The organism is Aeoliella straminimaris, assembly GCF_024054565.1.
GTDB lineage: Bacteria > Planctomycetota > Planctomycetia > Pirellulales > Lacipirellulaceae > Aeoliella > Aeoliella straminimaris.
Genome location: NZ_JAMXLR010000023.1, coordinates 1 through 57,366 on the forward strand (window position 1 = coordinate 1; position 57,366 = coordinate 57,366).

57 protein-coding genes and 1 tRNA gene (1 of these 58 only partly in view) are annotated in these 57,366 nt (G+C 58.0%); 31 read left to right on the forward strand and 27 right to left on the reverse strand.

Annotation, left to right across the window (positions count from 1 at the left end):
* The 8 genes from NG895_RS05265 to NG895_RS05300 all read left to right on the forward strand — a co-directional run.
* The coding region (locus NG895_RS05265; protein WP_252851416.1) for a hypothetical protein at window positions 1-1,083 on the forward strand (1,083 nt) is incomplete at its 5' end.
* Between the two features lie 81 nt (window positions 1,084-1,164).
* A complete protein-coding gene (locus tag NG895_RS05270; protein WP_252851417.1) occupies window positions 1,165-1,572 on the forward strand; it encodes a hypothetical protein in 408 nt (135 codons plus the stop codon).
* 6 nt (window positions 1,573-1,578) lie between these two features.
* Window positions 1,579-3,051: a type I restriction-modification system subunit M gene (locus NG895_RS05275; protein ID WP_252851418.1), complete on the forward strand. Its 1,473-nt coding sequence runs from the start codon at window positions 1,579-1,581 to the stop codon at window positions 3,049-3,051.
* A 188-nt stretch (window positions 3,052-3,239) separates the two neighbouring features.
* On the forward strand, window positions 3,240-4,757 hold the full coding sequence (locus NG895_RS05280; protein ID WP_252851419.1) for a restriction endonuclease subunit S: 1,518 nt from the start codon (window positions 3,240-3,242) through the stop codon (window positions 4,755-4,757).
* A gap of 2 nt (window positions 4,758-4,759) precedes the next feature.
* Window positions 4,760-5,677, forward strand: a complete 918-nt coding sequence (locus NG895_RS05285) for a hypothetical protein (protein ID WP_252851420.1) — start codon at window positions 4,760-4,762, stop codon at window positions 5,675-5,677.
* Between the two features lie 25 nt (window positions 5,678-5,702).
* The gene (locus tag NG895_RS05290; protein WP_252851421.1) at window positions 5,703-6,524 is read left to right on the forward strand and encodes an FRG domain-containing protein; all 822 of its coding nucleotides are present in this window, start codon (window positions 5,703-5,705) and stop codon (window positions 6,522-6,524) included.
* A gap of 73 nt (window positions 6,525-6,597) precedes the next feature.
* Window positions 6,598-7,467: a GIY-YIG nuclease family protein gene (locus NG895_RS05295; protein WP_252851422.1), complete on the forward strand. Its 870-nt coding sequence runs from the start codon at window positions 6,598-6,600 to the stop codon at window positions 7,465-7,467.
* 92 nt (window positions 7,468-7,559) lie between these two features.
* Window positions 7,560-8,291 (forward strand): LEM-3-like GIY-YIG domain-containing protein, encoded by a 732-nt coding sequence (locus NG895_RS05300; protein ID WP_252851423.1) that lies wholly within the window; start codon window positions 7,560-7,562, stop codon window positions 8,289-8,291.
* On the opposite strand, the gene NG895_RS05305 is transcribed toward NG895_RS05300, so the two are convergent.
* The 10 genes from NG895_RS05305 to NG895_RS05350 form a co-directional block, all read right to left on the reverse strand.
* Complete coding sequence (locus tag NG895_RS05305) at window positions 8,248-8,595, reverse strand: phytanoyl-CoA dioxygenase family protein (protein ID WP_252851424.1); 348 nt, start codon at window positions 8,593-8,595, stop codon at window positions 8,248-8,250. The two genes, NG895_RS05300 and NG895_RS05305, sit on opposite strands and share 44 nt — an antisense overlap.
* 132 nt (window positions 8,596-8,727) lie before the next feature.
* A complete protein-coding gene (locus NG895_RS05310) occupies window positions 8,728-9,081 on the reverse strand; it encodes a hypothetical protein (protein ID WP_252851425.1) in 354 nt (117 codons plus the stop codon).
* A gap of 9 nt (window positions 9,082-9,090) precedes the next feature.
* Entirely contained in the window at window positions 9,091-9,309 is a 219-nt protein-coding gene (locus NG895_RS05315; protein WP_252851426.1) for a hypothetical protein, read from the reverse strand.
* Window positions 9,310-9,395: 86 nt separating this feature from the next.
* Window positions 9,396-9,833 (reverse strand): helix-turn-helix domain-containing protein, encoded by a 438-nt coding sequence (locus tag NG895_RS05320; RefSeq protein WP_252851427.1) that lies wholly within the window; start codon window positions 9,831-9,833, stop codon window positions 9,396-9,398.
* Window positions 9,830-11,122: a DnaB-like helicase C-terminal domain-containing protein gene (locus tag NG895_RS05325; protein ID WP_252851428.1), complete on the reverse strand. Its 1,293-nt coding sequence runs from the start codon at window positions 11,120-11,122 to the stop codon at window positions 9,830-9,832. The genes NG895_RS05320 and NG895_RS05325 overlap by 4 nt, the downstream gene beginning before the upstream one ends.
* A 262-nt stretch (window positions 11,123-11,384) precedes the next feature.
* Window positions 11,385-11,777: a DUF1580 domain-containing protein gene (locus NG895_RS05330; RefSeq protein ID WP_252851429.1), complete on the reverse strand. Its 393-nt coding sequence runs from the start codon at window positions 11,775-11,777 to the stop codon at window positions 11,385-11,387.
* Between the two features lie 149 nt (window positions 11,778-11,926).
* Window positions 11,927-12,499 (reverse strand): hypothetical protein, encoded by a 573-nt coding sequence (locus NG895_RS05335; protein ID WP_252851430.1) that lies wholly within the window; start codon window positions 12,497-12,499, stop codon window positions 11,927-11,929.
* A 229-nt stretch (window positions 12,500-12,728) separates the two neighbouring features.
* A complete protein-coding gene (locus NG895_RS05340) occupies window positions 12,729-13,859 on the reverse strand; it encodes a tyrosine-type recombinase/integrase (RefSeq protein ID WP_252851431.1) in 1,131 nt (376 codons plus the stop codon).
* 114 nt (window positions 13,860-13,973) lie between these two features.
* Window positions 13,974-15,149, reverse strand: coding sequence for a tyrosine-type recombinase/integrase (locus NG895_RS05345; protein ID WP_252851432.1), 1,176 nt, complete (start codon window positions 15,147-15,149; stop codon window positions 13,974-13,976).
* 392 nt (window positions 15,150-15,541) lie between these two features.
* Window positions 15,542-15,991 carry a hypothetical protein gene (locus NG895_RS05350; protein WP_252851433.1) on the reverse strand — a complete coding sequence of 150 codons (450 nt, stop codon included), beginning with the start codon at window positions 15,989-15,991 and terminating at the stop codon, window positions 15,542-15,544.
* Window positions 15,992-16,365: 374 nt separating this feature from the next.
* Between NG895_RS05350 and NG895_RS05355 the strand changes: the two genes are divergently transcribed.
* From NG895_RS05355 to NG895_RS05410, 12 genes are all read left to right on the forward strand, one after another.
* Complete coding sequence (locus NG895_RS05355) at window positions 16,366-17,310, forward strand: hypothetical protein (RefSeq protein ID WP_252851434.1); 945 nt, start codon at window positions 16,366-16,368, stop codon at window positions 17,308-17,310.
* Between the two features lie 194 nt (window positions 17,311-17,504).
* A complete protein-coding gene (locus NG895_RS05360) occupies window positions 17,505-18,485 on the forward strand; it encodes an SMEK domain-containing protein (protein WP_252851435.1) in 981 nt (326 codons plus the stop codon).
* A gap of 311 nt (window positions 18,486-18,796) precedes the next feature.
* The gene (locus tag NG895_RS05365; RefSeq protein WP_252851436.1) at window positions 18,797-20,842 is read left to right on the forward strand and encodes a type I restriction-modification system subunit M; all 2,046 of its coding nucleotides are present in this window, start codon (window positions 18,797-18,799) and stop codon (window positions 20,840-20,842) included.
* Window positions 20,839-21,870, forward strand: coding sequence for a hypothetical protein (locus tag NG895_RS05370; RefSeq protein ID WP_252851437.1), 1,032 nt, complete (start codon window positions 20,839-20,841; stop codon window positions 21,868-21,870). Before NG895_RS05365 ends, NG895_RS05370 begins: the two co-directional genes overlap by 4 nt.
* A gap of 49 nt (window positions 21,871-21,919) precedes the next feature.
* Window positions 21,920-22,930: an HTH domain-containing protein gene (locus NG895_RS05375; RefSeq protein ID WP_252851438.1), complete on the forward strand. Its 1,011-nt coding sequence runs from the start codon at window positions 21,920-21,922 to the stop codon at window positions 22,928-22,930.
* A complete protein-coding gene (locus tag NG895_RS05380) occupies window positions 22,927-24,315 on the forward strand; it encodes a restriction endonuclease subunit S (RefSeq protein ID WP_252851439.1) in 1,389 nt (462 codons plus the stop codon). Before NG895_RS05375 ends, NG895_RS05380 begins: the two co-directional genes overlap by 4 nt.
* Entirely contained in the window at window positions 24,312-24,914 is a 603-nt protein-coding gene (locus NG895_RS05385) for a DUF488 domain-containing protein (RefSeq protein WP_252851440.1), read from the forward strand. The genes NG895_RS05380 and NG895_RS05385 overlap by 4 nt, the downstream gene beginning before the upstream one ends.
* A complete protein-coding gene (locus NG895_RS05390; protein ID WP_252851441.1) occupies window positions 24,907-25,371 on the forward strand; it encodes a DUF488 domain-containing protein in 465 nt (154 codons plus the stop codon). The genes NG895_RS05385 and NG895_RS05390 overlap by 8 nt, the downstream gene beginning before the upstream one ends.
* A 9-nt stretch (window positions 25,372-25,380) precedes the next feature.
* Window positions 25,381-26,025, forward strand: a complete 645-nt coding sequence (locus tag NG895_RS05395) for a dual OB domain-containing protein (RefSeq protein ID WP_252851442.1) — start codon at window positions 25,381-25,383, stop codon at window positions 26,023-26,025.
* Window positions 26,026-26,183: 158 nt separating this feature from the next.
* Window positions 26,184-27,302 (forward strand): hypothetical protein, encoded by a 1,119-nt coding sequence (locus NG895_RS05400; protein WP_252851443.1) that lies wholly within the window; start codon window positions 26,184-26,186, stop codon window positions 27,300-27,302.
* Window positions 27,292-30,333, forward strand: coding sequence for a type I restriction endonuclease subunit R (locus NG895_RS05405; protein WP_252851444.1), 3,042 nt, complete (start codon window positions 27,292-27,294; stop codon window positions 30,331-30,333). Before NG895_RS05400 ends, NG895_RS05405 begins: the two co-directional genes overlap by 11 nt.
* A 63-nt stretch (window positions 30,334-30,396) precedes the next feature.
* The gene (locus NG895_RS05410; protein WP_252851445.1) at window positions 30,397-30,723 is read left to right on the forward strand and encodes a hypothetical protein; all 327 of its coding nucleotides are present in this window, start codon (window positions 30,397-30,399) and stop codon (window positions 30,721-30,723) included.
* A 17-nt stretch (window positions 30,724-30,740) separates the two neighbouring features.
* Here NG895_RS05410 and NG895_RS05415 read toward each other — a convergent pair whose 3' ends face one another.
* From NG895_RS05415 to NG895_RS05445, 7 genes are all read right to left on the reverse strand, one after another.
* A complete protein-coding gene (locus tag NG895_RS05415) occupies window positions 30,741-31,004 on the reverse strand; it encodes a response regulator transcription factor (protein ID WP_252851446.1) in 264 nt (87 codons plus the stop codon).
* Window positions 31,005-31,392: 388 nt separating this feature from the next.
* The gene (locus NG895_RS05420) at window positions 31,393-32,025 is read right to left on the reverse strand and encodes a recombinase family protein (RefSeq protein ID WP_252851447.1); all 633 of its coding nucleotides are present in this window, start codon (window positions 32,023-32,025) and stop codon (window positions 31,393-31,395) included.
* A gap of 130 nt (window positions 32,026-32,155) precedes the next feature.
* Window positions 32,156-33,034, reverse strand: a complete 879-nt coding sequence (locus NG895_RS05425) for a DUF932 domain-containing protein (RefSeq protein WP_252851448.1) — start codon at window positions 33,032-33,034, stop codon at window positions 32,156-32,158.
* Between the two features lie 54 nt (window positions 33,035-33,088).
* Entirely contained in the window at window positions 33,089-33,481 is a 393-nt protein-coding gene (locus NG895_RS05430; protein WP_252851449.1) for a hypothetical protein, read from the reverse strand.
* 93 nt (window positions 33,482-33,574) lie between these two features.
* Window positions 33,575-33,958: a hypothetical protein gene (locus NG895_RS05435; RefSeq protein WP_252851450.1), complete on the reverse strand. Its 384-nt coding sequence runs from the start codon at window positions 33,956-33,958 to the stop codon at window positions 33,575-33,577.
* Window positions 33,959-34,016: 58 nt separating this feature from the next.
* Entirely contained in the window at window positions 34,017-34,205 is a 189-nt protein-coding gene (locus NG895_RS05440; protein ID WP_252851451.1) for a hypothetical protein, read from the reverse strand.
* Window positions 34,206-34,234: 29 nt separating this feature from the next.
* Entirely contained in the window at window positions 34,235-34,453 is a 219-nt protein-coding gene (locus tag NG895_RS05445) for a hypothetical protein (protein WP_252851452.1), read from the reverse strand.
* A gap of 1,130 nt (window positions 34,454-35,583) precedes the next feature.
* On the opposite strand from NG895_RS05445, the gene NG895_RS05450 reads away from it, so the two are divergent.
* The 5 genes from NG895_RS05450 to NG895_RS05470 all read left to right on the forward strand — a co-directional run bounded on the left by NG895_RS05450 (window position 35,584) and on the right by NG895_RS05470 (window position 39,146).
* Window positions 35,584-35,799 carry a helix-turn-helix domain-containing protein gene (locus NG895_RS05450; protein ID WP_252851453.1) on the forward strand — a complete coding sequence of 72 codons (216 nt, stop codon included), beginning with the start codon at window positions 35,584-35,586 and terminating at the stop codon, window positions 35,797-35,799.
* Window positions 35,800-36,176: 377 nt separating this feature from the next.
* Complete coding sequence (locus NG895_RS05455; protein WP_252851454.1) at window positions 36,177-37,394, forward strand: hypothetical protein; 1,218 nt, start codon at window positions 36,177-36,179, stop codon at window positions 37,392-37,394.
* A gap of 13 nt (window positions 37,395-37,407) precedes the next feature.
* Window positions 37,408-37,800: a hypothetical protein gene (locus NG895_RS05460; protein ID WP_252851455.1), complete on the forward strand. Its 393-nt coding sequence runs from the start codon at window positions 37,408-37,410 to the stop codon at window positions 37,798-37,800.
* A gap of 2 nt (window positions 37,801-37,802) precedes the next feature.
* Window positions 37,803-38,516, forward strand: coding sequence for a helix-turn-helix domain-containing protein (locus NG895_RS05465; protein WP_252851456.1), 714 nt, complete (start codon window positions 37,803-37,805; stop codon window positions 38,514-38,516).
* A gap of 261 nt (window positions 38,517-38,777) precedes the next feature.
* Window positions 38,778-39,146, forward strand: coding sequence for a helix-turn-helix domain-containing protein (locus tag NG895_RS05470; RefSeq protein ID WP_252851457.1), 369 nt, complete (start codon window positions 38,778-38,780; stop codon window positions 39,144-39,146).
* On the opposite strand, the gene NG895_RS05475 is transcribed toward NG895_RS05470, so the two are convergent.
* The 4 genes from NG895_RS05475 to NG895_RS05490 form a co-directional block, all read right to left on the reverse strand.
* Window positions 39,085-40,128 (reverse strand): tyrosine-type recombinase/integrase, encoded by a 1,044-nt coding sequence (locus NG895_RS05475; protein WP_252851458.1) that lies wholly within the window; start codon window positions 40,126-40,128, stop codon window positions 39,085-39,087. The genes NG895_RS05470 and NG895_RS05475 overlap by 62 nt on opposite strands.
* 100 nt (window positions 40,129-40,228) lie before the next feature.
* A tRNA-Val gene (locus tag NG895_RS05480) sits at window positions 40,229-40,302 on the reverse strand.
* A 124-nt stretch (window positions 40,303-40,426) separates the two neighbouring features.
* Entirely contained in the window at window positions 40,427-43,669 is a 3,243-nt protein-coding gene (locus NG895_RS05485; protein ID WP_252851459.1) for an efflux RND transporter permease subunit, read from the reverse strand.
* Between the two features lie 56 nt (window positions 43,670-43,725).
* Window positions 43,726-44,901: a BBP7 family outer membrane beta-barrel protein gene (locus NG895_RS05490; protein ID WP_252851460.1), complete on the reverse strand. Its 1,176-nt coding sequence runs from the start codon at window positions 44,899-44,901 to the stop codon at window positions 43,726-43,728.
* A gap of 400 nt (window positions 44,902-45,301) precedes the next feature.
* On the opposite strand from NG895_RS05490, the gene NG895_RS05495 reads away from it, so the two are divergent.
* The 4 genes from NG895_RS05495 to NG895_RS05510 all read left to right on the forward strand — a co-directional run bounded on the left by NG895_RS05495 (window position 45,302) and on the right by NG895_RS05510 (window position 49,067).
* Window positions 45,302-46,360: a transaldolase family protein gene (locus NG895_RS05495; RefSeq protein ID WP_252851461.1), complete on the forward strand. Its 1,059-nt coding sequence runs from the start codon at window positions 45,302-45,304 to the stop codon at window positions 46,358-46,360.
* Between the two features lie 214 nt (window positions 46,361-46,574).
* The gene (locus tag NG895_RS05500) at window positions 46,575-47,324 is read left to right on the forward strand and encodes a phosphoadenylyl-sulfate reductase (protein ID WP_252851462.1); all 750 of its coding nucleotides are present in this window, start codon (window positions 46,575-46,577) and stop codon (window positions 47,322-47,324) included.
* A 138-nt stretch (window positions 47,325-47,462) separates the two neighbouring features.
* Window positions 47,463-47,888, forward strand: a complete 426-nt coding sequence (locus NG895_RS05505; RefSeq protein ID WP_252851463.1) for an RrF2 family transcriptional regulator — start codon at window positions 47,463-47,465, stop codon at window positions 47,886-47,888.
* A gap of 84 nt (window positions 47,889-47,972) precedes the next feature.
* Complete coding sequence (locus tag NG895_RS05510; protein ID WP_252851464.1) at window positions 47,973-49,067, forward strand: linear amide C-N hydrolase; 1,095 nt, start codon at window positions 47,973-47,975, stop codon at window positions 49,065-49,067.
* Between the two features lie 12 nt (window positions 49,068-49,079).
* Here the strand turns inward: NG895_RS05510 and NG895_RS05515 are convergent, their stop codons facing one another.
* The gene (locus NG895_RS05515) at window positions 49,080-50,207 is read right to left on the reverse strand and encodes an N-acetyltransferase (RefSeq protein ID WP_252851465.1); all 1,128 of its coding nucleotides are present in this window, start codon (window positions 50,205-50,207) and stop codon (window positions 49,080-49,082) included.
* Between the two features lie 59 nt (window positions 50,208-50,266).
* Between NG895_RS05515 and NG895_RS05520 the strand changes: the two genes are divergently transcribed.
* Window positions 50,267-51,271, forward strand: coding sequence for an NAD-dependent epimerase/dehydratase family protein (locus NG895_RS05520; RefSeq protein WP_252851466.1), 1,005 nt, complete (start codon window positions 50,267-50,269; stop codon window positions 51,269-51,271).
* Between the two features lie 26 nt (window positions 51,272-51,297).
* Complete coding sequence (locus NG895_RS05525) at window positions 51,298-52,710, forward strand: sulfatase family protein (RefSeq protein ID WP_252851467.1); 1,413 nt, start codon at window positions 51,298-51,300, stop codon at window positions 52,708-52,710.
* Between the two features lie 59 nt (window positions 52,711-52,769).
* Here NG895_RS05525 and NG895_RS05530 read toward each other — a convergent pair whose 3' ends face one another.
* The 5 genes from NG895_RS05530 to NG895_RS05550 all read right to left on the reverse strand — a co-directional run.
* Window positions 52,770-53,696 (reverse strand): DUF1571 domain-containing protein, encoded by a 927-nt coding sequence (locus NG895_RS05530; protein WP_252851468.1) that lies wholly within the window; start codon window positions 53,694-53,696, stop codon window positions 52,770-52,772.
* A gap of 254 nt (window positions 53,697-53,950) precedes the next feature.
* Window positions 53,951-54,949, reverse strand: a complete 999-nt coding sequence (locus tag NG895_RS05535; RefSeq protein WP_252851469.1) for a potassium channel family protein — start codon at window positions 54,947-54,949, stop codon at window positions 53,951-53,953.
* Between the two features lie 10 nt (window positions 54,950-54,959).
* Window positions 54,960-56,153 (reverse strand): bifunctional glutamate N-acetyltransferase/amino-acid acetyltransferase ArgJ, encoded by a 1,194-nt coding sequence (argJ, locus tag NG895_RS05540; RefSeq protein WP_252851470.1) that lies wholly within the window; start codon window positions 56,151-56,153, stop codon window positions 54,960-54,962.
* A 99-nt stretch (window positions 56,154-56,252) separates the two neighbouring features.
* Window positions 56,253-57,275: an N-acetyl-gamma-glutamyl-phosphate reductase gene (gene argC / locus NG895_RS05545; protein ID WP_341871431.1), complete on the reverse strand. Its 1,023-nt coding sequence runs from the start codon at window positions 57,273-57,275 to the stop codon at window positions 56,253-56,255.
* 81 nt (window positions 57,276-57,356) lie between these two features.
* Window positions 57,357-57,366: the final stretch of a phosphopantothenoylcysteine decarboxylase domain-containing protein gene (locus tag NG895_RS05550; RefSeq protein WP_252851472.1), read on the reverse strand. 644 nt of this gene lie beyond the right edge of the window; 10 of the gene's 654 nt are visible here — the last part of the coding sequence; the start codon falls outside the window, past its right edge; the stop codon is at window positions 57,357-57,359.

Below are 57,366 nucleotides of genomic sequence, written 5' to 3' on the forward strand. Positions count from 1 at the left end.
ATCTTCAACCTCCAGGACGATGGGCGGCTGGTCGAGATGAACCAGCAGGACTTCGACACCGAGGACGATTTTCAGACATTGCTCGAGCGATACCCCGACCTCTTGGCCGGTGACCAGATACGAAGCGACTCGCCGCGGAGGTGGTTGTTGATCAAACGGGAAATGGGAGTCGCGGACGAGCGAGACGGTGCCGATCGCTGGTCTCTCGACCATTTATTTGTCGATCAGGATGGCATTCCCACACTCGTCGAGGTGAAACGGAGCAGCGATACGCGAATCCGACGGGAGGTTGTTGGGCAAATGCTCGACTACGCCGCCAATGGTGTTGTCCATTGGCCCCTAGAGCAACTGCAAGCAGAGTTCGAGCGGCAGTGCGATCAGGACGGTGTTCAGCCACATGAGCGGCTAGAACAGTTCTTAGGCGAAGACCAGGATGCATCCTGGTTCTGGCAGCAAGTGAAGACGAACCTGCAAGCGGGCCGCGTCCGACTGTTGTTCGTCGCCGACGTGATTCCCAAGGAACTCCAGCGCGTCGTGGAGTTCCTCAACGAGCAGATGGACCCCGCGGAAGTGCTGGCTGTGGAGATACGCCACTTTGTCGGCCAGGGCTTGAAGACGCTGGTTCCTCGTGTGATCGGCCAAACCGCCGAAGCCGAGGCACGCAAGCAGGTCGGCACGACGCGGAAGCCTCCTCTCACGCTCGAAGAGTTGCAGGAGCTTGCCAATGAACATGGAGTTGGCGAGGTCTATCGCGCGATTGCCACTGCAGCCCAGTCCAAGTTTGATGCAGTCCGCACGACACGTAGCAATATCGCTTTCGATGGCATTGGGCCCAATGGGGCGTCAAAGTTTGCCATGCTGAGCTTGTACCCGGCGTTGAGCAAACCCGACAAAGGCTTGTACGCCGAGTTTTACCTCGATCGCATCGCCGCGTACTGCGGTCGTCCACGAGATGAGGTTCTGGCTGCCGTATCGCCATCGCTGACCTGCAGGCCCTACGATGACGGAGAGGTTGGCTCAGGGTACATTAGGTCATTTACTGATGTGGGGCGTCTTTTCACACTTCTGTCGAGTCGATCATGAACCGAGGAAGCCCCAGAATCTTCCAAGCCGCCAAGGGTGGTAGCTAAATTTGAAAACTCCGTCGTCGGAGGATTGTCGGTAATGAACGAAGAAAGCTTCGAGACAGCAGAGGAGCGGGTCGACGCCCTTGTGGAAGAGATTATTCATGCCGTTAAGCCCAAGTTCGATGAAGTATACATCACTGGCACGGGGGCCATTTCCTGCTCCATCTTAGGCCAAGGTGGCTCACCGCGGATTTGGATGTCGTTCTCCCGATGTAGACCACCACTGGCCGACAAGCTGCATTTGCAATTTATCGTCGAGCGTCTTGCAGCGCATTCCGGTCACTCAGTAGACGAAATTGTCTCTGCAATCCAACTCCCGCAGACCGAGATGAAACTTCGCTACAGAGACAAGGAGGGAATTATTGATGGTTTCATCACTTCGATGAACGACATCGCCGCGCTGCTGCAACTATTTCCCGATCGTGCCCCGCTTTCTAGTCCTTGATTAATTATGTCCATATCCACCACCGTTAAATCCATCCAGGACATCATGCGCAAGGACGCGGGCACCTATGGGGATGCCCAGCGGATTGAGCAGTTGGCGTGGATGTTCTTCCTCAAAATACTCGACGACCGGGAAGCCGAAGAGGAACTGCTGCAGGACGACTACCAGTCGCCACTCAAAGACAAATTCCGCTGGCGGAACTGGGCGGCGGACGAAGAGGGCATGACCGGCGATACGCTGCTCGACTTTGTCGACAACAAGCTGCTCAAAGAACTGAAGAACCTGCCCACCGGGGCGGGTGGCAATCCGCGGTCCAGCGTCATTCGCATGGCGTTCGACGATGCCAATAACTACATGAAGAATGGCACGTTGATGCGACAGGTGGTCAACAAGATCAACCAGGTCGACTTCAACAACAGCAAGGACCGCCACCTGTTCGGCGACGTGTACGAGCAGATTCTCAAAGACCTGCAGTCGGCCGGCCACGCCGGCGAATTTTACACACCCCGCGCCGTCACGCAGTTCATGGTCGAGCGGACCAATCCCAAGCTCGGCGAGTCGATCCTCGACCCCGCCTGTGGCACCGGCGGCTTTCTCACCGCCGCCATCGAACACGTTCGCACTCACGATGTGAAAACGGGCAAGCAAGAGGAAAAACTGCAGGCGTCGATCCATGGCGTGGAGAAGAAGCACCTGCCGCACATTCTGTGCATCACCAACATGCTGCTGCATGGCATCGAGGTGCCCGCCAACATTCGGCACGACAACACGCTCAGCCGCCCGTTGCGGGACTACGGCCCGAAAGATCGCGTCGACGTGGTGGTCACCAACCCGCCGTTTGGTGGCATGGAGGAAGACGGCATCGAGCTGAACTTCCCCAAGGCGTTTCAAACCCGCGAGACGGCCGACCTGTTCCTGGTGCTCATCATGCACCGGCTAAAGCCGGGCGGCCGGGGGGCGATCGTCCTGCCCGACGGCACGCTGTTCGGCGAAGGTGTGAAGACGCGGATCAAGGAGCGGCTCTTGACCGAGTGCAACCTGCACACCATCGTGCGGCTGCCCAACGGCGTGTTCAACCCGTACACCGGCATCAAGACCAACCTGCTGTTCTTCACCAAGGGCGAACCCACAAAGGACATCTGGTACTACGAGCACCCCTACCCGCCCGGCGCGAAGAGCTACAACAAGACCAAGCCAATCCGGCTCGACGAGTTCGAGTCGGAGCGCCAGTGGTGGGGGAAGCCCGACGCCCGCGGCGGGTACAAAGGTCGCAAGGCAAACGAGCAAGCCTGGAAGGTCTCGGCCAAGGAGATCGCCGCGGCGGGCTACAACCTCGACATCAAGAACCCGCACAACGCCGACACCGGCCCGGGCGATCCCGATGAGCTGCTGGCCGAATTGCATGCGGTTGAGAGCGGAATCCAAGAGACGCTAGGCCGCCTGCGTTCCGAACTCGCCACGGCGTTGGGGGGCGAGTAACGATGGCGGATTCGGCAACGATGGATTGCACAGCAAGGGGCGACACGACGGCCAAGATGGTCCTAGACAATCTTGACCAACTTACTTGCACGCAATTGGGCCTAAACGGTGTTCGACGCAAGATTCTTGCACTAGCACTGTCTGGGCACATGGCGCCTGAGGCGAGGGAGACGGAAGCTGCGCTAGAGATGCTAGCAAAGCTCCGTGCTGCGGCACCGAAACCGAAAAAAACTAGGGGAACAGGTGCCACCGAAGTGGAGTTGAATGAGCTTCCGTTCGGCAATTGTCGCCACCTCAGCTGGGCAAGAACATCAGAAGTCTGTGCTGTGGAGAAGGGAGCGATTCCGATTCAAAAGGCGGAACCGGGGCCGTACCCGCTAGTCACTACCGGAGAGCAAAGAGGCAGCCATGTTGACTATCAGTTCGACTCACCCGCTGCGATTGTCCCACTTGTCTCTTCCACAGGCCATGGTCATGCAAGCCTAAAGCGGCTTCACTACCAAGAAGGCAAATTTGCGCTGGGTAACATTCTATGTGCCATTACTCCGTTGGACCACGAGCTGTTATCTGCCAGATTTCTCTACGAGTATTTATCGGCCTTCAAGGAGGAGTTGCTCGTGTCTCGCATGGTCGGGACAGCCAATGTTAGCCTCACCATAAAGAAGGTGTGTGAGGTGCCGATTCCCATCGTGAACCGCTCTGTCCAAGAGCGAGTCTATCGGTTGATGAAGCTGTGCGATGAGCTGGAGACCCAGAACACCCGCCGCGGCGAAGTCCGCACCGCCGCCAGCCGCAGCGCGCTGGCGCACGTCACCAGCAGCACCACCCGCAGCGAACTCGAGCGCTCCTGGCAACGGGTGAACGACCACTTCGACTCCTTGTACTCCGTGCCCGAAACCCTCGGCGACCTGCGGCAGACGATTTTGCAGTTAGCCGTGCAAGGGAAGCTGGTCCCGCAGGACCCGGAGGATGAACCGGCGGAGGTGTTGCTGGAGCAACTTGAAGCGAGTGGTGGCAATCCCAACGTCCGGCGTAGTGTCCCGTTGAATGTACCGCGCCCCGACTTTTTAGCTGAGGAGAGTCTACCAGTCAGTTGGAGTATTGCGTCGACGGCGAGACTGCTTCATCTAGGCGCGATTAACGACTTGAAAGATGGTAACCATGGTGCAAACCACCCTAAGGTCGCCGAGTTTACAGCGGAGGGTCTTCCCTTCATCACGGCCGCTCAAGTTAACGAGACGGGTGGAATCGATTACGACAGTGCGTACAAGGTCTCGGGAGATGTGCTTGCCAGGCTTCGAGTCGGATTCGCAAAGCCAAATGACGTGATCTACACGCACAAAGGGAGCGTGGGACGGGTTGCCATCTGCGAACGGGATTGCATTCTCACACCACAAACTACCTATTACCGCGTCAACAGCCGGATATTCGACAATCGCTATTTACGCATCTTCTTGCTGAGTCGGGCATTTCGTCGGCAGGTGGATAACGTTAAGGGACAAACGACGCGAGATTTCGTATCGATCAAGGCCCAGTACAACTTCTATCTCCATGTGCCACCGCTAGCCGAACAAAAGCGAATCGTCGCCAAGGTGGACGGCCTGCTGGCTGAATTGGACGGCATTGCCACACAGCTCGAATCCCGCGGGCAGACGACGCAGGAACTACTGGAAGCGGCTATTCACGGGGTACTGGAGGGGGTGTAACCATGGCGAATCGTTTAGAGGTCAATCCAGAGTACTACGCAGTTGGAAACGGCACGGAATTCGAGCGCTTTGATGCGAGTCGCGTACCCCTGAAAACTGTTTCCCACGTGACCCACTTGAAGAATGCCGTGAGGGTCATTGAAGATGGCTCAGTCCGGGCAGACTTAGTGTTCGATGCGAGCTGCCTAAATGTTACACGGACACGGGTCGTATGGCTGTCCCCGAACGATTGGACCAATGCGGGCGGTTACCGCTATGGCAATGTGAAATTCACGTTGGACTGGCGCTCGCTCATTACCGGCAAGAAGGTGTATTGGGTCGAGGCAATGGATTATAGTCCTCATGCTTGTCGGCTTTTGATTACGGACATCGAGCACAACGAACTGCGCAAATTCGATCCGCAAAATGAACGGGGGCCATGGTTGTGGGACGCGACTACCGACGAACATTGGTGGAACGGCAATTACTGTCTCGAAGTCATGCTTGAGAGCGATCTACTTCTTGGCAGCGGTCAACAAATCGATTTCGTAGAGCATCATGCGAATCGATGTTGTATCGACCATCATTCTTGCCAAGATAAAGGCATCACCCAATCGGATGCCGCAAGCGAGTTTCTTTGCATGCTGGCCGATCGGAGTCTGACACTCCCCGGTGGAGTTTTTGGGGAATCTGCCAGATTCACAATTCGAGGCGTTTGGAACTTAATTGCGCGCTGTATTTCGAGAAGTGCATGCCGTGGACAATCCAATCGAAAGTCGCTTGCCCAAGCACGCGCGTGCCTCGCCGCGTTTGGGCGAAGAGACGCCAACAGTAAAACTGATTTTGCTGAACTCGTAAGCACGTTCCAGAACACCGATGAAGCTATTGCCGCCACTCGCGCGGTGCTGCAAGGCACTGTCGGTTTCGAGTTGCCCGAGTAAAGACCCTAGTGTGCGAGAATCGTTCATGAATCGCAATCCGATTGAACGGGGAGTCGAGGAAATCCAACTCAACTCGTGGGAGGACTTTCAGCCTTTTATTTCCAGCAGATTTCTCCATGGCCCCGCGTTTGTTTACCGAGGCCAATCAGACTTTGACTGGCAGCTCCGATCGAGTATCGATCGTCATGAGGAAGTCTACCCAAAGCGAAAGAACCTCAGTGGAGGAAACCCAGAATTCTTCAACTGCCCCCCACTTACCCACTCGCAGCAACTAGCCGCTTTTCGCCACGCGATGCGCGGTCGGCGAGGCCATCATTCCCCAGAGCTGAATGACGACGAATGCTGGGCTCTGGGACAGCACTATGGGCTTAAGACTCCACTGCTCGATTGGACACTGGCCCCCTTTGCTGCACTGTTCTTCGCCTTTGAAGGGAATAGCGACTCCCAGTTTCGCGGAGTCTATGCTTTTTCGACTAGTTTGCTGGAGAAGAAAGAGATGCGGAATCGCGTTTCTCTGCTCTCACCACACACTGACGAGAATGTCCGCTTGATAGGTCAAGCGGGGCTGTTCCTGAAGCTGCCGAGAAACGAAGACTTGGAGTCCATTGTCCGCGAAGTCTGTGCGGATGAAGACAAGACGGCGTACTTTATTAAGATCAAGATACCAACCACCAAGGCTGACAGGGATGCGTGCTTGATCACACTCAACAAGATGAACATCAACAACATGACGGTCTATCCAGACCTGGATGGCGCGGCGAAGCACGTCAACTCGCTTTGGCAACCAGGCTACGAAGACTTAATCGCCTGGCTGGGACGCAAGACGGAGGAAGATAATGCCAATTGAGTCTGGCATTGACAGACAGATGGCTGCTCGTGACCGTGGTGTCATTCCATCGACTTCTGACTGAGTAACTAACATGACTGCACCGCCCAAGACAATACAAATCTTCCTGCCCGCGGGCGATCCTCAAGGCATACGTGTCGCCGAGATTACTACGCGAATCATGCGGGTGATCGAGGTGCCGCGAAGCCTGTTAAATGAGTTTCTGGCGATGCCGGAAGCGAACCAGGTTGCTCTCTATTTCCTGTTCGGTGAAGAGGACGACACGGATCAACGAGTTTACATCGGCCAGACTGGCGATCTGAAGAGTCGAATGCGTCGACATAACGCCGAGAAAGACTTCTGGGAGCGGGCATTGATCGTCGTGTCACTTACAAACAATTTGACGCAGACTCACGCAGTGTTTCTTGAATGGTACTGCCTTACCGAGTGTCGCGAGGCAGGTCGTTGCGCCGATGAAAACGGCAACGCCGGGAGTCGACCTCACACCCCGGCCCCCATGGAGGCCGACTGCATTGAAATCTTTGACACCGCCAAGACTCTACTGAGCACGCTGGGGTACCCCGTGTTCACGCCGGTGGCAAGTGCTGAATCGAAAACCGATGAGCAGGAACTGTTCTACTGCCGTGGTTCAGAAGCTGATGCACGTGGCCTCTACACGAGCGAAGGCTTCGTGGTGCTGGCGGGGTCCAGTGGCAGGACCAATACAACGGCTTCGTTCGAGAAGTGGAACCTTGGAAAGTCGCGAGATTCACTGCTCGAATCGGGAGTGCTCAAGGAAATCGGCGGACGATTGGTATTTCAAAAGGACCATCTGTTTAAGACCCCCAGCCGGGCAGCCATCATCGTAATGGGCCGTAACGCAAACGGCTGGACGGAATGGAGAGACGAGCATGGTCGCACCTTGGACGAATTGAAGCGTCAAACCGGTGACGAGGACTCCTAGGAAGACGCCCTTCATGGTCTCGCGGTAATTGTAATTGCCAGGACGGTCCAGTATTTCGAGCCGATAAAGTCAGCCAGTGGCAGGTGCCCCCGATGAATCGCTTCAGTCCCAAAGTCGTCGAGAAACTCAAATACTACGTCTACCTCTACATCGATCCCCGCAACGAGCAGGTTTTCTACATTGGTAAGGGCAAGGCCAATCGGGCGTTTTCCCACCTCGGCGAGTTGCGAGATTGCGACAAGGTGCGGCGGATCACCGAGCTGAAGAAATTGAATCTGGAGCCGCGGATCGAGATACTGAAGTACGGCCTGACCGAGAAGGAGGCGCTGCTGGTCGAAGCCACGGCCATCGATCTGCTGGACATATCGAACCTCACCAACGCCGCCCGCGGGCATGGCACTCGCTATGGCGCGCGGGCCAGCGTTCAGGAGATTGTTGATCGATTGGATTCCCGTCCCGCCAAAATTACCGACCCGGTACTGCTGGTGAACATCAGTCGGGCGTTTCACTATGGGATGTCACCCATCGAGCTATACGACGCCACACGTAGTGCCTGGGTACTGGGCGCTAAGAAGGACGAGGTGAAATACGTCTTCGGCGTCTACCAGGGCATCGTACGTGAAGTGTACGAAGTGACGTACTGGCTACCCGGAGGCTCCTCGATGCGCTACGACGACTATCACGGCAATAAAGCCAAATCGCATCGCTGGGAATTCGTCGGCATCCTGGCCCCCGAAGAGATTCGACGGAAATACCTGAATCGATCGGTGGAGGAGTACTTCAAGCGAGGCAGCCAGAACCCGGTGAAGTACGTGAATTGTTGAGGGGGCTGCCATGTACAAGGAGCGGTTCGTCCGAATCGCTCTTCACGCCATCGGCCACGAAGTTGACTACCGCTACCCGCCGCGGTCGATCGCTAAGGTTGGCCTGCGATCCATGGACCGTCAACGGATGATGAAACGTCGCCTCGCCACGGCGGGCCTTCACCACCACGGGGTTCTCAAGGGCATCGCGCTGGCCGTCTGTCATATTGCCAGCTAGTTCCCCTTGTGGCAACAAGTCCCAGCGGTGGCTACCAGGTACGTACTGAATCGAGCCGTTTTCTTCGTCGCAGTCGTCCAAAGGCAATGCGGAGCTCTTTTTCGCTGCTGTTGAACCCAGCGAGCTGAACGAGAAGCTGATGTTTTGCAGATGCCTTGGGAGATCGTTGGGTTGCTGTCCCCTTCAGACTCGTACACCCTCCAAAAATGCCGAAAAAGATCAACAATCTTCGTCGTCCGGCGCAACACCTAACACAGAATTGAGCGCACTATCTCTTCTCGCGTGGTTCTGCTTTACCATCAGCACGCAGATCTCCATCGCTGTGAGGCGGTGGCGGGCGCTCAAACTTTCGTCGCTGACAATCTCCACGACCTTGTCGATGAGGATAGGGCGATCGGCCCGGTGGACAGGCCAACCGTCACGGACAGCCCGCTTGATCAGACGCAGATCTTTGAGCTTGCGGCAATCAAGGTTTAGCGCTGTTGTAGTGGGTCGGCCCCCCCTCCCCCCAAGGGGTGATTCTTCAGAATGCATTGTATCGGCTTCCTTCGGTATTGTGGAAGTGGTTTTCATTGTTGGACCTCAAAATGGGTTGGCGGGCTCACCCAGCCGATTCACCTCGATGGCCCGCCACCGCTCGCGCTCGAAGGCGACGGCGGCTTCCTCGGCGTGGATGCTCTCCTGGTTGAGGTCGCTCACCTGGGGAGCTCGGTACTGGCCGCCGAGCGATCGGTGCAGCCGAGAGCGGAATGGATTCGTGCGAGCGGTTCTCGGCGCTGGTTGGTGGTGTGCGGTGGTCATTTTTTCTTCCGGGGGAAGCCCGCTTTTGCGCGGCTTCCCTTCTGTCTTTCTGTATTGGGCGCACCGTGGTGCACCTGTTATGGTCGTCACGGTGCACCTGTAGGGGTGCACCGTGGTGCACCTGTCTGCGGTGGGGGCAATGTGGGTTTGAACACGCTTGGCGAGCGGTCGGCTGCACCCTTCCGCACCACCTCGATGTAGCCGGATTCGGCCAGCCTTCGTATCACGTTGGTGACTGCTCGACGTTGCAGGCCAGCAGCTTCTCCGATCCGAGCGTGGGTCAAAATCGCAGTGCCCGTCCGCTTGTCGACATGTCGCCAAATGATGATCCACACCATGGCGTCGGACTGCTTCAGGTTGGCGAGGTGCAGGTCGACGAAGATGTTGAACTCGGTAAACCGAGAATCTGCTCGCGTGCGTAGCGGCCTGCCGTTGCTCTCGTGGTGCCCATTCCGCAATGGTACCCGCCGAGCGGTGACTTGCCGCCGCAGTTCGTCCATATTCGCGTCGATGCGATCGATCATGCAAGCGACGCCTCCCCACTATACTCAGCGAATTCATCCCACTCTGACACCTCCGGCGGGGCGATGTGCTCCTGGAAGCGACCTACAAATGTCAATTCGATGTCCCCCATCGCGCCATGACGGTTCTTGATGCACTTGGCTTCCAACTGCCTGCCGTCGACCTTGGGGTCCTGGTGTTCGACGTCTTGCAGGATGAACCCTGTGTCGCAGGCGTACTCGCACTCGCTCGACTCCCGGAACTGACCCTGCCTGCTCATCGCGCTGATGGCGAGCACCGCCGGGCCCTGCATGGCGATCTCTCGGCAGTCGCTCATAACGTCGCTAACGCGTTGCCGCTGGTCGGTTGACTCGGTGGAAGGGCGGAATCGCTGGATGTAGTCGCAGACAACAATGGAGGCTCCTACGCTGGCCGAGAGGGCCTTGAGGCGGGCCATTGTGAAGGGTGGTCCCATGAAGTGCAGGCGTGGCTTCTGGCTAAGCAGGAACTCCGAGGCCTTCATGACCTTGTCGAGGGTTGCGCCTCGATACTGGCGGTCTCGAACAACGCTGTAGGGCACCTGGGCGATGCGAGCCAGTTGCCGGTCGAGGAGTACACCCGGTGGCATCTCGCAGTTCGCTACCAAAGCAACGGTTTCTAAATTCTCCATGAGAATGTTGAAGGTCAACTGCATGGCGAGCGCAGTCTTCCCTGCCCCAGGCACAGCACCTACGAGAATCAATTGCTCGGGGCCGATGTTCAGGCGGTTCAGTTGGCTATTGTTGCCACCAGGCTCCCAATAGGTCATGCGATCAAAGTTGGTCAGCGACTCCTGCCAGTCCTTATACGGGTCGCCCCGACAGCTATTTCGGTCGACAATGGCCGAGGCGTCCGACAACAATCTGGTTAGAATCTCTTCCGATCCTTGCCCATTGCTAGCCTCGTGCGTGACGCGAAGCCCCAGCTCGAGCAACCGACGCTGACGGGCAGCCTCGGCTACCTTTATCGCGTAAAGGCGAGCGTGTGCGGCGGTGGGGATTTCCTCGAGCAGTTCGGCAATGTACTCGCGGGCCAACTCACCAACATCACCACCGCTGGCTCGCATCCGGCGGAGAACCAGTTTCGCGTCGATGGGTTCACCTGCCTGCAGAGCATCATGGCAAGCCCACGCGGCCGCCTGCCCTAGCTCATCGTCAAAGTCGTCAGGCTGGACTGTGGCGAACACCTCCGGGGCGGTGGCGCCATTAATCAACATGGAAGCGATGGTCCACTTTTCGGCCTCAGGATCACGGGGGCGGTTGATCTCGGTCATATTGCCCTCCGCGCGAGCCGCTGGCGGTGCAACTCAAACAACAGCTGCAACAACAGACCTTCTTGTGTAAAATCGTCCGATTGATCTATCAGCCGCCGGAGGGCGGCTATTTTGTCTTCGACCGACTTCGTTGGTTTCGCGGACGCAACTTTTGTGGTAGCCTGCATTTTGTAGGTGTCCTTGAGATTAGCCCCGCGGAGGGTGGTGCTTCCGCGGGGCACTTTTACGCGCCGGCCGCGGGAGCGGGGCTTGGTGGAGAGAATTAAGAAGCCAGTTCCTTCTCGAGTTCGGCCTCGGCACGATCGATGGCCGATTCTTTTTGCTTCGCAGTACGCTGGGGGATGGGCGTACCATTGGCGACAGCGGTGCTTCGCTCAACGAACCGCTCGTAGGCTTCCTGGGTGGTGAAGCGACGGGCGCCGATGTTCATGGTTTCGAGCTTCACGCCACGGACACCGCGGGTCGACCATCGCCAGACGGTGGTGGGGTTCAGCCCCTCTTGTCGGGCGAGCTTACCGAGGCTGAGGCGCTGCTCAGCGAGTAGGACCATGCCGAGCGGCAACAGCGTGGCCACAATGGCGAGATTTGCGACCGAGGCGAGCAGGTAGGCCAGCAGAGCGAGAACTAGGGCAGCGAATGCCAGATTGCGGAACATGAGGGAACGCCTCCGGTTGGGTCTGGAAACAAAGAAAGGGCGTGCAAAGCATTGTTTGCACGCCCTTAATCATTACGGCAATCAGAGGGTTTTTCCGCGACAACCCGCTGCGACTAAGTACTTAGTACGACAAAAAAAATTGCGACTAGCTACTTACTGTCAAGTAGGCCGCGGCGAGCGAGCTCATTTTCAACAGCGGTTCGCCCGAAACGTCGCGTAGATTTGTCCTTCATGTCGTTAATTCGACGCACCAATTCAGAAACATTCTTCGTGCCATACAGGCGGACCGCATCATCGAACCACTTTCTACACTTCGGTGGATCGAAGCGATGGTGTTGTCCGCCATTGCTGAACTTCTTGGTTCTATCGCGACTCTTTGAAGCTTCTCTTGAGTCGCGCAGCCACGCGTCGAACGCACCGGATGCAGTATCACACAGACGCTCAAAACTACCCCCGAGGGCAAGGGCATTTTTTATCGCCCGCGATACTTCGGGATCAGGATTCGACTCGAGGTACTGCAGAAGTTCGTTCGCCGCCTTCTCGATTAGTATCGCTTGAGATTTGCTGGGATGGACGTCTTCGCCATAGTGGGCAATCACCGCTTTGGCGGCTTTGCCCACTTTCTGCAGTTGTTCCTCCAGAGATAGACCGCTTAGGCGGGTGAGTTCATGACGACGGTGTCCACTTGGCTTTAGTGGGTAATCCATGGCAATTCCATCCATTTCGAGTTTACCGAGCCAACCAGCCGGCTTGCCGTGGAGGATGGTAGATACCACGGTTTACCGGCGGGTCGCTCTGCGGGGGATCAATCCCGGAGCTCGGTGAATTGTTGCGGTTCGATTATCCCCGTTTCCGGGTGTCGATTCAATCAGTTGCGCCGGTAGCTGCGCACGTTTCTGAATTCCCCTGCGAGTCGCTACAATCTTTGGCAGTGTTGCAGTCCTCTGGCGACTACGACGCGCGAGCCACGGCTCGAGCAAAATGGTTGTCGGTTGTCCGCAGGTAGTGCCGCTGCGCCGTGGCCAAGCTGTTGCCCACCCAGTCTGCTACTACGTTGGCGGGGAACTCGTCGGTTAGTTCGATTTGGCGCGATGCGCGCATCGAATGCCACAAACGAGGCCAGACTTCGACGCCCGCGGTCTTGATGGCCCGTTGTAGCGGCCGACGCAGGGCGGCGTCGCTGATACCTCGCAGCATCGGCAGGAGCCACTCCTCGCCCTCTTGGGACGTCTCGAAGTATTCACGAAGCAACGGGTAGAGTTCGGGGAAGATCGGCACCACGCGGACGGCACGCCCCGCGTTGGCAGTCTTCGGGCACGGTACCAGCAGGCGGTTTTGTTCCCAGTCGACGTGTCCCCACTTCAGCTGCCGCGGTTCGGACGCCACTCTCAGCCCGCCCCAGCGACTCAGGGCAAACAACAGCTTCCACTCCAGCGTCGGCAGTTCTTGGAGCACCGCCTCGGCGTCGGCTGTCTCGACAAACCGGAAGCGGGCAGTTGGGACGTTGGTCTTCCGCACGCCCTGGAATGGGTTTTCATCAAGCCACTTGTGCCTGATGGCCGAGCGGAAGAATCTGCTGGTGATGGCGGCCCGTTTGTTGGCTGTGGCCTGCGCGAGGTTCTCGTGAGCACGCAACCAAGTGACGAACGCCTGGGCGTCGCCCAGCGTGATGGACTCGGGCTTTCGGTCACTACCAAAGTAGTCCTGCAGGTTGTCTGACGCACGTTCGTAGATCGCCACGGTGCTGTCGGCGAGAGTCGCCCATTCGTTGGCCTTGATGGTGTCGATCATGGCGCCAAGGTTCTTCGGTGCGACGTTAGCAGGCGACTCTATGGCCTCACACAAGCCCTTGGCCGCGAGCTTGGCGCGGAACTTGGGGGCCAACTCGGCAAGCCAGCGAGACGTCTGCGGAGCACGCTGAGTGCCGTAGTTCACCGCGGTGGCGAGCTCTTCGATGTGGTGCAGGATCTTCTTGGCTTCGCTCCGTCGAATCTTGCTGTTAAGACTGACCGTCTCGCGACGATCGCCAACGGTTACGAGTATTCGGTGTCGGCCATTCGGGCCTTTCGCTAGTGATGCCATCGGTTTGGTCTCCTTGTATGAGAAGGCCTCAGCTAGTCCATGCCAGCCGAAGCAGAGGAGTTGGTTCCACCTCAACGGTGCTGTCGAGTTCCACTCAAAAGGCTGACGGCCGGTTCAACCGACCTCACGCGCGACTTCAATTGCTTTGGCCATGTCGCGTTCTGCGTAGACCTCGGTGACCTTGGCTTGGGAATGGCCCAGGTAGACTTGTGCGGCTTCGAGTCCGAAGCGTTTGCGCACCTCGGTGGCGGCAGCATGTCGGAGCCGGTTCGGACTCCATGGCTCGACCTTGGCCTTAATGCAGGCGCGATGGATCGCTCGGGCGTAGCTCGCCGAGTTGTAGCAGTTGCCCGGCTTCCGCTTTGGCTTTCGCTTTCGGTTCGTGCCGGGGCGATCTCCGCATGACAGCGGGGTCACTCGTTGTTGATGTTGAATCGCCCGCCGCTTGGCCTCGCTGTCGCGCGGCTGAAAGCAATAGTCGGACGGATCGCGAGCCAGATAGCGAAGAAGTACCTCCTGGGCCTGGCGACCGAGGCAGACGACCCGCCGTTGCCCGTGATGCTCGGTCTTGTGAGACTGGGGTACGTAGAGCCAGACGTCTCCGCTGCGATCGATGTCGCAGGGCCGCATGATGCAGACTTCGGACGGACGCATGCCGGCAGCCCGCTGCACGCGGACCATATCGGCCGCCACTTCGGGCAGGCAGGGGAGCGTGGCGTCGACCACGGCCGCCTCTACAGGGCGAATAGGCTTCGACTCGGCAGCCGCGGTCTTGCCACGTCGGAGCCCCTCCACGGTTGCCAGGGCGGCGTAGACGCTCTCAGGCACCAATTGTTCCGACACCGCCCAGCGGAAGATCCGCTTGATACGGCCGATGGCCTGATTGACGGTCGAGCGTGCCCAACCGGCTTCGATCAGGCGTTGGCGAACTGCCTTGAGCGCCAGCGGTCCGAAATCCGCAGCATTGGTGCGGGCGTAGAGCTCCTTCAGCGGGCGGATGGCGGCCTTCATGCCGGCCACTTCGGAAGTCTGCTTTCCATCCTTCTCGTAGTAGGCTTTGGCGTGTTTCAGATAGCGGGTCAGCAGTTCGGCGATCGATAGATCGCTGTCGCCGGCCAGCTCCTGGCGTCCGCTGACGAGCCACTCGGCAATCAGCCGATCGTACTCGCGGCGGCTGGCGGCGGTGCCGTGCTTGCCGAGGTAGTGGTCGCGGCCAGAGAGGGTGACGACTGCTTGGCCGGTACCGCGATGTTTGCGGTATTTGGGGAGAGTGTTGCGTAGTGTTGGCATCAGGCGGGTCTCCGTCTGGAGCCAAAACGGTAGGCTACCGTTTTGCGCTCTTGGGAAACACCGCGCTGACGACCGTCGTCAGGGCACGCAACTCGCGATTCGGTGGGACTTTACGTCAAGTGGGCACGACAGAACTCGAATCTGTGACCTCTTGCATGTCAAGCCATTTACTGCGCCAAATAGGCAGAAACGAAACCCTCAAAAACAAGCCAAAAAACAGGATTCCATCATCCTATACACTGGATGAAATGTCTGCAATCGGCTTTTTTGCACCCCATTTACTGCGCGTTTACTGCGCCGAAAATGACCTCTTGCAGGGTAGGCAAGAGTAGCTGCAATCGGCTACATGGCCGACACCCAGGTAGTTAGGACTAACGACCGACTAACGTTGTCTAGAACCCGCTTGAAGACTGTAAAGGTCCGCACCGCTCTTCCAGTAGCAGCTCAAGCTTGTTGATAGCGGCCAACACCTTCGCGCTCGTGCGTTTATCCGGATAAAGATCCAGTTGCTCTTTACAAAAGTGCACCACTTCATTTGCTTGAGAGTGAAACGGGGGTACATGAGACAACTTTTCCATCGCTTTGCGGAGAAGCACAAACGAGTTATGTGTAACCGCTGGCTTTTCAAGAGGGTCGGGCCCAAACGGCAGGCTTTCGGCAAGGCGTTCGAAATTGCCTTTCTCGCGGTGAATGCGACGCTGGGCGTCTTCGCAAATCTCGCGGTCACTTTCACCCATTAAGTAATCGCCGTCTGGAAACGGTGTAATGCGTACCATGACGGCTGCGTCTGCCACCGATACTACAAATGTCCGGGGATTTGGCTGTGTCATGATTCTCGCCATGTGTTCTCTTGCCAGGCCATCCAACCATACCCCGCATGCAGACGACCATATCAAAAAAAAGGGAGTACCCGCATACACTTAGGAGCCGCCTGTGACGGATTTGCCGAGTATGCAGCCTTGTTGGCGTCGTTCCGCAATGCCGCCAAGACGCTAGGTATTGGGCAGTGCCGACCATTCGGGGTTGATCCCGCGTGTTGCCGGCGGCGCCAGCCGATATGGTCCAGGCCGTCGTGAAGTTGCCGTCTCTTCAGAAGTCATGCAGTCGGTGATTATTGGCGAAGTGTTGTTTAGAACTGTATAATGCCGGTCGCGTCAGCGTGAAGCCATGCGTTGAAGCACTTTTGTTCGATGCCATATAGGAAACTCTAAGTACGATGGCAGAGAGTGATCCCTCAAAGAGAATTGCGCCGGCGGCGATCCAGTCGCTCAAGGAAGCGCTAACATACGCATATTGGTATAAGTCCGACCTTCAAAGCTTCCTGACTCACACCGTAAGCGATTCCACCATCCTTGCTCGTCTAGACTGGGGGGACTACAAGCGAAACATCGTCGCCAAACTCGTCGACCATCTCGCGCAGAACGAACACATCTACCAGCGTCAACTGCTTCGCCTGATGACGGAGACTGCAAATATCACCGATTTCAATCACCTAGCACGTCTTGATGACGGCGCAGAAAAGGTCCAAAAAGCTGAGGCTGCTGTTGCAGCACTGAGAAACCAAGTTAAAGGACATGGCGACATTGTAGCAGAAGAGAAGAATGTAGAACGCCGGCGTGCGGAAACGCATCAGAAACTGATGGCTTTGGCCGCTGTCAAAGAACACATCGAGCAACTAAAGCAGGAATACTTTGCCTTGCTCGGTTCCGACAATCCGCAGCAACGTGGTTATAAGCTCGAAAAAATACTTCGGGAGTTGTTCGAAGTATTCGACCTCGATCCCAAAGCGTCATTTCGAATCGAAGGTGAGCAAATTGATGGTGCTTTCACGTTTGAAGCTACTGACTACTTGCTGGAAGCCAAATGGCAGGCAGAACCCGTCAGCGCCAAGCATCTTGACGGGATGGCCGGCAAACTATCTCGAAAGCTTGACAATACACTTGGGTTGTATCTTTCAATCAATGGTTTCTCGGAGGATGGCGTCAAGGCCCACTCTTCTGGCCGACGAATGTTGATTCTCATGGACGGCAGCGATCTTATGGCCGTGTTGGAAGGGCGCATTGATCTAATTCAGCTTTTGCTACGCAAACGCAGAGAAGCTTCACAGACCGGCAATATTTACCTTGGCATTCACGAAATACTCACCGGTAAACACTCTTAGCCACCGCTCGCACCGGCGCGGGTTCTACTTTCATTCTATTGCAGGATGGTCCGGTGTTAATACACTTGCTGGGGCGTGCAAGAAGTTCTGAATGTGAACGCACCGGTGTAGGCTGGTCACGCACGACCTCGGTCTTTGTAGACCGCGCAGCATATGGGAGTTATATAAAGAAGTCTTGAACAGGCTTGCCAATCATGGAAGTCTCCAACTTGAAACAAGTAATTCCCAACCACCAGGGTGCTCGAATGTTGGCGATCCAAGAACTTCGCAAAGAAATACGCTTTGGACTCGCCGTCCTCCAAGGTTACATTCGACCGGGCGGTTCGCTCAATCTTACTGATATCAACGTCCACGCTGAATACTTCGTTGGTGACCTCCTGAACGAAGTTCGCGGGTGGCGTCTGAAGAACACAAACGTTTCAAAAAGCAACTACCCTTGCATCGACCTTATCGACAATCACAATCGAATCGGCATCCAAGTCACCTCCGAAAAAGGTGCTCCCAAAATCAATCAAACTATTAAGTGCCTGGACACTCACGGACTGTCAGCGCATATCGACCATTTCAAGCTGTTTTCGTTGCTGCCCAAGCAAGGCACCTACAAAATCACTGAAACGTGCGCAGGCGTGGCTTTTAATTGGCGAGTCGACGTGCTTGATTTCGACACTTTGCTCCAAGAAATTTACGGGGTCGCCAATCTTGGCAAGATCCAGTCAATCCGCTCCGTCGTTACCTCGGCTATGCCGCGGCTCTTCGCCAGCCGTCGCAAAGTCTTACTTGGTCTCCGCTCGCACCTCGCACGTGATCTCAGCATTTTCGACCGCCAAGTAATGGATGCACCATTTCAACACGAAGACCCTCTCCTTATGTACAAGGCGATTCGCCAGATGCGAGTCACCCTGCAGAAGAATGGATCGTCCCGACTTTCGAACGAAGTGGCTGCTCAAAACTTCGACGCGGCGAAAAACATCCTGACCAAGATGGAGTATCAGGTCCGCAATCAGTTTCCCGATATTCACTATGCAGCCATGAAGGACCAAACGTCTATGACCGACAAGGACGGAGACTTCGGCAATGCAATTACGTTGATGATGCAAATTCGCCAATCCCTGAAACCACTTCTCGATGAGGTTCAACAGGAACTAGATAGAATTGACGCCCAGTTGTTGTCATAGGCCGCTTAGCAGGGCGAAGTTAAATGACACAGTGACGGCGATGCTATGCGTATGCTCACCCAGCACTATCTACAGCAAAACTACCAACAGCACATGCCAGCGAGAACCCCGTCGGCCGCTTGAGCCGAGGGCCTCGCTGCCTCAGTTCGGTCGGCAAACTGCCCCCAGCCAGCACACCCTGCAGAACCGATTGCTTCCCATCATGGCGAGCACCTACCACTCTGGTAGCTAGCCGGACGCCTTGGAGGTACAATCGCGGTTTGCGTAGCTCCTGCGTTTTTAGGCTTTTCCCAATATGCGGCAGACTTCGGATGGCATCGAACGGTTTCAGCGACAAGGTCAATTTCATTTGGTCCGTAGCGGACCTGCTTCGTGGGCCGTACAAGCCCAATCAATATGGCCGGATAATTCTACCCCTTACTGTGCTCCGGCGGCTCGACTGCGTGCTGGAGCCCACCAAGGACAAGGTGCTCGCCAAAGCCGCCAGCATCAAAGGCGGCAAGGTGGAGCGGGAGAAGGCGGAGCCGATTCTCAACCGGGCGGCGGGCCAGTCGTTCCACAACACGAGCAAGCTCACCTTCGAGAAACTCAAGGGCGACCCAGCGAAGATTGCCGCCAACCTGTCGCAGTACATTAAGAGCTTTTCCTCGACGGCCCGCAAGATCATCGAGTATTTCGGCTTCGAGGACGAAATCGCCAAGCTGGACGAGCACGACCGGCTCTTTCTGGTCGTCTCCAAGTTCTGCGACATCGACCTCCACCCGAATGTCGTGCCCAACACCGAGATGGGCTACATCTTTGAGGAGCTGATTCGTCGGTTTAACGAAGCGGCCAACGAGACGGCGGGCGACCACTTTACTCCGCGTGAGGTGATTCGCCTGATGGTCAATCTGCTCTTCGAGCCGGATGGCGACGTCCTCACCAAGAAAGGGATCGCACCCACTTTGCTCGACCCCGCCTGCGGCACGGGCGGAATGCTGGCAGTTGCCGACGAGTACCTTCACGAGCTGAATCCCGACAGCCGCCTTCAGGTATTTGGCCAGGACCACAACCCCGAGTCGTACGCCGTTTGCGGAAGCGACATGCTCATTAAAGGCCACGATATTAAAAACATCGCCTTCGGCAGTAGCTTCTCGAAGGACGGGTTCAGCGGCGAGACGTTCAATTACCTGCTAGCCAACCCGCCGTTTGGAGTCGAGTGGAAGCCCGACGAAAAATTTATCCGAGACGAGGCGGAGCGCGGTTCGAGCGGTCGCTTCGAGGCGGGCCTGCCCCGCATCAACGATGGTTCGCTGCTATTCCTGCAGCACATGATTTCTAAGATGAAGCCTACCGCCAAAGGGGGCTCGCGAATCGCCATCGTGTTCAACGGGTCGCCGCTGTTCACCGGCGACGCCGGTAGTGGCGAGAGCGAGATTCGTCGTTGGATTATCGAGAACGATTGGCTCGATGCGATTATCGCGATGCCCGACCAGCTCTTCTACAATACCGGCATCTTCACCTACGTATGGGTGGTTACCAACCGCAAACGAGAGGAACGCCGGGGCAAGGTGCAGCTCATCAACGCCGTCGATCTGTACCAGAAGATGCGGAAGAGCCTCAATAACAAGCGGAACGAAATCAGCGAAGAGCATATCGCGGAGACCACTCGCCTCTATGGCGAGTTTGCTGAGTGCGACCGCAGCAAGATTTTTGACAACCAAGACTTTGGATTCCGGAAAATTACCGTCGAGCGCCCGCTAAAGCTCGTGTTCCAGGTAACGCCCGAACGCATCGAAGCCCTACGGGAAGTCAGAGCATTCGAGAACCTTGCCAAGAGCAAGAAAAAGAAAGGCACCAAGGCTCACGAAGCCGAGGTCGCGGCAGGTAAGGAGTACCAGGCGGCACTTGTCGCGATGCTAGAGTCGCTCCATGCAAGAACGGTCTACAAGAACCGCGACGAATTCCTCGACATCATCACCGCAGCGGCCAAAGACGCCGACGTCAAGATTCCAGCCCCGATAAAGAAAGCCATCCTCGCCACATTCAGTGAGCGCGACGAATCAGCCGACGTTTGCACCGACAAGGACGGCAACCCGGAGCCCGATACCGAGTTGCGAGACTACGAGAATGTGCCGCTCAAGGAGGACATTTACGAGTACTTTGCCCGGGAAGTAACGCCACACGTCCCTGATGCCTGGATCAGCGAGGAAAAGCGGGACGAGAAGGATGGCGGGGTCGGCATCGTCGGCTACGAGATCCCGCTGACTCGTCACTTCTACGAATACAAGCCGCCACGACCGCTTGCCGACATCGAAGCGGACATCGCCGACATCGAGAAAGACATTGTCCGGATGCTTCGGGAGGTAGTTGGATGAGCACCGACCTGGAACGTTTTGGCTGCCTACTAACCGAACTGGAGACTTCGCACAAGCTGATTGTGGCAGGCTTTGGGACGCTTCAAGAAATCGACATGGCAAACGATTTTTATCACTTGCCGCACCAGCTCCTGGCAAGCGGCCTTGAGCGTCTAATGAAATGCTACATCTCGCTTGCCTACGAGGATGCCAACGGCTCATTCCCCGACATGAACTACATGAGGACACTCGGGCATGACCTTACGAACCTGCTCGCGAAGATTACGGACGAGTTTTACGGCGGTAAGTCTCGTCGGCTAGTTCAGGCAGAGTACGACTTCATCACCACCGATCACGAGCTCGCCGGGTGCGTGCGCATCTTGTCGCTATTTGGCAAGTTTGGGAGGTATTACAACCTGGATATCGTAGCTGGGAGTCCACACAGTCCGATTGATCCCAGCAGCGAGTGGGAGGCCCTTGAATCCACCATTGTGGATCCAACTCCTTATATCGGTGACATGGAAGCGATGCACAATGACTACTATCCTCGCGTGCATTCGAGGATTATCGCAAAGCTTGAAAGGCTCGTGAGGGCGATCGCGCTTCAGTTCACCATTGGCGATCATCCTGATTCCGAGGGGCGACTCAGCCAGACTTCCGTTGTGTACTCTGACTTCCGGAATCTCCGAGATGAGCAGTTAGGTACGCGGGACTACAGACGTTCAGTTCATATCCTGGAGCAAAGAGAGAAGGCAAAGTGGACGAAACGAACCGATGAGGAAATCAAGTCGAGTGGCTGGCCAACTAAAGAAATCTCAAAAGACGACTTCGAGGGTGAGTGGCCATTTAGAGCTGACAAGATAGTTGTCGAGCTTCGGGACAACCTCTTCTGTATAGCCAACATCGAAGGCTATGCGTTCGCGCTAAATGGTAGTGCAAAGAGCCACCTAAAGATGCCATTCCCACACGAAGCTGGCGTGGCCATCCTTGGCAAATCAGTTGGACCGTTTACCGATATTGCCTTCAAGCTGAAGGACACCGAATCATGAACGCCGACATCGAGAAAGACATCGTGCGGATGCTGCGGGAGGTGGTCGGATGAACAACGTGATGAACGCCATCACTCACGTGTTGACTGAGGCCGATGGCCCACTTCATTACCGTGAGATTACCAAGCGTGCCCTTGCATCGGGGCTTTGGAAGACCCGAGGCACGTCTCCCGAGGCGACGGTCAATGCCCACCTGTCGGGTTCCATCAAGCGTGACGGTAGCAAGTCCCCATTCCGGAAGCACGCGCGTGGCGTCTATGGTTTGGCGACTGCCGGCAGTTCAAACGGTGCCGCCAGCGAGGATGTAGAGAATGACGATTCCTCTATGTCTTACACGGAAGCCGCGGTGCATGTGCTGGAAGAATACGCGGATGGGCAGCCGATGCACTATCGAGACATTACCAATAAGATTCTCGAACTTGGCTTGGTGGAGACCGCGAGCAAAACTCCTGAAGCAACTCTGAACGCCCAACTCCATATGGAGATGCAACGGCGCGAAAAGCGTGGAGAAGAACAACGCTTCGACCGTCGCGGTAAGGGCATGTTCGGTCTGGTTAGCTGGAAGCCAACGGGACTCGAAGGCCAGATTCGTAAACGCAACGAAGAGGTACGGAGGAAGCTCCATGAACGCGTTGCAGAACTGACACCTGAAGACTTCGAAATACTTGTCGGGCAACTGCTGACCGCACTTGGCTTTGAGGAAGTCGAAGTTACAAAGATTTCCTCCGACGGAGGTATCGACGTCCGCGGCACGCTGGTGGTCGGCGACGCGATTCGCACGCGGATGGCGGTGCAGGCGAAGAAGTGGAAGAACAACGTTCAGGCCCCTGTCGTTCAGCAGGTTCGTGGTAGTCTCGGCTCGCACGAACAGGGCCTCATTATTACGACCAGCGACTTCTCGAAGGGGGCTCGCGAGGAAGCTCAGCGGCCCGATGCAATCCCGGTTGGCCTGATGAACGGCCAGCAGCTTGTGAGCCTGCTGATTGAGCACGGCATCGGTGTCCGCCGCACGACGCACGACATCCTCGCCCTCGATGAACTACGGGAGGGAGAAGAATGACGGATGAACTGAACGTCGCTGAACAAGTTGTCACCAAAATCGAACCGGGATCTGGGTGGCGACGTTACGAGGAGTACAAAGACACGGGCATAACATGGCTGGGGCATATTCCTGGGCACTGGACTGAAAAGAAGCTCAAATGGGAATCTCCTGTTTACCGTGGAGCGTCACCGCGTCCTATAGACGACCCAAAATACTTCGACGATGACGGAGAGTTTTCGTGGGTCCGCATCGCGGACGTGACAGCAGCAGGGATGTACCTCGACAGGACCACCCAGAAGCTCTCTGAATTGGGTGCGAGTCTGAGCGTGAAGATGTCACCTGGCGAGATGTTCCTAAGCATTGCGGGAAGTGTTGGAAAACCGTGTATAACAAACATTCAGTGCTGTATTCACGACGGGTTCGTCTACTTCCCTCGTCTAAAAGCAGACAGACACTATCTTTACTATATCTTTGCTTCTGGTGAGCCCTATAGAGGACTTGGTAAGCTTGGTACACAGCTCAATCTAAATACCGACATCGTTGGCGATATGGTTCTGCCGTTCCCTCCGCTCAACGAGCAGCGGCAGATTGCGGCGTTCTTGGATCGGGAGACGGCGAAGATTGACGAGCTGGTCGCCAAGAAGCGACGGCTCATCGAGCTACTCAAGGAAAAGCGAACCGCCCTCATCAGCCAGGCCGTGACGAAGGGTCTTGACGCGAGTACGGAGATGAAGGATTCGGGAGTGGCGTGGTTGGGGAAGGTACCCACTACTTGGGACGTGCTCTCTCTACGATACGTCACCAAAGTGCAGACGGGCCTGACCCTTGGCAAAAAATACAAGGCATCACAGCAACTAGAGTCTCACCCCTACCTCCGTGTGGCCAATGTCCAGGATGGCTATCTTGACCTAAAAGAAATCACTGAAGTGGACATTCCAACAGAAGATGCGCCACGATATTTGCTGCAATCCGGCGACGTCCTCATGACTGAAGGTGGAGATTTTGACAAACTGGGCCGGGGGTATGTCTGGGAAGGACAAGTCCCTGGTTGCTTGCACCAGAATCATATCTTTGCCGTCCGCCCAATGGCAGATCGGCTTCATCCAGAGTTCCTTGCATCGTTGCTGACTTCCTACCATGGCAAGACGTACTTCACGAGTACATCTAGTCAAACGACGAATCTCGCAACCACCAACAGTACGAAGTTGAAGGAGTTTCCGGTCCTGGTACCTCCACAGCAGGAACAACGCAACATTCTAGATTTCGTTAGACAGCAAGCCATCGTGCACGAAGCCCTAGAAAGAACTTCGGAAAAGGCGATTGGTTGTCTGCAAGAATACCGCTCTGCCCTCATCTCAGCTGCGGTGACGGGTAAAATCGACGTGAGGGAGGCTACGGAATGAGCCTTGCAGCTACCGTAATGACGATAGGACATTCGAATCACGACTTGAGTCGATTCCTGGAGCTGCTAAGCGACCATGGTGTTTCCGTCGTTATTGATGTCAGATCCCAGCCCTACAGTCGCTTTGCCCAATTCAACCAAGAGAATCTAGCTGGCTCACTCGGTGGATTCGGAATCAACTATATGTTCCTTGGTAGAGAACTTGGGGCCCGCAGAGACGAGCCCGAGTGCTACGAAAACGACCAAGCTACGTATGATCACGTTGCGGAACTCCCCGCGTTTCGGGAGGGACTATCGAAAGTGCTAAATGAGGCAGAATCCAACGTCGTCGCTCTCATGTGTGCCGAACGCGAACCCCTGGACTGTCATCGAGCTGTATTGATTGCTCGCCACTTAGAAGCCCATGGAGTTGAGGTTCGGCACATACTTGCCGATGGTGCAATCGAGGCACACAAAGAAACTGAGAAACGAATGGTTCTAGCGATGGGCGTGGACCCACTATTTGATGCGGGAAGATCCCCTAGCGAACTGATAGCAAGAGCTTACGCTGAACGCGGCAAACAAATCGCCTACCGCAGGCAGGAGTCCGAGAGTGAGTGACCGACAGACTCAGCGCGAACCAATCACCATCTATACGATTGGGTTTACCGGACACTCCGCAGAGGAGTTCTTTACCAAACTCCAGAATGCCGGCGTAAAGACGCTAGTCGACGTGCGGCTTAACAATGTGTCGCAACTCGCTGGCTTTGCAAAGCGTCGGGACCTCGAATACTTCCTGTGCACAATTTGTGACATCGACTACATTCACGAGAAGATCCTAGCTCCGACAAAGGACATTCTCGATGATTACAAGAAGAAACGTATAACGTGGGAGCAGTACGAACTCAGGTTTAACAAGCTTCTTGCGGAGCGACGACCGGATGTGGAGTTAAGTCCGAGCGAGCTCAATGGTGGTTGTCTACTTTGCAGTGAACATGAGCACATTCACTGCCACAGAAGGCTGGTGACCGATTTCTTGCAGAGCAAGTGGGGAGATGTCGAAGTCGTCAACTTGTAGGAGCCACAAATGGCCCGCATCGCAATCTTGGCAAACTCGAAACGCTTTGATGGTCAATGCTTGGGTGGCATCGACCTAGACACCAAAGAGTGGGTCCGCCCGGTCACGAAGAGCGGTGACGGCATACCAGTGGAGCGTTGCTTCGTGAACGGAAAGTTTCTGACTCTGCTTGACATCTTAGAGTTGGACCTTATCAAGCCCAGAATCGTCGACGAATTTCAGTGTGAGAACAGGTTCATCCGAAATTGGAGATGGAAGCGAAAGCGTCGCTTGAAACGCGACGCCGTGAAGAAGTACGTTGAGTCCGACACGCCCATCCTTCACTCCTCGGGCGACCGCGTTGCCCCAGACGACTTGCTCGTGCTTCCGCCAGAAGATTGGAAGTCACTTCAACTCGTGCGCCCGCGAAATTTAAGATTTGGACGCCACTACTACGACCCGAATCGGTGGGTCGCTCATTTCTTTGACCGAGCGGGCAATAGTTACTCGCTAAAAGTCACTGATCCGGTGGCCACGAGAAAGCTAGAGGGCGGCCAGAGTATATCGAAGCGGAGCCTGCTGACGGTGAGTATGGCCAAGCCGTGGTCGCACGACGATACCCAGAAACCACCAATGTGCTACAAAGTAGTCGCCGCCGTTGTGGAACCAAATTAGGCAGACTATGGAGAACCTGCGAAAACAGTAGTGTCGGTCTTGCCCGACGCGGTGCTAGAATAGCGAGAATGACTGTCAAATCGGCAAACGGCCGACGTTCGTAGCCTATCTCCAAGGACCGGTCAAACCCAACCGCTACATATTCAGCCCTTCGTATCATGCCCATCTACGAACTCAACGACAACTGTTTGACGGAGGTCAAGACGACACGATTTGGCGACGCCGGCGTCAAGGAGCGCGAGGATCTGCAGCGATTACTACGCGATCAGATCGAGGTCCTGGTGCCTGACGCGATGGTGCTTGCCGAGGAGTTTGGCCAGTGGGACGACTCGCAACGCCGTATTGACCTGTTGCTGCTCGACCGGGACGCTCGCCTGGTTGTCGTCGAACTGAAGCGAACCGAGCGGGGCGGCCACATGGAACTGCAGGCGATTCGCTACGCGGCGATGGTTTCGACGATGACCTTTGAACAGGCTGCGGACGCGCACCGACGCTATCTCCAGCAACGAGGTATCGACGCGGATGCCGAGGCACGCCTGCTAGAGTTCCTCGATTGGGAGGAGTCGAACGAAGATGATTTCGGCCAATCGGTTCGCATAGTCTTGGCATCCGCCGAGTTCTCGAAAGAGCTGACGACTGCCGTGATGTGGCTCAACATACAGGGGCTCGATATTAGCTGCGTGCGGCTGCGTCCCTACTCGTATGGCGACAAAGTCTTGATCGACGTGCAGCAGGTTATCCCCCTTCCCGAGGCGGAGGAATATCAGGTCCGCGTACGGGAGAAGACCCAACGTGAACGGAGCGACCGGGGCAGTCAATGGAACGAGGAGAAATTGCTCACTCAAATTGCCACGGACCACGGTGAGGATGCCCGGCGAGCAGCTCAAGAATTGTTGGACTGGGGCGAAGAGAATGCAGACTACGTGTGGTGGGGACGTGGAAAACAGGCTGGCATGGCAGTAGCGATCGTCAAACCTGCAAGCACCAAGTTTCACATCTTCCGCATTGTAACGAACGGTAAGATCGTCTTCATGCTCGACTCGCTGCATAAGAAGCCGCCCTTCAATCGGCCAGAAATACTGCGCGAGATCGCTGACCGCTTGAAGCAATTTGATGGACTAGAGATTAGCGACGATGATCTGCGCCGGAGGCGGAGGATTCCCCTGGCGACGTTCGCGAATGCCGACGCCATGGCCAAAGTTTGCGAACTCGCGCAGTGGATGATTGAGCTAGTACGAGCGGAGACAGCATCGCAAGGAGACCGTGATGCCCATTGACCACCGCGAAATTCGCTTCGAAGACGCCATTGAGCAGTACCTGCTCGACAATGGCTATGAAAAGGGCGTTGGGCATCAACTCGATGCAGAGCACCCCGATGGTTTTGACGCGAAGCGGGCAATCTGGCCGAAGGCCGTCACCGACTTCTTGAAGGCGACTCAGCCGGAAGTGTGGGATTCACTCGAAAACCTGCACGGCGAGGATACCGCACGCATCGTGCTGGACGACCTTTGTCGATCGCTCGACTCGCAGGGACTGCTAGCCGTGCTCCGTCACGGCTTCAAATGCTATGGCAAGCGGCTGCAGATGGCCTTCTTTGCCCCGGCCCATGCGATGAACCCCGAGACCCAGCGGCTCTACAAGGCGAACCAGCTGGACGTCGTGCGGCAACTGCATTTCAGTGATGCCGAACCGGGCAAGTCGCTCGACTTGGCCCTGGCGCTCAACGGCTTGCCGCTCGCCACGGCGGAGCTGAAAAACCAAAACTCAGGGCAGACCGTCGAACACGCGAAGCAGCAGTACCGTGACGACCGCGACCCCAAGGAAAAGCTGTTCGCTTTCAAGCAACGCGCGGTGGTCCATTTCGCGGTTGATACAGACGCAGTTGCAATGGCAACCAAGCTCGATGGCAAGAAGACTTTCTTCCTGCCGCTCAACCGGGGCGACGGCCTCGGAGCAGGTAACCCAGACAACCCCAATGGCTACAAAACCGAGTATCTTTGGCAGGGCATCTGGCAACGGGATGCTTGGCTCGACATATTCGCCCGCTTCGTCTTTCTCGAATCCAAGGAAACGAAAGTCGGCGGCAAGAAGGTCCGCAAGGAGACGATGATCTTCCCACGCTATCACCAGCTGGACGCGGTTTCAAAGCTCGAAGCGGATGCCAAACAGAAAGGGCCGGGCAACAACTACTTGGTGCAGCACTCCGCTGGCAGCGGCAAGAGCAACAGCATCGGCTGGCTCGCTCACCGGCTGGCCAGCCTGCACGATGCGAAGGACGGCAAGGTATTCGACTCGGTCATCGTGGTGACCGACCGTGTTGTGCTCGACCGTCAACTGCAGGACACCATCTATCAGTTAGAACACAAACAAGGCGTTGTCCAAAAGATCGACGAGAGTCACAAGTCGGCCCAGCTCGCTGCGGCGCTCGATGCAGGTACGCCGATTATTATTGTGACGATACAGACATTCCCATTTGTCACGGAGAAGCTCTCCAAGCAGAAGGATCGCAAGTACGCGGTCATCATTGACGAGGCGCATAGTTCTGCGTCGGGCGAAACCGCTACGGAACTTAAAGCGGTGCTTGCGGCGGAGCAGATTCGGGAAAAGGCCCGGGCTGAAGCGGAGCAGAAGGGACTCGCCGACTACGAAGAAGAGATTCTTCGCACGATGGCCAAGCGGGGCCGCCAGCCAAACATCAGCTTCTTCGCGTTCACTGCGACGCCGAAATACAAAACGCTCGAAGTCTTCGGCGGCCGAGACGTCAGCGGCAAGCCGACGCCGTTCCACCTCTACAGTATGCGGCAGGCAATCGAGGAAGGTTTTATTCACGACGTGCTGGCGAATTACACGACGTACAAGACTTACCACCGGCTATTGAAGAGCATCGAGGAGGACCCGCAGGTTGAGAAACGCAAGGCGGCCCAAGCGCTGGCCCGCTTCATGAGCCTGCACCCACACAACATCGCCCAAAAGACAGAGGTGATGTTGGAACACTTTCGAGCTCACACGCGGCACAAGATCGGTGGACGGGCGAAGGCAATGGTGGTAACCAGCTCGCGGCTGCATGCCGTCCGCTATAAGCAAGAGTTCGACAAGCAGATTGCCGAGAAAGGCTACGACGATGTCCGCACGCTCGTGGCATTTTCCGGCACGGTCGAAGACCCTGACGTGAGCGGCAAGTCGTATACCGAACCGGAGATGAACCCCGATCCCGAGACGGGGAATCCTATCAAAGAGAAACAGCTTCCAGAGAAGTTTGCAGGGCCAGAATTTCAAGTGCTCATTGTTGCCGAGAAATACCAAACTGGGTTCGACCAGCCTCTGTTGCACACGATGTACGTTGACAAGCGGCTCGCTGGTATTCAAGCCGTGCAGACATTGTCGCGACTTAACCGCACCTGCAGCGGAAAGGAAGATACCTTTGTTCTCGACTTCGTCAACTCGCGCGAGGAAATCTACGAAGCGTTTCAGCCTTACTACGAGCGGACTGACGTCGGTGAGGAAGCCGACCCGCATCAGCTGTACGAGCTACAAGCGAAGATAGAAGAGCAACACATCATCCACGCCAGCGACGTTGAGGCGTTCTGCAAGGTGTTCTTCCAGGCCAAGGCCGTGCAGAGCAAATCGGACCACGCCAAATTGCAGGCGACGCTAGACCCCGCCGTGACGCGATTCAAAGAACTGGACGAGGAAGAGCAGGAAGAGTTTCGCGGATTGCTGGGAGCCTTTCGGAACCTATACGCATTTCTTTCCCAGGTCATCCCATTCCAAGATTCAGAGCTAGAAAAGCTGTACGCTTACGCGCGATTCCTGCTTACGAAGCTCCCTCGACGTGAGTCTGGACCGCGCTACCAGTTCGACGACGAGGTCACACTAAAGTTCTATCGACTTCAGAAGATCAGCGACGGCAGCATCGAACTCGACAAAGGCAAGGGCGGAGAAGTTGGCGGGCCGACCGCTGTCGGAACAAGTCTCGGCGAAAGTCCAGAAGTAGAACTTTCAACGCTCATCGAACTGGTCAATGAGCGATTCGGAACCGACTTCACAAAGGCCGACGAGCTGTTCTTCAATCAAATTCAGGAGGAAGCCGTCAACGACGAGGATATTCGCGAGGCGGCCAAGGCGAACACACTCGACAATTTCCGTTTTGTCTTTGACAAGGCTTTGGAGAACTTCTTCATCGACCGGATGGAACAGAATGAGGAACTGTTTGCCAAGTACATGAACGACCCGGCCTTCCAAGAGCTGGTCAAGCGGCATCTGCGGGAGCGGGTCTACGGTCAGATACGAGACGAAGATGCCGCGTAGCTACACCGCGTAGCCCCAGACGGACTGGCAAGGGCTCGCCCCGGTCAATCAAAGGCACACACAATGGAATCGAAGCTTGCATTCACGATCTTCTACGCATGGCAGAGCGACACTCCGCACAATCACAGTCGGCACTTGATCCGCGAAGCACTCGACGAAGTGGGGAGCAAGCTTGAAGATGATTTCGGATGCTCTCGAAAGTGTGGGTCGCCATACGCCGAGCAGTCCGGCACCGAACCAGCGAGTGAGTTTATCGCCAACTGGCCGGCGCATTGTGCCCGGTTTCTTTTTGAGTGGTTCGCGATGTACGATATGCACGGGGACCGCATTGAACTCCCCGCACTTGAGAAGTTCACCGAAGAGAAGAAAGCAGGCGCGCAACGCTACTAAGGCTCTGACTCGCCCGTCTAGTTCCAACCGTCTTTCTTCCGGCCACGCTTTCGCTTCTCGGCGAGGGTCAAGCTATCGTTCAGCTTGGCGATGCCGAGCTTGATTGCCCAGCGAGTTACGAGGGCCATCTTCGCAACGCCTAGCTTGTTCATGGCGTTCGTGCGATGGGTATCAGCAGTGGGTGTAGAAACGCCTAGGATCTTCCCGGCTTCGGCGGTGGTACAACCGAGACTTATCAGACGGACTACTTCAACTTCGCGGGGTGTAAGGTCGTGTTTCATGCTGGGTACCATTGCCCGGGTCGGATTATGCAAAACTTGAATTATCCTCAGCCTTATAGTGCTTCGGAAGCGGCCCTAAAAAGGAAAAGTCGGCTCGCCAAATTTAGCAAAACACCCCGAAAACCCCGAGGAATTTGGGCGAAAATCGGGTGAGACCGTGCCCGACTTTTTATTTACGGCCACCTTTTTTCATCGAGCCATAGGCCGGCACCGAAAACTGCCAAAAATAAGGGGTTTTGTGGCCAAATGAAGGTGCGAACCCCCAAATCCGCGACTCCGCGGCGCTGAAAATGCCCTGAAAATGGCCAATAAATACCCGGGGTGCCGCCCTAACTCCTTGCAGTGCAACGGGTTACACCTCGCGAGTTTTGGGGTGACTTTCTGACGACTACCCCAGTAACCGTTTGACCGCCGTGGGTGACCACGCCTTGCCCCGCCGCGTGAGCAGCCCGCGCCCAGTGAGCTCATGGGCGATTGCTTGATACGTGCGGCCCGCTTCGCGTAGCTTTCGAGCGATGGGCAGTACATCCTGCCTATGACGCTCAGCAGCGGCCACATTTGCCGCGTTGCCCTTGCGCGCCGCAACGGATGTCAGATTGCTAGGATTGCCCAGCTGGCCGCCACGGGCCTTGTAGGCAGCCAGGGCAGCCTTTGTACGTTCACTGATTCGGCGGGCTTCATCCTCTGCGACAGCAGCCAAGATGTGAACGGTGAGCCGGTTGGCCGTTGGGTTGTCGCAAGCTACGAACTCGATACCCGATTCCATGAGCGTTGAGACAAAGGCGACATTCCGCGCTAGCCTATCGAGTTTGGCGACGACCAATGTAGCCCCGCGGCGTTTGCAGGCTGCGATGGCTCGTTGTAGCTCGGGGCGCTGCCGCTTGTTCGTGCCGGTCTCAATTTCGGTGTACGATTCGATCGGCTCGCAGAACGCAGCGACGGCCGCTTGCTGGGCTTCCAAGCCTAATCCGCTTTGGCCTTGGCGGGCGGTGCTGACTCGATAGTATGCGACGTACTTCATTGGTGTCTATCTTTGGTGAGCTGGTAGCGTTTACATTGCCAAACGCCCGTTGAAGGAATGTAAAGCGCGTTTTCGGGGCAGTTTCGGACGGGATAGAGAAAGGGGCCGTCCGTGGCCCCGGCACCATGAACTAGACCGCTAGTGCAAGTTCCATCGCGCGGCTAACGTCGGCATCGGTCAGGGCCTTGATAGCCCGTTGGGCCACAGACAAACGCCCCTTGCGGCTTTTGTCGTGCTGGACGTAGCCCTGGATAGCGTTGAAAGCTTCCCAGGCGGTAGCCGTATGGGCGCTGCCGAGCGGTCGGCCCGTTCGCTGGCGCTCCCGCATAAGGCGACCAACGATAGACTCGGCGCGGCGCTGGTAGCTGCCTACCGTGCGCCGGCTGGCATCCTCGGGCATCGGATAGACCGCGGCCACGAACTCGCGGAAATCAAGTTCCGCGGCCTGCATGCGCTCCACCGTGGACACGACACCATCCCAGCGGGCGGCCAGCCCGCGGAACGTTTCGATCAGCCCGGGCATGCGGTCGCGCAGCTGCCGGGTATGCCGAAGCGAAACGCTGTGGGATTGGCCAGCGGTCCGAATCCACTGCAAGTTGCTGCAAGCATCGCGGAACAATCCGAGGCTGGCCGTAAACGCCCGGCCATCGTAGCCAGCTTGCAGGATGAACCGCGGAAAGATGTTATCGGCCGTGCCGTAAATCGCCCGGCGGTGTTCATCGGTCGGGCCGATAATGACATGGTGGCCGCCATCCCAAGAGCAGGTTATCCCACAATGGCTAGCGTCGAATCCAGCGCTGGCTGCTTCGGCAAGCGCTTGCACATCATCCAGCGTATGCGGCGTGTAGCCACGGCGACAGGCATTGCCGACGCACTCGGAATTGTCCGAGCGGAACAAACCGTAATGCGGGGTACGCTCGCGGTCGGGACCGAGCAGGGGCAGCTTGCAGACTTCAAAGGGGAACGCTTCGGCGATTGATTGGCGGACGTTTTCAAGGGTAGTAGTCATGGTGCAGAAATCCAAAGGGTGAGAAGCAAGCAAGAAAAGAGTGCATCGAGTGATTCAGGTGGCAGGCGCGGCGGTGTATTTCAGGGGCTTGGCCGCCCAGGTTTTTGACTGAACGAACGAACGCAGCGTGCGGTATCGCGTCGCCCATCGCCCAGACTTTGCGGGCCGGGCGCAGAACCCTGCCGAAACGCGCAGCGGGGTTGAACCTTTGCGGGCTTCGGCCGTGCAAGCGCCGCAAAGGTGCAAGCCGAATAGCACCGCGTTCATGTCCTCGCGCCTGAATAGCTGATCGCAGCCATAGCAGAGCGTTGGCGCTTTCATGGCCTGTTGATACGCTTCGCGCTGGGCGCGGGCTTCATACTGGCGCTGAATGCGCTCTTGCTCAAACTCTGCGCGTCGGCGCTTTCGGCTGGCGTTCTCGCTGCGATGGGCTTCAATCGTGGGCATGGTGTGAGACTCCAAAGGGTGAGGAACAGAGAAAAGCAAAGGGGGCGCGCGGGTGGCGAATCCCGCTAGCGCGCTTGCGCCCTGGGTTCGCATCTAGGCAATTTCTTGGGCGAGCTCACCGCGCCGATCTAATAGCCGCTGCGCGATAACTCGGCAATCAATCGCGGTAAGGTAACCGTCGCCGCAGCAAGGCCCGTGGCGGGTTATGAGCACCGCGGCCAGTCCGGGATGGTCGGACGCCAGCGCGTCGATAACCTGGCCCGTATTACCGTTTAGCCAATTTTCGGCGAGCCCTTGCGCGCTTGTTTCTAAGTCGATCGTGGCGTTGTATTCGGCCGCCCACCTTTGCGCGGGGGCTGGCGGGTTTTCATCGCACTTAGCGCAAATCTCGCCGAATCGGTAGCCGTCGGTTTTGGGGAACATGGGGAACGGGGCACGGTCGGACGAACCACAGCACTTGCAAAAGGGGCTAGACATGGCGGGAATCTCCAAAAGGTGAAAAGCAGAAAAGCAAGAAGGCTGGCAAGATGCGCGGCTATTCGTTGCAGGCATCGGCGATGAGCACCAGGCAGCGGCGCAGCGTGATGCGCCAGCTGGGCGATATAGCGGCCAGCGTGCGCCAGTCCCCGGGAACACGCCCAAGTGCGCGCTCGCAGGCGGCAAACGCTCGGCAGTAGGTACGGTAGGCGGCTGCTTGCTTGCGGTTCTCAAGGTTGATTGTCATGGGTGGAATTCTCCAAGGTTGGTAAGGGCCTAGTAGTTAAAGAAGTCGCACGCGCCTTGCACTTCGGAAATCGAGGCGGGTCGCAAATCGGATTCGGGTACATGGCAGACAGTACCGTCTACGCGCTTGACGATTGCTGTACCGCACAGCACGTCGAGCTTGCGGCCTGCCATTGTGGATCCGTCAAGCAGTTGCCACGCAAACATTCCCTCCATGGGCACAGTGTCGAACTGGATGGAATCGGACATAGGGCGAGAACCTCCAAGGATGAGGGCAGCAAAGAAGAGGAAGCGAAGAGGTCGGCCGCATGCTGCTTGCGAGTTCTTGGCCATCCCTCTTTAACACTACACGGCGCGCGCCAGATTTCAAATCAATTCGCATGAAGTGCTCGGATTATTTCCCGCCGTTAATCGTTGCGATGCGCGCACAGAGGATCAGGTGAAAACACTATTGTCGATGCAGGGAAGGTGCAGGCAGTCGATGCAACCTTATGCCGGCGTGATCTTGCCGACAGAGCGCAAGCGGTGGTGTAATGCGCGAGAACAGGAGTCCCGTTATTTGAAAGCGACTACGCGTAATTGCCGTTTTTTGCCCCGACACCCCGTCGATCTTCCTTGACCTAACCTGATATAAGACGGGCACAGCGACTGCGGCTCCAAGCAATCCACGCCCGCCATCAAAAAAAAGGCGCTTTCGCTGGCTTCACGCTTGGGCGCTGATCGGGTAGTCGATTGAGCGCGCGGCGAATCTCAGAATCGGGTTGGCTATAGCCAGCCACTGGATACCGCCATCCTCTGGCGGGTATCGGTTTCATGGGCACCGGAAGCGTTGACGGCCTCGGCCGCTGTCCTTGGAAGTGCCCCATCAGGCAGGTCACACGCGGCGGAGCTTTGCAGGTGAAGGCGTCTTATTTTTGTTGATCCGCGGCAGGGAAACTCGACGGCCCCGGCAGGCGACACACAGCTCGATCGAGATAAGGCAAAAAAAAGAACTGTTCACACTATCAGGACAAGGTTCATCTTGACGCGTAGTTATCAAGTAGCATGACACACACGTAGATACGCGGTGCATGAACCAACACCACAAAGGTCCATGGATGCACGGAGAACACACGCTAGTGTGACCAGAATACATAAGATCGCTCATCGACCCGGCTTCTCATATCATAGACGTTTCTGCGCAAAAAGAACAGAAGGCTGGCAAGTTGCGCAGAGTTGCAGCCGTCAGTCGCCCCGGAAGTCATACGCCCTCGCCCTATTTTCCTATTTCTACGAGAGGTGCGGCAAAACGTACTTGCAATTCGTGGAAATATGTGATATTTTTAAATTAGCGGAGCGTATTGCTTGAAATTGGCACCAATCGTGCTTATAATAGGGGTATGAGAAGAGAAAAACCCCCTAGCAGCGATTCCGCCCCTGATTTCTACACCGTTTATGAACTTGCGCACCTTCTCAAGGTGACGCCGGCAACAGTGCGCAACTGGACTCGTGCCGGTCGCCTCGTATCAATCCGCCTTTCTCCAGCGTCGATTCGGTATGGCCGCCACGACGTTGTGGCCTTCTTGGCCGCTTCTTGCAACAGGGAGGCCGAGTAGTGTCACCAGCCATTAGCGTCCCGCTTCGCTCCCGCGTTGATCCATCCGCGCCCGTTACCATCCCACCCGATGATGTTTTGCGGGATGAGCTGGACTCAATTCAGTTGGACTACGACCGGCATGAGCGCGTCCCGGGCTGGATGCTCAATCAGGCCAAGCCATTCTGCGACAAGCATATCGAGCACCGGCTAATAAGGCACTCCCTTGGGAGGAAGCAAAATTTCTTCGCTAAGATGTTCCATGCGCTCCGCTTGGCTGCTGCCTACGGCGGGGTAGTTCGGTTCAACTACAAGGCGGACCGAGTACCAGGCGAGGTGGCCCGCGCTGTCCGCGATGCCGGGCTCTGCTACTTGGCAGTGAGGAAGGGGGGCGGGAGGATGAGCCGCCTCTTTCCGCTCGGCCCAATACACGAGGCGTTGGTTGGTGCTGATCCGCGGGAGTTCGACCGGCCCACCACAACCGGGCAGCGTTGCGTTGAAATCCATACCCGCAAGACGAAGCTTGAGCCGGCGCACCCGATACCGTTTGAGCCGGATAGGTTCAGCGAAGCGGAGTATGCGGAGCTTCTGCTTGCCGAGAAGATGCTAACGCTATCAAATGATGTGAACAGCCGGTTCTGTTTGATGGGCCGGAAGTGTTACCGCACCTATGACGACGGGGACGAGCCAACCTATCATTGGCTCGACGGAACCTATGAGGTCCGATCTTGGCTCGCCGCACGATTCACAGAGAACCTTGAGGGCGACGGCCCGCTGTTTCATCATGGGCGCATCTACACGCCCGGCTTCTCCAACCTCCAGGGCTTGTGCGGAGCTGAGCGGGCGACCCTCCTCATCAATGGCCGCCCAACCGTCGAGTTGGACTTCGGCAGCCTCCACGCTATGCTGGCCTACAATCTGCGTGGTTTGCCATGTCCGGAGGATCCCTACAAGCTCTGGGGAGCGTTCACTACAAAAGCCCAACGGGCCGTAGGGAAGCACTTGATCAGCTCTGGATGGAATGTGAAGGGCGGTTGGTACAGCGCTATTCAGTCGAGCGCCAAGGCCGCCCAACTCAACAAACACCGCCCGGAATCCTATGAAGTCCAAGGGTGGGATGGCGATTGCCTTCTCGGTGACGCGAAGGGTGGGGCCACTGAGAAGCGAAAGAAGGAATGGCACAAGGCGAGGGAACTGCGAAGGGCCCTGCATGGGATGGCCCCTCAACTCGACCTTGATGACCGCAAGGCCCTCCAGCACTTCCTCAAGGAAGAGGTTTGGCCGTTGGTCAAAAAGCAACATGGGGCCGTCCTCGACCTGTTTGGCACGGACGCCGGTATGCGGCTCTTCATGCCCATCGACGGCGCGATAGCACGCGACGTACTCCACCACTTTGCCAAGCAGGGCAAGCCGTGCTTCCCAATCCACGACAGCTTCCTTGTGTTCGCCGAGGACAAGCAGGAGCTTTGCGACGTGATGCACGCTGCCTACCGCAAGATTATCGGGGAGTACGTCCGCGAACATGTCAGTGAGCCAGAGCAAGTAGAGTTCGCCCCAGTTGTGAAGGATCGCAACGGGATGATCGTAGAGCCCAGTCGGAAACTCGCCGCTGCGTAAGGACACCCACCAAATGAAGTCCCGCCCCAACACCGCCGATACCATGCTGGAAGAACAAACCGATCCTCTAACCGTCGGCTATCGACGCGGTAGCATGGTTCTTGTCGCCATAGACGGCACACATGCCACCATCCGATGCGACTGTGGGCGGCAGTTCTCGTGGATTCGGCGGAGGTGGCTCAACAACCGCAAGCAATGCTGCCGGGCCTGCCAAAGGCGGCAGTGGTTGACGGGCGGCGATTCCGCAACCCCGCAGCCGCCGCACCATCTTCGCTACGTTGGTGCGTTCTATCGCAAGGGCTCGTTCATTGTCGAAGCGACGGGCTGCGATGGTGAGTACCACCGCACCAAGTTCGCCGCCCATTTATTCCGCCCCAAGGCGAACAACTGGCGGAAGGCAGGTTGACCATGCTGAGAATCGACGCGGACGGCCCCTGTTTGGTGGCGTTCATCAACAGCCCCAGCGCATCCGAGTCTCGCAAGCTGCGAGCCATCGGCGAGCCCGTCTTCGATGGTCGCGGCGGGCTTTCCATCCGGTTTGCTCCCGACCGCCTTGCCGACGTAGTCAATGTGCTGAAAGCGAGGCGGGCCTACGGAAACGATAGTCGCCCGAGTCCGACGGGCGAGAAGAGCGATACACCCCTTGAAGAACTTCCAAAAATGAACCCGAACAAGCCCCCATCCAAAGCCGACACCCGCGAGTTGATTAAGCAAGCATATTCCCACTGGCTCACCACGACGGGTAACGCCATCGCCGCGGCCACGCTGGCGCTCGCCGAAGCTCAGTCGTGCGTCCAGCTCCCGGCACAAGCAAACCCAGAACCGTTCGAGCCTAATACGAGTGACCATGAACTGCTGACGCTGCCGGAGGCCGCCGACTACCTGAGGTACTCACCCAGCGCTCTGCGGAGGATCGCCAAGCGCAAGGCGATTCAGTTCGCACAGATCGGCAGCGGGCCGATCAAGTTCCGTCGCGAATGGCTCGACGACTACGTGGCGGCCAATGCTTCCAGCCCCAAGGACGTGAATCGTTCGCCCGCGCGGAAGAAGACAACACGCCGTTCGGTCTCCTCAACTCAAGGGCTTGATCCCGCGTTCTTTAAATCAAACCACGAATCTTGACGCTGCACCGATGCCCATCAACTCGGCGGGAACACAAGCCGAGTAACTAACCACCAATATGAGCCCAATTGAGAAGTTGCCCACCATGAGTTGCATCGCTTCCATCTACCGCAATGCCGAAGTCGGGCAGCGGATCTATCGAGCAAGGCCACCCTGAGGACGCACTAGAGCCGCACACGCCATCACACATGACATTTCACAACTCGGCAGGGACGCTGAGCAACCACGTCGCAGAGAGTAGAACAGTGAGAAACACGACCCATGTCATCCGCACCACTAATTCCTTCGCCTACCGACCGCGACGCCAACGCGCGCCAGATAGTTGAAAAGACTTATGCCCGTTGGCTAGGTAAGACCGACGATACCACCGCAGCCGCGATCCTAACGCAAACTGAGATGCAGTTGCAGCACTCAAACCCGGCGGGCGCGAATATCGAAACCACACCCGGAAATGGTCCGCTCAGCGTCAAGCAGGCGGCTGACGAACTTGGTGTATCGAAGGAAACCGTCTACAAGCTGTGCTCAGAGAACGCCCTGCGCCATACCCGCGTGGGCCGGCGCATCACGATTACCCGGCAGCAGCTTGAGGACTATCGGGACCGCCCAAAGTTCCGTCATGTGGCTGCTTGAGCACGCCAAGAAGATAGTCATCATCTTGCGCCAAGTGCTGATAGACCCTCGCGACCATGTTCGGATTCGCGTGGCCCATCAAGACGCCAACCGTCGTCGTATCCACACCACGCTTTAGCGATTCGGTCGCAAAGCCGTGCCGCAAGGCGTAGGCGCACAGCCAGTCCATTCCGGTCTTCTTCTTGAGCCGCTTGAATGCGCAGTTGATTGAGCTCTTTGTCCAGGGGTTGCCCTTACTGCTGCGGAAGATCGGGCCGGTTGGATTCTCGCCAGCCAAACGAGCGGCTATCTCTGCCGCGGTTTCGTTCATGTAGATCACCCGCCGTTTTTTCTTGCCCTTGCTCTTCATGGTTGGCAGGACAACCTTCGGGCCGTCGATCCATCGAGCCTCGATAGTCCGGGCTTCTAGCGGTCTGCAGCCTGTTTCCCAGAGGAATATCAGCAAGTCGCGAAACGGGCCGCGTGCATGCTCTAAGCATTCCTTGTACTGCGCTGGTGTAACCGCTATTTCTCTTGAGCTGGGCGACGGCTTGGTGTAGCCCACAAGCGGCGATTCCCGTATCATCCGTTCCTTCACGGCCCAGTTCATCGCTCGCGTCACGCACCGTGCGGCGGCGTGCTGAGCGGAGTCTGATAGTTCACCATAGCTGCGATCCACCCAATCGCCGACCGTTCTCGGCGTCAGGTCCTCGACTTTGAGTCGTGGGCCGACAAATGCCACCAGGTTGCGCAGGTAGTTGGCGTACCAGTCATAGGTGGATTTCGACCGCTGACGCTGGCAGAAGTCGAGGAAGTCGTCGCAGACCCGCGCTACTGTCAGATGAGCCGGCGCTTCGCCCTTGGAATGTAGGGCGTGGTAGGCCCGCTCGATTTCGTCCCAAGGCGTGTCGGCTGTGCCGAGCTTGTGGACTTTGCGGCCTACTGTGGTGTACCAGCAGTTGTCTTCGGCCCGTTGCCACGGGCCCTTACGTTTTCTAGGCACAATCGTTTCCCCTTGCCCAAGTATAGGTCAGGCTTGGGAGGGAAGCGGTTTACTGCGCCATTTACTGCGCCAGAGTGGCTTGAATCGACGTAAGTCTAAGTGGGCACGACAGAACTCGAATCTGTGACCTCTTGCATGTCAAGCAAGCGCTCTAACCAACTGAGCTACGCGCCCCTGAGGGGGTCGGGAGCCACCAGGGTGGGTGGCTGCCGAGCCCTTTAATATAGCATGCCATGAGAAGGATGCCAGTGGGCCCACAGAGGTGGGCGACGGGGCGATGGACCCTCATTTTGCCGTGCTAGCGGGGCGATTGGTCGCGGCGAAAGCGGCGGAGGCGCTCGTGGAGTTCGGCGTTGGCGGGGGAGAGGTCACTGTGAGGCTGGCCGATGGGCTCCCCGCTGTGTTGGCGCGGAGACAATGGTTGCTGCGCGTCGGTGCTGTCTTCTGCGGCCTGCTGCTTGGGTGCGCCGTTGTGATGCGATGCCCCATTTTGAGCGGGCGAGTTGGTTGGGTGAGGAGCGACGTTCGCCAGAGTGGGGGTTTCGTTCGGCTTGATGCTTTCGCTGGGCCCCGCTTCGACGGTGGGGGTCGTCGCTTGAGCAGTTTCCTGCTGTTCGACGGGCTGTTCCGCTGGCGGCGGTTCGGGCGGGGCGGCGGCTACCGGATTGGTGGCGGTGGTTGTTGCCGGCGGTGTCGAAGTCGTAGCGGCAACTTGAGACGCGGCATGTTCCGCCTGGTCTGCTGGCGTGTCGACATTAGTCATCAGCTCGGACAGGTCGTCGGACGCGCGACGCGTGGCACGGAACAAGGCGCCAATTGGGCCCACCAGCAGGGCGGGTAGAAGTATGAGATCGCCCACTAACGCCGCGGCCAGGATGGTAACCATCAGGTAGCCGAACTGCTTAGTGGGGGTAAAGGTGCTGACGGAAAAGACAGCCAGGCCGAGCCCCGCCACCAGCGTGGTTTGCACCATGGCCTTGGCGCAGCGCTCGTAGGCTTCGATGGCCGCATCGTATCGCGACATCCCCACACTCAAGCCGCGGCGGAACCAACTGACAAAGTGAATGGTATCGTCCACGGCAACCCCCAACGCAACGCTGGCAGTCATCATAATGCCGATGTCGACGGGGATACTGAGCCAACCGAGCCCGCCAAACACTACGACCAGTGGGAACAGATTGGGGATCATGGCAGCCAACCCGCCGCCGATGCTTCGCAGCAGCACCATCAGCACCACCGCAATGAGCAGCGTCGCCATGACCAGGCTTTCTTGCAGGCTTACCAGCAGTTGCCGTTGCGTCTTGTAGACCAGTGGCATTACGCCGGTGTAGATGGCCACCAGTCCATCTTCGCCCTCAATGTTATCCGTAGACACATTGATGGCCGGAAGCTGTAAATCGGCCAGCTTTTTGGCAATGGCCGGATCGCGCGTGACGATGGCGTCGAGCTGAGTGATTTGCTCGCGCGCCTTGTCGCTCATGTCGTTTAGCGACTCGGCAGCCACTTCGTGCAGTTTGCCTCGCCTGCCATTGGCAACGGTTTCGACACCCGCTTCGCGAAGCAGTTCGGCAAACAACACGTCTTCGGCGGAAAAGTCCTCGGGTACCACCAGCAAGATCCGCGCGCCGACCAACTGCTTGTCCTGTTGGTTGAGCTGTTCCACCAGGTGGCTGCGGGCACGGTAGGCATCGAGCACCGGTTCGACAGTGTCGCGAAGTTCGCGGACAAACTCGCCGTAGTCGATATCGGACAGGGCGGCGACTCGGGCCGACGCTCGCCACAACTCGCGGTGAGTTCCATCGTCTGTTGGGCTGTCGGGGTCTTTCTCCCAGGTGAGAAACTCATGCAGCGTTTCGCGGTTTTCATCGATCGCTTCGCTGACAACGTAATCGTGCGTGCGGCGGTTGGAGGGCGAACGCGTTTCCATCTCGCCTGGTGAAAACGTCGAGGCATTGAGCGTGCGACTCACCGCGGGCAGGGCCTCGATGTGCTGACCGATCCGGCGGATCAGCCGCAGGCGTTCGACCGTGGCCATTGCGTAGTGTTCGCCATCGGCCTCGGGGTGATCGTTGACGCCCCGCCTCATTGCTTCGGGCACGGCGATGACGACTTCCATGGGGACGAGATTCCCCAGGTGTTGTTCGAGCCAAGCGTAGTCCTGCACCAAGTCGGACTGGGGATCCAGCAGCTTGATGAGTTTGACTGACGAGGTAATGCGGGGCAGTCCGAACGCAAACAGGACCATGAGCAGCGTCGAACCGACAGCCACCCAGCCGTGGTGATGGCAAATGCCCTCGACGGCCCTTCGGGCCCAGCCGGGAAGCGAAGAGCCCGACTCGCCACCGCCAGGGGCCAAGTTGGGCGGAGCGTAGCGGTGCAACGCCACGGGTAGGATGGAAAACAGCAGCCCCAGTGCGAGCAGCACGCCGATGGCCGAGAACACGCCGAATTTCTCAATCGGCAAGATGTCGCTGCTGGCCAGCGAAGCCAACCCAATGGCAGTGGTGAATGCCGCTACGCCGCACGGCATTAGTGCCATCCGGACGGCGCGCTCGACGGCGCCGCGGCGCCCGCCCGCATCGACGGCATCGCGATAGTAGTTCACCAGGTGGATGGCACCCGACAGGCCCAGCACGTAGACCACGGCGGGCATCGACATCAAGATGGCGTCGAGCTTGCCCAGCCTGGCCGAATCGGCGCCCATGGCCAGGACTTCGACTGCACCGAAGTAGTAGACAGTGGCCAAACTCGCGCCGGCAGACACGACGGCTACGAACAGCACCATGCCTGTGAGCCGGAGGCTGCGGAAGCAAGCGTAAGCCAATACGATGCCGACCAGCCCGGAGAGCCCCGCCAATTTGCTGAGAGTTCGCTCGCCCTCGATATCGATCGAAACGTTGTCGACCGGCGGGCCGCCCATGTGCAGTTCTTCGGCTTTAATGCCGTAGTCCTGCGTGGCGATTTCGATCACACGCTCGATGCCCATTCGCATCGTGCGGTTGTTACTGGTTGCTTGCCGACTGAGGTACGCCATCAGGCAAGTCGTGCGTGTGGAGTCGTCTCCCTCGACTGTCGGCGGTCCGAGGAACGCGCCGGTGAGTCGCTCGATGGCCTGGTCGCGATCGAGGCTAGCCGGCGGATTCGCCAGCTTATCGATCATATCAGGGCCGGTCATTACCCGTGCGAAGATTCGCCGGTCGGCGTGAGGTGCCACGCCGGCCTCTTCGGCCATCTCGGGTGTCAGGGGCTCGTTGGCGAGCCGCTGAGCCAGCTGGTTGAGTTTCTCGGTATTGCCGAGCGTGCATCCGTCCCAACTGAGCACCATGAACGCTTCGTTGCCGAACTGCTGGCGGAACCAGACGAGGTCCAGCGATTCGGTGTAGCTGGCCGGCAGCCAGTCCTCAACGTTGTTGGTGTTGGTCTCGAGTGCTTTGCGGGCACCCCTAGGAATCACCGCCACGAATAACACCGCCACCAAAGCAATCGCCAGGTAGTTGGGAATGCCAAGCGGCTGGCGGTCGAGGAAGGTGGGACGTTCCATTCCGGTGGAGGGGGCTCAGGAAGGCGGGCGGTAGGTGAATGATTTGTAGCACCAGCCTACCAGTAACATTCCAAGCCGAAAATGCCACCATTGTAAAATGGGTCGCCAGTATAGGGAAAACGGCCCTCATCCGGCGAAAAATTCAGCTGATCGGGGGCAATGGCCACCGCCGAAACGTACATCATCTGCCAGCCCGCCTTCAGCGAGATGTTGGGACGCAGGTGATAGCGGCCGACCAGCTGCATTTCGCCGATAAAGCTGAGCGTGGTGTCCCGATTGTTGACACTGTAGCTGCTGTCCTCGTCGTTGGTGATGGTAAATCTGGACTTGGCCTTGACATCATTGATGTAGGGACCACCTTTGCCCATCAGTTCGACATTCCAGCGATCGCGTTCATACAACAGGCTGCAGCCAAGCTGCACTCCGAACATGTCGTTGTTGGTCACGACGTGGTAGTTGCCATCTTCATTGGCGAAGGTCGAGATGTTCGTGGCACTCCAGTCCAGGGTGTCGACCAAGTCGAAGTAACGAAGTCCAAACAGGAACTGCTTGGTAAGGCCCTCGTTGGTGGTACGCACCCATTCGCCACCCGGTGTGAGCATCATGCGGTCGCGACGCAAGCGCTCTTTCACACGATAGTTCACTTCGAAGCTGTTGAAGCGACTGTCGTAGTCGACCACCATCGATTCGGCGCCGTCGAATGCTGGATTGAAGTCCGAGATTCCCGTCGGCACGAACAGCGTTTGACCGTCTGTAGAGCTGGTCAGGGTGTCGTCCTGCGTCGACTCGCCACCACCGAAAGCGGTGAATTCGATCGTATGATCGCGATTTTCGACGTCGCGGAACAGGAAGCGGCCCAGCGTCAGACGTACGTTACCCGCGGCGCCCGGATCGGACCGCTTGAGCAACAGCTTACGCGTGGAGCCGCTGTCTTGCCCAAGTGTCATGTCGTCGCGTTTCCACATGCGATTCAGCACCACCGCTTCGATTTCGGTGTACCACCAACCGCGACGCAACCACGTGCCACTGCTGGCGGTGAGTGCCGGTTGGCAGCCCCACATGTCGCAGTTGGACTGATGCAGCGCATGGTAGTCGCCGTACTCGCCCATGGGTACCGATTCGGGACCGCTAGACAGGTCCTCTGGCACACCCAGTGGCGTGGAGTCCTCCATGCCTGGTGGGACTACCTCCATCGGTCCAGCCGACTCGGCAGGAGGTGTTATCGGGGGCATCGTTAAATCCTGCGCGTAAATTGCACCGGAAGCCGCCACAGCGGCCAATGCCCAACAAATTCGAATTGATGCGAAGTTCTGCCTGGTCACGGATTGATTCTCCTGTCGTCCCGTGCCCTAATTCAAATAGGCAAGCGATCGCCATCGACGGGTTTGACGACTCCGTTACGAGCCAACCGAATCGATGCTTGGGGCGATCGTTACCCCCCTGGGGACGCGCGGTGTGTCCACCTGTGGTGGTTCATCGTCCGATTGCCGCCCGCAATAAAGGAATTACTGTTAGAATCCGTCGAATCGGCACCAACCGTACAATGCGCAGCGATTACCTCGATTGCGCAGACTGCCGTCTCCGCCCCGGTCTTCCACCGAACAACCAGCAACACTTCATAGGAGCTAACGCATGTCTTCCCCACTCGAATCTCTGATTCATTGCGGCACGAAACTGTGGCTCGATTCCGTTGATCCTGATCTGGTGCAGAAAAATCGCGCGCTCGGTGCGACCGGCGCGACATCCAATCCCATCATCATCGCCGATCTGGTGAAGACGGGCCGGTTTGACGAACAGCTTGGCTCGCTCATGGCCAGCGGTGATGCGACCGACGCCGATATTGCCTGGTCGCTGACCGACCAGATCGTCTCGGACGCTGAGCGGGTGTTCGCGCCCGTCTGGCAAACCACCAGCGGCAACGACGGCTACGTGAGCTTCGAGCTCGATCCTTTGCTGGAAGATCCCGATCGCGATCTGCCACACGTCGACCGGGTGGAGCAGTATGTCGAACTGGGCAAGCGGTGGAGCAGCGAGCATCGCAACCGCATGATCAAGGTGCCAGCAACGCCAGCTGGTCTCGAGGCGCTGCAGCCTTTGGCGGCAGCTGGCGTGCCGCTGAACGTTACGCTCATCTTCACCCAGCGGCAGTACCAGCAAGCGCGTGATGCCATTTGGCAGGGAGCGCAGCGTCGTCGGTCGCTGCAGTCGTTCAAGAGCGTGTACAGCATCTTCATTTCTCGGGTGGACGTTTACACGGAGAAACACGTGCCATCGCTCAGCGAGGCCGCACAGGGGCAGGTGGGCATCGTCAACGCCAAACGCCTGTGGGCCGACAACCAGCAGTTCTGGGGTGGCAAGGAAGCGCCGCTGCATCAGGAGATCGTATTTGCCAGCACTGGCAGCAAGAAGCCGGAAGACCCCGCATGGAAGTACGTCGCGGCGCTGGCCGGCAGTGACATCCAGACCAATCCTCCGGCTACCAACGACGCGGTGCAGGAGAGTGGGCTCGAATTCACGCGGACCGTGGACCAGCTGCCCCCGCAGGCGGTGCTCGATGAGATCGACAAGCTGGTCGACATGCAAGAGCTGGAGAAAACGCTGATGTCCGAAGGCATCGCCAAGTTCGCCACCCCACAGAAGGCGCTGCTTGAGTTGATTGCGGACAAGCGCCGGCAGCTTGCCAGCACCTGATTCCAAACACTGCAGGGCCGCGAAGCGGTCCGTGTTTTGGTGCGAAAATCGTTACAAGTTGCAGGATTGGCCGGCTGGCGACCGATACGTGGTGATGGATACTTGACTTTGTTTAGCAACTTACATAACATTCTGCCGAGGTCGCCGTTCCGGCGCCTGTTTTTTGCTCCGAGGTCCCGTTATGGCCACCAGCACCAGCGAGTTACCTGTTGTTATGCCCACCGCATCCCCTTCTGCCGTTGAGCCCACCCCCGAGCTGTTGGCCGAATTGGCCGAGGCGAGCGCGAAGCTGGAGACCGCTACGCCGGAGGAGATTGTGGCCTGGGCGGCGGAGCGATTCGGCAACGGCCTGACCATGGCCACGGCCTTCGGCCCCGAGGGCTGCCTGATTCTGTCGATCCTTGCTCAGGTAGCGCCGCAGACCTACGTATTCAATCTCGACACGGGGTATCAGTTTCAGGCCACACTCGACCTGCGTGATCGGATCGCCGAGAAGTACGGCCTGGAAGTCGACATGCTGCAGCCGGAGCTCACGGTACCCGAGTACGAGGCCGCGCACGGCGGGCCGCTGTACCAGACCAATCCCAATCAGTGTTGCTTCGATCGCAAGATCAAACTGTTGCACCGCGGCCTCGCCGGACGATCCGCTTGGATGAGCGGCATTCGTCGCGACCAGAGTGCCGATCGTGCGCAGTCGGCCATCGTGGGGTGGGACAAGAAATTCAATCTGGTAAAGATCAGCCCCCTCGCGAATGCCACCAAGAAAGACGTCTGGGCTCGGATCGTCAAAGAAGGCGTGCCTTACAATCCGATGCACGACCAAGGCTATCCCAGCATCGGCTGCTGGCCCTGCACGCGCGCGGTGACGGATGGCGAAGCCGATGAACGGGCCGGACGATGGAGCGGCACCGCCAAGACCGAGTGTGGTTTGCATTCGGTCGAGCAGCAGGGCAGTGGTATCTAAGCAAGCCGGAATGGTGGTAATCCTCTCCAGAAATCAATGCTCATTGGCCAAACTGGTAAGTAAGGTAGTAGGTGAGTCCCGTTCACCCCCGGACTTCCAACTACGGACCGACTCACTTTCTAACCCACGCACCTCGTAGTGAAACTCTCCGCGAAAACCGAATATGGCTGCCTGGCGATGTTGCACCTGGCGGAACAGCATCCGCAGGGCGAGCCCGTGCAAATACGCCGGGTGGCTGCCGAGCACGGCATTCCATCACGGTTTCTGGTGCAGATCTTGTTGGAGCTGAAGCGTGCCGGGCTGGTGCACAGTACACGCGGCGCGGCGGGCGGTTATCAGCTGGCCCGTGCTCCGGAGGAAATTAGCCTGGGCGAAGTGATCGCCGTCCTCGAAGGCAGCGATTCGCCGCCCACCGAAGAGGCGAAACGCGATGGGCTCCGCGGCGCCCTCTATTCTGCGTGCCGGGAGGCACAAGCCGCCCAGCAGGAGCGACTCGAGGGAATATCTCTGGCCGACCTGCTGGAATATGCCGGAGGAGGTTGCGAGCCGATGTGGTACATCTAGCAACGAATCTCTGTTGATTTTGGGGCGTAAATCACCAATAGTGATGGCACGAAATTCAAATTCCAGGGGCCGGGAGCACCACCTATGCATCGAACGCTTGCTGTTTCGTCTGCTCTGTTACTGGCTAGTGTGGCCTGCTCGCCAGTGGCCCAAGGCTGTTCGGCCGTCCTGCTGCAATTGGCCAACCGGCCGGTCATGGCGCGGAACTACGACTGGCATATTGGCAACGCGCTGCTAATGATCAATCAGCCTGGAATTGCCAAGCGGGCCTTGGCTTTCGACAATCCGGCCGAGTGGACCAGCAAGTACGGCAGCGTCACCGTCAATCAGTATGGTCGTGAACTGCCAGTGGACGGAATCAACCAACAGGGGCTGGCGATTGCCGTGCTGTGGTTGGATGAGACCGAGTATCCGGCCGTCGACGAACGACCGTCGGTGAGCGCCGCTCAGTGGGTGCAGTATCAACTCGATACGGCTTCGTCCGTCGCGGAGGTGGTCGAAAGCGACAACAAGATTCGCATCAATTCGTTCGGCGGTGTGAAAGTGCACTACTTTGTGAGCGACGCGACGGGTGATTGTGCCGTGATTGAGTTCATTAAAGGTCGCCTGGTCGTACATCGAGGTGACGGCCTGCAGTATCCTCAGATCACCAACGACACCTGCGCTGAGTGCCTGCGGCAGATTGGGACTTATCAGGGATTCGGTGGAAGCGAGGCAATTCCCCGCGATAACCATTCCATGAGCCGCTATGCACGACTGGCTCGAGCGGCCCAACAGGCCGAGGCCGATCGCGGCGAGGCACATGAACTGGCGTTCGATACGATTCGCACCGTCAGTCACAGGTCGACGCGCTGGCAGATCGTCTACGACCTGCAGTCCAAGAAGATGTACCTTCGCACACAACAGCAACCGACAGATCGTGTCATCGATCTAGGGCAGTGCCAATTCGACCCAGCCCGTCCCGCCAGAGTACTGGACATCGAGACCCCGCTGCGTGGGAACGTGGTGAGTAAGTTTCGCGACTACACGCGCGAAGCAAATAAACGCCTCATCGAGCAGTCGGTGGCCGCCACCAGCTTTACGCGCGATATGCCCACAGCAATTGTGCAGATGGTGATCGACTACCCCGACCACGCCTGCACACCGATCGCCGCCGAAGTGTCCGAGGCGGCGCGATAACGTTCCGCCGCGTTACGGCAGGTTACGCTCGAACAGCCGGTAAGTCTTATAGCGAATGGCGCCAGCTTTTTCCAGCGTCTTACGCGACAGGTCATTCGACTCCAGCACCCAGGAAAACTCGGCTTCTGTGACGCCGTGTTTCAGTACCGGTTCGATCAGCCCTCGCGCAAGCGAGATGCCGACCCCCCAGCTTTGGTACTCGGGAATTACGTTGGCACTGATCACCCGCATGCGAGTAATCTCATTGCGCCGCCTGAGCAGTTTCAGAAAGCCAAAGGGCAAGAGCCGTCCGTTGATCTCTCGGATTCGCTCGTTGTAGTCTAGCAGACCGAAGATCACGCCGATCGGCTTTCCTCGGACTTCGGCAACCAGTGTCATGTCGGGCACGATCATGTGCCGCAGTTGGCTGGCCGTCGAGGCGACTTCTGCCTCCGACAGGGGAACGAATCCCCAGGTGGCCGACAGGGCCTCGTTGTAGATGTTCAGGAACATCTCGACTTCTTGGCGGAATTTCTTGCGATCCATCTGCCGCAAAGTGATGCCGAACCGTTCGCGGATGCCTTCGTCAATCACCCGATGCTTGTCATCCATCTGTGACAGCATGCCGACGTGTCCCCAGAAGGCGAACAGGTCGTGCGCCTTCTCGAAGCCGGCGGCCCTGATCAGTTGTTCGTAGTACGGCTGATTGTAAGTCATCATGAACATGGGGGGCTTATCGAAGCCGTCGACCAATAGACCCCATTCGTAGTTGATCGATGGATTGCATGGGCCGCGAACGGAAGTCATGTCGCGATCGGCCAGCCACTTGGCGGCCGCCTCGAACAGCGGCGCCGACACTTCGAGGTCGTCTTCCGACTCGAAGAAGCCAAAGAAGCCCAGCTTGTCCTTGTGCCACTGGTTGTGGGCGTGATTCACGATGGCTGCGATCCGCCCACAGGTTTCTCCACCACGCTGAGCGAGGAACGTCTGCACCTCGGCGGCCTGGTAGAACGGGTGCCGGCGATAGCCGAGCAGCCCCCGTTGCTCGTGAATGAGCGGCGGGATCCAGTTTTCGTCGTCTCGGTACAAACGCCATGGCAGATCGACGAATTCACGCTGCTCACGGCGGGTGGAAACGGGTATGATGCGTACTTCGGACATGGGGCGAAGTGTAGACGCCCTACGCAATTCGCGAAACATCAGCTCCTGCCCTGGTTGCCATGCCTCGCTGTCTCATCACCGGCGCAACGGGATTTATCGGGCCCCGGCTGGTGCAAGTGCTGCAAGCAGCGGGGGGAGAAATCCGCTGCCTGACGCGTCCCACCGCCGATGTTTCGCGTCTAAAGGCCCTGGGGGTCGAACTAGCCACTGGTGATGTTACCGACCCCGAGTCGCTGCCTTCGGCAGTCCGCGACGTGGATTTTGTGTTCCATTTGGCCGGACGGACGTTTGCCCCCAATTACGATGAGTTCACGAAAGTGAACGAAACGGGCTGCGCAAATGTGTCCGCTGCGTGCGCGGCCGAGTCGAATCCTCCAGTTCTAGTAGTAGTTAGTTCGCTAGCAGCGGCCGGGCCTTCGCCTGCGGGACGTGCCCTCAACGAAAAGGATGCACCCGAGCCGATTTCCAACTACGGTCGTAGTAAGCTAGCTGGCGAGTTGGCCGCCCGCGAATGGGCGGCTGAGGTGCCGACCACCATCGTTCGCCCGCCGGTGGTGTTTGGTCCGGGCGACCGTGCCGGGTTGGTGCTAGTACGTAGCCTGCAAAAAACAGGAGTCCACGTGGTGCATCGGCCAGGATTGCCGCTGTCGTTGGTGCATGCCGACGACCTGGCTGCGGCCTTGCTGTTGGCCGCGCGGTATGGTGAGCGACTCGACCCCACCGATCCCAGGTCGAGCGGTGTGTACTACGCGGCCGATCCGGTGCCGTCGTCGTACACCGAAATGGGACACATGATCGGCGAGGCCTTGGGACGCCAGATTCGCATACTCCGGGTTCGCAAGTGGGCTCTGGCCTTGGCCGCCACTTTTGGTGAACTCGGCGGGCGAATCCGCGGTAAGCAGTCGCCACTGAACTGGGACAAAATGTGCGAGGGCACCGCCAGCGGTTGGGTCGCGTCGCCAGCCAAACTGGTTAGCCAAACGAACTTCGTTCCCGCCGCGCCACTGCCTGAACGATACCTGCAGACCATCGAGTGGTATCGCCAGGAAGGGTGGATCAAATAGAGACACGCATCATAGGAGTTGAGTCGATGAAGTTGGGATGTCTTCGTGCGTTTGCGTTGCTGTTGCTTCTCGCTGCTCCTGCCACGGCGGCCGAGCGGATGAACTTGTTGTTCATCACCGTGGACGACATGAACTGCGATTCGGTGGGGGCTTTTGGATGCGAGCTGGAAGGCATCACACCAAACATCGATCGGCTGGCCAGCGAGGGCATGGCGTTCGATCGCGGCTTTGTGAACATCGCCATCTGCCAACCAACGCGGGCGGTGTGGATGACGGGGCGATACCCGCACCGCAACGGTGCGCTGGGATTCGACCCGATTAACGCGGACGTGCCGACCCTGCCTGAAGCCCTCCAGGAGGCCGGGTACTACAACGCGCTGATTGGCAAGACAAATCACGTAGTGCCGACCCGGGCGGACTCGTTCGATTTGAAAGTCAACCAGCGCGACTTGGGGCATGGCCGCAGCGAGTCGCACTACGTCGAGGCGGTTCAGCGTGCCATGGCCGAGGCGAAAGAGGCCAGCAAGCCGTGGTTCATCATGGCGAACTTGCACGACCCACATCGGCCGTTTGCCGGCAGCAAGCAGGAAAAGTACCGCCCACGGCCGGCCGTCACCCGCACGATCACTCCGCAGCAGGCGGAGGTTCCCGCCTTTCTTCCCGACTTGCCGCCGGTGCGGCGCGAGATGGCCGAGTACTTCACCTCGGTGCATCGGGCGGACGACATCGTGGGCGCGATTCTCGACGAGCTGAAGCAGGCGGGGCTGGCCGATCGAACGGTCGTGCTATTTATGAGCGACCACGGGATGCCGCTGCCATTCGCGAAAACCAACTGCTACTACCACTCGAATCATACGCCCTGGATTGTACGCTGGCCGGGCGTCACCACGCCGGGAAGCCGCGATGCGGAGCATTTCGTCAGTGGGGTCGATGTGGCGCCCACGTTGCTCGCAGCGGCCGGCTTGGAGAATCTGCCCGATACCGACGGAAGCTCCATCGTGCCGCTGCTCGAGGGACGGCAGCAGCCCGAGCGAAACGGAGTGTTTACCATGATCAACACCACCAGTGGCAAAAACGCGTACACCATGCGGGGAGTGCAGGACGGGCAATATCTCTACATCTGGAATGGGTGGGCCGATGGCCACACTCGTTTCCGCAACGAGTCGCAAAGCGGCCGCTCGATGCGTGCCATGGTGGCGGCCGCCAAGAACAATCCGGACATTGCCGCCCGAGTGCAGCACTTTCTCTATCGCACCACCGAGGAGATGTACGACCTCGAAAACGACCCCGATTGCCTGGTGAACTTGATTGCGGAGCCCAACGATCAGTACACACCACGCGCCACCGCCATGTCGAAACGGCTGTGGCATTGGATGCGAGACACGAACGACCCCGCCCGCGAGCAGTTCGAGCAGCAAGTGGAGTTGGCGCTGGACTGAATTAGAGTGGAATCGCACCGGAGGCTGCTGCCTTCACGGCACGGGGACGAATCGCCCTTCTACTCGTCGTCCGACTCTTCCGGATCGCGACTGAACGCGTAGTCGGGATTTTCGCGGTCAAAGTCCTTGTCCAGCAGTCCGACGTTCAAGTCGACATCGGTGTAGATGTACTCTTCCAACAGCAGTGGTTTGCCGCCCGCCTCACGGGGCCAGTAGAACGAGGCGTAGCCAACGGGAATCTTGTCCTTGTCGTCGACAAACACCATCGCCTTGTGGAAGGTGAAGTGATCGCGCTCGACGGGATGAACCACTTCGATACGGGTGCAGGTTCGTTCGTCGACCTTGGCTCCCTTGTAGAACGTCACTTCGCACTCGTCGTACTGCATGTCGTTCTCAATCACTTCGATCAGTCGCTGGACCAGGCGTTTGAAGCCGACATCGGTAATTGGATAGCGATTCTCCCGCATCGCCAGGCGACTGTCGGGTTTGATGTACGTGGTCATGTAGGCCATGCGCTGACCGCCCCGGCGTACCAGCACACGGCCACCGTGGCTGCCATCGATGAACAGTGCCGCTCGGCCTTCCACCGAGGCCGGTTTGTCGAACTGCAAGTAAACGCTGAACGGTGTTTGGGCGTCGCCCTCGGCTTGTTGCTCGTGGCGAACCTTGGCGTTGATGAATTCGTACTTGCCCAATTTCCCGGCGATGCGTTCGCGACGCACGATCTTGCAGGTGTAGTCGTCGATGTTCTTCTCGATCGACTCCAGCGAGTCTTCCGCCAGCACCAGGGCAGGGTAGAGCGGGTGGTCGGTGCGCCGAGCCGATTGCTTGGGAAACGGCGCCGTAAACGACGCCAGTTTTTCGGCCGGCTCGTTCTTCTTGCCTTTGCTGGCCTGCTGCTCTTCGGCTTGTACGGCCGCGTTGCTGCATGTGGTCGCTACAACCAGTGCAAATGATACCAGCCAAGCGTTCCTACGACGTGCCATCCGGTGCCTCCTCCGAAAAGATGTTCCGACCGCGTCCAGGTGGGTCGGCATGCGAAAAGGTATGCTCCAGTCTACCTCTGCGTCGGTTTGCGAGTCGCCATTGGACTTCCACGAGGGGCAAATCCTGCGCCATCGCAAACGTTGTAATCGCGCAGACATACACACTTTGCCACCACGGCAAGCAATCGCGGCACACCTTTACGGTACTACGCAATTCGAGGCAATATGGATCGCCACGTCCACCTTTGCAAGCACTAGAGTCCGTGAGCCTGCCGAAAAACCCGCAAATCGCCCTGTTTTCCCAACGCAATCAGGGCGTCGCCGGCCGTAAATTTTGTGTCGGCGTGGGGGGCGAAAAGCATTTCCCCTCCTGAGCGGCGGATGCCGAGCAGTAGAATTTGGTGATTTGCTTGCAGGGCCACTCCCCGAATCGACTGGCCGACCAGCGGGCATTCTGGTGGCAGAACGAGCTCCTCCAGGTCCGCCCGCAGCGTCTTGTCGCTCACCATCAGGTCCATCAACTCCGTAGCGTGCGGCTGCGTGACCATGGCCGCCATCCGCCGGGCGCCGATCACCGCGGGCAGCACCACGTCGTCGGCGCCGGCCTGGCGAAGCTTCTTCTCGGTGGCCGGTAGCTCGCCGCGGGAGATGATCCGCAGCTTAGGGTTCAGGTTCCGCGCCGTGAGTGTAAGGAACACGTTATCGGCGTCCGAGCGGAGGGCCGCCACGAACACCTTGGCCCGCTTGATGCCCGCGGCGAGTAGCGATTCTTCGTCCAACGCATCGCCCGTGACGATCAGCGTGCCCTCGGCACGCGCGGCCAGCGCTTTGTCGGAGTCCTCGTCGATCACCACGAAGGGTTCCTCGCGGCTGGCGAACTCCTCGGCCAGCGTTTGTCCCATGCGGCCCAGCCCGCAGATTATGGTGTGACCTGACAGGTGTTCGATTTCTTGAGTCATGCGACGAATTCCTAAGGCCCGGTAGATTTGCCCTTCGATCATTGACTGCAGTAGCATAGTGATCGTGTAACCGACCACGAACATGCCGATGAGGATGACGAAGATCGAGTAGAGTTGCAGCTCCGGTGGCGTGTCACTCACCTCCGAGTAGCCGACGCCCGAGACGGTGATCACAAAGTAGTGAACGCTGGAGAGCCAACTGCCGCCGGTGAGGATGTGATGTCCCGTAACCGCGATTATGAAAACCGCGGCCAGGGCGAATAGGGCCTGGCGTATCCGCGCCAATGCAGTCATCAATGTGCGATCAGGTTGTGTAGTCGGCGTTCAGGCGGACGTACTCCGCCGTAAGGTCGGTGGTCCAAAACCGCGCAGCGGCCGCTCCTTCGTCCAGGATCAAGAGCAAACTCGTCTCGCGCTCTTCGGCCATGCTCTTCGACACGGCCGCTTCATCAAAGTCGACTGGTGCACCTCGTTCGTACACCAACAGGCCGTTGATGTGCAGACTCACGTGGTGCGGGTTGAACGGCACGCCCGCGTAGCCCGCCGCCGAGACGACTCGGCCCCAGTTGGGATCAGCGCCGTGGATGGCTGTCTTGACCAGCGGGCTATCGGCGATCGTCTTGCCGATCTTCACCGCTTCAGCTCGTGTGCGGCAGCCATGGACTTCGACCGTTACCAGGTGGGTGGCCCCTTCGCCGTCGGCCGGAATGGACTGGGCGAGGTCTTCGCACACTTCGTACAGTGTGGCTCGGAAGGCATCCAAGTTGCGACCCTCGAGCACCGGCCCGCCTGCCGCGCCGTTGGCCAGCAGCAGCACTGTGTCGTTGGTGCTGGTGTGCCCATCGACGCTAATGCAGTTGAACGTTTCGCTCACGGCGTCCTGCAGTGCTTGATGCGCGTCGCGCGGCGAGAGGTTGGCATCCGTCATTACCACCGACAGCATGGTCGCCATGTTGGGCCCAATCATCGCCGCCCCTTTGGCGATGCCTGTCACCGTGAGCTTCACGCCATCGAGCTCGAACTGCCGGCCCCGTTTCTTGGTGACCGTATCGGTGGTCATCATGCCACGGGCGGTTCGCTCGAGCGCATCGTCGTCGCTGGACAGCGACTGCGAGACTTGCTTGATGCCGCTTTCGATCTTCTCCATCGGCAGGTGAACACCAATCACACCGGTCGACAGCACCAGCGTTTGGCCCTCGTCCAGGCCACATGCTTGGGCCACCATCGTGGCCATCTTCTGGCAATCCTCATCCCCGCGATCGCCAGTGCAGGCGTTGGCCACGCCCGAATTAATCACCACCGCGCGAATCTTCTCGCTGGGCGTGAGCGATCGGTCGTACGTGACTGGCGCTGCGCAGACCAGGTTCTGCGTGTAGACGCCTACCCCCACTGTCGGCCGATCAGACAGGATGAGCGCCACGTCCTCCTTGCCCGCGGTTTGCTTGATGCCCGCGTGAACCGCGTTGCCGGAGAATCCGATGGGAAAATGGGGTGTCATGGTGCTTTGTTCGCCTGCCGAAATCGATTTGGTAGTTTGTACCTTCTCCCCAACAACCTGGGGCAGAGGGAGCCAGTGGGGGCTCTGCCAGCCATTCTTCTAAATCAACGCCGTGGTTTCCTTGTAGCCTTGCATCAGGTTAAAGTTTTGCACCGCAGCGCCGCTCGCGCCTTTGATCAAGTTGTCGATCACGCTGATCACGAGCGCCCGCCCGCGGACCACGCGGGCCGTGAGGTGGCAGCGGTTGGTGAACGCGACGTGCTTGGTGGTGGGTGGCTTGTCGACCACGTCGACAAAGGGCTCGTCGGCGTAAGTCTCTCGGAGGCACGCCATCAGCCCTTCGGTATCCACGTCACCCACGGGCGTAGCGTAGCAGGTGCTCAGGATGCCGCGGTCCATCGGCACCAGGTGCGGCGTGAACAGCACTTCGACTGATTCGCCCGCCGCTTCGGTGAGCATCTGGTCGATCTCCGGCATGTGGCGATGCGCGCCGACGCCGTAGGCCATGAGACTTTCGTTGCACTCGGGATAGTGGAACGCCGGCTTGGGGGTGCGTCCACCGCCGGAAACACCACTCTTGCTGTCGATATTAATGCCCGCTGGCGAGATCAACCCGGCTTTGAGCAACGGGTAGAGAGCCAGGATGGCGGACGTGGGATAACAGCCTGGGTTCGCCACCAGGTGCGAGGCTTTGATTTGGTTGCGATAAAGCTCGGGCAGGCCGTAGACGGCGCTCGGCAATCGTCCAGCATCGGGGTGAGTGACGCCGTACCACTTTTCGTAAACGTCTTTGTCTCGCAGGCGATAGTCGGCACTCAGGTCGACCACATCCAGTTCATGCTCCATCAACTGGGCCACCGCCTCGGCACTGGCGGCGTGGGGGAGACAGCAAAACACGCTGTCGGCTCGTTCGGCCAATTGTTCGGCGGTGAGCGGCTCCAGCCGCAGGTCCAACTGGCCCGTGAGCTGTGGATGGACCTCGGAGACGTGAGGATTCTCCTCCTGCCGGGTGCCGAGCGCGGTGATCTCGACTTCGGGATGCCTGAGTAGCAGCCGGATGAGTTCCAGTCCGGTGTAGCCCGAGGCTCCGAGGATAGCAACGCGTTTCGACATAGCACGCACTGGGGGGAGGGGAGAATTGATCGGCAATCCGCTGATTTTAGCGGCAAAAATGGGCAATCGCTACGGGGTAAGCCCCACGACTCAGCGATTG

Coding starts and splice junctions, on each gene's coding strand:
- NG895_RS05330 (WP_252851429.1), bottom strand. CDS start 11,777: ATGTTCCGCAATCTGGCATTCGCTGCCCTAGTTCTCGCTCTGCTGGCC.
- NG895_RS05435 (WP_252851450.1), bottom strand. CDS start 33,958: ATGTCTAGCCCCTTTTGCAAGTGCTGTGGTTCGTCCGACCGTGCCCCG.
- NG895_RS05490 (WP_252851460.1), bottom strand. CDS start 44,901: ATGCCCCCGATAACACCTCCTGCCGAGTCGGCTGGACCGATGGAGGTA.
- NG895_RS05285 (WP_252851420.1), top strand. CDS start 4,760: ATGGCGAATCGTTTAGAGGTCAATCCAGAGTACTACGCAGTTGGAAAC.
- NG895_RS05400 (WP_252851443.1), top strand. CDS start 26,184: ATGCCCATCTACGAACTCAACGACAACTGTTTGACGGAGGTCAAGACG.
- NG895_RS05370 (WP_252851437.1), top strand. CDS start 20,839: ATGAGCACCGACCTGGAACGTTTTGGCTGCCTACTAACCGAACTGGAG.
- NG895_RS05365 (WP_252851436.1), top strand. CDS start 18,797: ATGGCATCGAACGGTTTCAGCGACAAGGTCAATTTCATTTGGTCCGTA.
- NG895_RS05290 (WP_252851421.1), top strand. CDS start 5,703: ATGAATCGCAATCCGATTGAACGGGGAGTCGAGGAAATCCAACTCAAC.
- NG895_RS05275 (WP_252851418.1), top strand. CDS start 1,579: ATGTCCATATCCACCACCGTTAAATCCATCCAGGACATCATGCGCAAG.
- NG895_RS05530 (WP_252851468.1), bottom strand. CDS start 53,696: ATGGCACGTCGTAGGAACGCTTGGCTGGTATCATTTGCACTGGTTGTA.
- NG895_RS05340 (WP_252851431.1), bottom strand. CDS start 13,859: ATGGCATCACTAGCGAAAGGCCCGAATGGCCGACACCGAATACTCGTA.
- NG895_RS05535 (WP_252851469.1), bottom strand. CDS start 54,949: ATGACTGCATTGGCGCGGATACGCCAGGCCCTATTCGCCCTGGCCGCG.
- NG895_RS05410 (WP_252851445.1), top strand. CDS start 30,397: ATGGAATCGAAGCTTGCATTCACGATCTTCTACGCATGGCAGAGCGAC.
- NG895_RS05515 (WP_252851465.1), bottom strand. CDS start 50,207: ATGTCCGAAGTACGCATCATACCCGTTTCCACCCGCCGTGAGCAGCGT.
- NG895_RS05395 (WP_252851442.1), top strand. CDS start 25,381: ATGGCCCGCATCGCAATCTTGGCAAACTCGAAACGCTTTGATGGTCAA.
- NG895_RS05295 (WP_252851422.1), top strand. CDS start 6,598: ATGACTGCACCGCCCAAGACAATACAAATCTTCCTGCCCGCGGGCGAT.
- NG895_RS05415 (WP_252851446.1), bottom strand. CDS start 31,004: ATGAAACACGACCTTACACCCCGCGAAGTTGAAGTAGTCCGTCTGATA.
- NG895_RS05495 (WP_252851461.1), top strand. CDS start 45,302: ATGTCTTCCCCACTCGAATCTCTGATTCATTGCGGCACGAAACTGTGG.
- NG895_RS05375 (WP_252851438.1), top strand. CDS start 21,920: ATGAACAACGTGATGAACGCCATCACTCACGTGTTGACTGAGGCCGAT.
- NG895_RS05325 (WP_252851428.1), bottom strand. CDS start 11,122: ATGACCGAGATCAACCGCCCCCGTGATCCTGAGGCCGAAAAGTGGACC.
- NG895_RS05380 (WP_252851439.1), top strand. CDS start 22,927: ATGACGGATGAACTGAACGTCGCTGAACAAGTTGTCACCAAAATCGAA.
- NG895_RS05520 (WP_252851466.1), top strand. CDS start 50,267: ATGCCTCGCTGTCTCATCACCGGCGCAACGGGATTTATCGGGCCCCGG.
- NG895_RS05485 (WP_252851459.1), bottom strand. CDS start 43,669: ATGGAACGTCCCACCTTCCTCGACCGCCAGCCGCTTGGCATTCCCAAC.
- NG895_RS05405 (WP_252851444.1), top strand. CDS start 27,292: ATGCCCATTGACCACCGCGAAATTCGCTTCGAAGACGCCATTGAGCAG.
- NG895_RS05300 (WP_252851423.1), top strand. CDS start 7,560: ATGAATCGCTTCAGTCCCAAAGTCGTCGAGAAACTCAAATACTACGTC.
- NG895_RS05360 (WP_252851435.1), top strand. CDS start 17,505: ATGGAAGTCTCCAACTTGAAACAAGTAATTCCCAACCACCAGGGTGCT.
- NG895_RS05310 (WP_252851425.1), bottom strand. CDS start 9,081: ATGAAAACCACTTCCACAATACCGAAGGAAGCCGATACAATGCATTCT.
- NG895_RS05500 (WP_252851462.1), top strand. CDS start 46,575: ATGCCCACCGCATCCCCTTCTGCCGTTGAGCCCACCCCCGAGCTGTTG.
- NG895_RS05430 (WP_252851449.1), bottom strand. CDS start 33,481: ATGCCCACGATTGAAGCCCATCGCAGCGAGAACGCCAGCCGAAAGCGC.
- NG895_RS05270 (WP_252851417.1), top strand. CDS start 1,165: ATGAACGAAGAAAGCTTCGAGACAGCAGAGGAGCGGGTCGACGCCCTT.
- NG895_RS05385 (WP_252851440.1), top strand. CDS start 24,312: ATGAGCCTTGCAGCTACCGTAATGACGATAGGACATTCGAATCACGAC.
- NG895_RS05335 (WP_252851430.1), bottom strand. CDS start 12,499: ATGGATGGAATTGCCATGGATTACCCACTAAAGCCAAGTGGACACCGT.
- NG895_RS05470 (WP_252851457.1), top strand. CDS start 38,778: ATGTCATCCGCACCACTAATTCCTTCGCCTACCGACCGCGACGCCAAC.
- NG895_RS05510 (WP_252851464.1), top strand. CDS start 47,973: ATGCATCGAACGCTTGCTGTTTCGTCTGCTCTGTTACTGGCTAGTGTG.
- NG895_RS05320 (WP_252851427.1), bottom strand. CDS start 9,833: ATGATCGATCGCATCGACGCGAATATGGACGAACTGCGGCGGCAAGTC.
- NG895_RS05525 (WP_252851467.1), top strand. CDS start 51,298: ATGAAGTTGGGATGTCTTCGTGCGTTTGCGTTGCTGTTGCTTCTCGCT.
- NG895_RS05460 (WP_252851455.1), top strand. CDS start 37,408: ATGAAGTCCCGCCCCAACACCGCCGATACCATGCTGGAAGAACAAACC.
- NG895_RS05315 (WP_252851426.1), bottom strand. CDS start 9,309: ATGACCACCGCACACCACCAACCAGCGCCGAGAACCGCTCGCACGAAT.
- NG895_RS05355 (WP_252851434.1), top strand. CDS start 16,366: ATGGCAGAGAGTGATCCCTCAAAGAGAATTGCGCCGGCGGCGATCCAG.
- argJ (WP_252851470.1), bottom strand. CDS start 56,153: ATGACACCCCATTTTCCCATCGGATTCTCCGGCAACGCGGTTCACGCG.
- NG895_RS05280 (WP_252851419.1), top strand. CDS start 3,240: ATGCTAGCAAAGCTCCGTGCTGCGGCACCGAAACCGAAAAAAACTAGG.
- NG895_RS05450 (WP_252851453.1), top strand. CDS start 35,584: ATGAGAAGAGAAAAACCCCCTAGCAGCGATTCCGCCCCTGATTTCTAC.
- NG895_RS05425 (WP_252851448.1), bottom strand. CDS start 33,034: ATGACTACTACCCTTGAAAACGTCCGCCAATCAATCGCCGAAGCGTTC.
- NG895_RS05350 (WP_252851433.1), bottom strand. CDS start 15,991: ATGGCGAGAATCATGACACAGCCAAATCCCCGGACATTTGTAGTATCG.
- NG895_RS05445 (WP_252851452.1), bottom strand. CDS start 34,453: ATGTCCGATTCCATCCAGTTCGACACTGTGCCCATGGAGGGAATGTTT.
- NG895_RS05455 (WP_252851454.1), top strand. CDS start 36,177: ATGAGCCGCCTCTTTCCGCTCGGCCCAATACACGAGGCGTTGGTTGGT.
- NG895_RS05440 (WP_252851451.1), bottom strand. CDS start 34,205: ATGACAATCAACCTTGAGAACCGCAAGCAAGCAGCCGCCTACCGTACC.
- NG895_RS05465 (WP_252851456.1), top strand. CDS start 37,803: ATGCTGAGAATCGACGCGGACGGCCCCTGTTTGGTGGCGTTCATCAAC.
- NG895_RS05420 (WP_252851447.1), bottom strand. CDS start 32,025: ATGAAGTACGTCGCATACTATCGAGTCAGCACCGCCCGCCAAGGCCAA.
- NG895_RS05345 (WP_252851432.1), bottom strand. CDS start 15,149: ATGCCAACACTACGCAACACTCTCCCCAAATACCGCAAACATCGCGGT.